The following is a 55855-nucleotide window of genomic DNA, read 5'->3' on the forward strand; positions in this document are numbered from 1 at the left end:
TGAAGCGGGCACACCGACGGAGGCCCAAAAAGACTCAGGTGCAAAGTTCGCGATAACAATGCCAAGTGGAACCATAAACATGTTCGCGACACAGTGTTCAAAGCCACTGCTGACAAACATGGCCACAGGCATGATTGTCATTGCTGCTTTTGTCATTGCATTTGCAGAGCTAAACGTTAACCAAATCGCGAGGCAGACCAATAGGTTACAAAGGATACCGAGCGCAAACGCCTGAATGAGAGTGTGATGAAGCTTGTGCTGCGCGATGTTAAGCGCATTTAACCCCCATTGACCGCTATCCATTTGATAAAGATCAGCTGCAGTAACTAGCGCAAGTAGGAACATCGCACCAATGAAGTTGCCAACGTAAACCTTGCCCCAAATAGAAAGCATTTTTCCGAACGAGATTTGCTTATTGGCCCATGAGATACTGGAAAGAACTGAGCTGGTAAATAGTTCACCACCGCAGATCACGATAAGGATCAAGCCCATACTAAATGCTAATCCGCCAGCAAGACGGCTTAAGCCCCAACCAGCGCCAGCGCTGCCAGTAGTCACCGTGATGTAAAACAAGAACGCCAATCCAATGAACGCGCCCGCCATGATGGCAAGACTCAGTGTCATACTGCTGGTTTTGTTTGCTTTACTTAACGCAAATTTTTCCGCTTCAGCCATCATTTCTTTTGGAGAAAAGTACTGGTGATTTTGAGAGCTGGTCACCGCCATATTGACTCCTTAATTTGTAATCGCATAAAAATTCCTTGGTTATTAACTCAAAAATGAAATTGTTGTTTTTATTTAGAAGCCTCAATGACTTCAGTCTCAAAGTCATTGAGGCTTGCGGTGTTCCCGAACCGCACAGTCAGAATAAGGAGAAGGGTTTGGTAGGTAAAATTGATAATATTTAGAAACCTCATCAAATTAATTGATAACTTTATGCGGCTAGGTAAAATGAACTCTATTGCTTATTGGGGCATGTTTTTAACGATTGTGAGGGTATGAAAAATACTCACCAATAATGGAGGACACTTTGCGCTACTCACTTAAGCAATTAGCGGTTTTTGACGCAGTTGCAGATACCGGCAGTGTAAGCCAGGCCGCAGAGAAACTGGCTTTGACACAATCAGCGACAAGTATGTCGCTTGCGCAATTAGAAAAAATGCTTGGCAGGCCTTTATTTGAGAGGCAAGGCAAGCAAATGGCGTTAACCCATTGGGGTATGTGGTTACGACCAAAAGCAAAACGCTTATTACAAGACGCACTGCAGATTGAAATGGGCTTTTATGAGCAACATTTGTTAAGCGGTGAGATTCGCATGGGCGCGAGTCAAACTCCGGCAGAGCATCTGGTTCCAGACCTTATCAGTATCATTGATAATGACTTTCCAGAAATGCGTATTTCCCTTGGTGTGCAGAGTACAAAAGGGGTTATTGATGGCGTATTAGATTATAAATATGATTTAGGGATCATCGAGGGGCGTTGTGACGATAACCGTTTGCACCAAGAAGTCTGGTGTCGAGACCATCTTACTGTTGTCGCTGCTTCTCATCATCCCTTTGCTCGCAATCAATCTGTAAGCCTCGCGCAGTTAGAACAAGCGAAGTGGGTGTTGAGAGAGCATGGCTCTGGCACACGAAAAACATTTGATAGCTCTATTCATCATCTAATTGAAGATTTGGATGTATGGCGAGAGTACGAGCACGTTCCGGTGTTACGCAGCTTAGTTGCTAACGGCCAGTACCTTACTTGTTTACCGTATTTAGATGTAGAGCGATATATAGAAGCGGGTCATCTTGTTGCGTTAAATGTGCCCGAGCTAAAAATGGAAAGGACACTTTCATTTATATGGCGAGCTGATATGGCAGAAAACCCACTAGTCGACTGCATTAAACGAGAAGGTCTGCGAATGATGAAAGGTAAGCCTTCGGTATTGTAAGTTACTACTCAATACACGCAATAAACTCTAGAAGCACAGTAATGCCACTTGCTTAATTGGGAGTGGCATATTTCTATGTACAGTATACTGAACTTCGAAGAACAAGTGTGATTCAGGAGCTTTTATGCACTCACTTGGTGAACCATGATTCTGCACGCCGATATTAGCTTCCAGTCTCGTTAAAGCTTGCTGGAGTGACCTATTGGAACTGTCCTACACACATCCTTTTTTACCGAGTATTAGAAATACTCATTCCCTAAATCTGTTGATTTATCGGTTGCGTCAAACTTTTAGTGCAAGTCATGAAATTGTTATAACCTTATTGTGATCATTATCACCGATAAACAAGGCTGATGTATCTAACATGTGTCCTTGATTTCAATGTATGAAGGCAGTTATTGAGCCATATGGGTACGATAATAGCCAAGCAGGTACGACTACCATGACGACACTTTTAGCTATCTCTATCACTACTGGAATTTTATCTGGCGTATGGGGTTGGATCGCCATTTCTTTAGGTTTGCTTTCTTGGGCTGGTTTTTTAGGTTGCACGAGCTACTTTGCTGCGCCAACTAGCGGATTGAAAGGACTTGGTATCAGCTTAATCACTAATATGACGGGTGTATTCTGGGCAATGGTAATTATCCACGGTTCAACTTACGTTGGTTTGGAAATTATCGGTTATGTGATTACCGCTATTGTGGCATTTTTCATGTGTATTCAAGCGAAACAGGCTTGGCTCGCGTACATTCCAGGCACTTTTATTGGTTCCTGCGCAACATTTGCCGCTGATGGAAACTGGCAACTTGTCATTCCATCTTTGCTGCTAGGTGGTGTGTTTGGTTATCTAATGAAAGCGACTGGACTTTGGTTGCATACGAAATCAAGCACTACTTCTTCTACGCTTGCTGAGCAAGCACAGTAGTGAACCCCCGATCTTATTTGTATCCACTGTGTATTGAGTTTTATCCCTCTCAATACCTTTAATCAAAATTAATGATGTTTGATACAAGCACACCAATTTGGTGTGCTTTTTTTGTATTACAAGGCAAGGTGTGAGTGTGAAATACTCTAACTCATGTATTGCCGTTTGCCATGGTGACAACGCGCTTAAGTGTCCAACGCAGAAGTACAGGAATGCACTCCATACCTCTCTCTTCACAGTGAGATACAATGGCCAAAGCTAAGTCCGGTTTTGCATGCTTTTTCAAAACACGGTTTACGACTTTTTTAGCTGGGATAGGGTGATCATGAGGAACTTTGATGATGTCCTTAAAGAAAAGTTCAAACCCATGATTGTATAGAAAATGTTCGATGTCTCGATCAGGTAACTCTGTAAGTCTATGCCTTTCCTGATCATGATCGAGTTGCGCTCTCACGGCATGCGCGTACTTTTTACCTGCCGGGTCACCATCGGTAACAACATGCCAGTCGATACCGAACTCTTTTGCTACTTTGATCAGTGACTTCAGTCCTGACTGTGCAAATTCAACGATTTGAACTCCTTCCGCAGCTAAGTCATATCCGCATTGACGAGCCAGTTCATGAAATAACCAAACTTCAGTTTCGCCCTCTACGAGTAACCAACACCGTGCAAACAACGCCCCTGAGCGATGAAAACGAATGTGGAAACCAATTCGGCGTAACTCATCTCTACCAAACTTGGCAGAGTTTAAGCTCTTGGCAATGGTTCGGTCTGACAAGCGAATCAAACGCCGGATTGAATAAAGTGGAACCGAGCCAAGTAACGTACCGCTGTTGGTAGTTAAAATCTTTTGCATTGGCAACAACTGCAATAATGACCACGCTCTAGCGAGATGAGTTGGGTGTAGTCGGCCTTCTGGGTCCTCGATGATCAGTATCGGTCTTGCGCAGCGTCTTAAATCGGTAGGGCCTTTTGCTTGAAGGTAAGCATTGAGAAGCCCCATTAAAAGCAAACGGCTTTGTTTATCATTTGTTTCCTTAAGGAATTGACTTAATCCTTTATCAGAGGAAGGGCTTGTATAAAAAAGACCATCACGAGGTTTTCGTGGGTTACCTTTGCTGACACTGCGGAACGCAAAATAGTGTTCGACAAGTGTTTGCATTGAATCGAGACTACTGCGAATCTCACCCTTGTTTACGTGCCCAGGCATCGCCAATAGCCGTCGACAGGTGTTATTGATTCGTTTTTCAATCCGAGCATTTTTGCTGTCGCCGTTGACGTGGTTTAGATCTGGGAAGCGTCGGGAGTCTCGTAGGCGGATAACAGGGTGAAGAGTCATCAACTCTACCGCGAGTTTCTCAGAGTGGTGCAGTTTCTTCGGCTTACCGTTATGATCCAAAAATGCGTATTCAGTTTTAATATCATACTCGTCGCGAGACGCACTAATTCGATAGTAAATGACCTGCTCACCATCTTCGTTTGTGCACCATGCAGGTTTTATCCGTCGATAACGCCCAGCTTTTACTTCGTTCTTGTCTTGTGCTTTAAAGCAAACAATGATCTGCAAGTGTTGGGTTTGTGGATGAGAAATTGAGTAATCAACGTGAAAATCTTTTAGTTCGAATTGATATAATGAGCCATTAGCAGGTAGCGCGATAGAAAGGGCATCGAGCAATGATGATTTGCCCCACGTGTTCTCACCGATGAGCGTAGTGAGTTCGTCAAAAGAGAGTGAAAGGCGTTTGATGCCTCTAAATCCGGAGATTTCGATGCGTTCTAGTCTCATCTCAATCCTCCTTGCAATTATTTGAATTATAGAGAGTTATTTTGCTACTCCTAAGCATATATTAATTCGAAATATTGGAGTTAAGCTCAGTTCACAAAATTACGAGAGCCCCTTACTGAATAGAGACCGCAACAAGCGACGCTTGCTTTCAAAAGTAGTGTAGATAGCATCGTGATCACTTAAACATGAAATCAAAAAATCACAGTTTCATAAAATTCATGATTCTGTCATGATTCACTTCTTATTATTATAAGGAATGAAAAGAGAGAAGATGAAGATGAATAACAATCATAAGCCAGTGAGAATCAAACTGGCACACATCAATGACACACATTCCTACTTTGAGCCAACGTCATTACAGTTAAAGCTTAAGATCAACAAAGAACTCACGTTAGAGCCATACGTGAGTGCTGGCGGGTTCTCTCGCATCGCAACCCAAGTAGAGCAGCTACGAGACGACGCTCAGCGTCAAGGGCATGGGATGTTATTTCTCCATGCTGGAGACTGTTTCCAAGGCACACTTTATTTCTCATTATTTAAAGGTAAAGCCAACGCCGATTTGTTGAATGCGTTAAAGATTGATGCGATGGCGTTAGGCAACCATGAATTGGATATGGGTAATGAACCTGTTGCCTTATTCTGTCAACGCACTCAGTTTCCATTGCTTGCTGGTAACTGGGATCTATCAAATGAATCGCTTCAAAAGCCTCACCGAGTCAGCGATAGCAGCAATGTGTATAGCTATCAAACGGAGACACAAAGCGCACAATACATCGTCAAAGAGTTTCATGGTGAGCAGGTTGCGATTTTCGGATTATCCATTGATAAAATGAGCGATATCGCGAACCCAGATGCAGATACGCCATTTAAGTCTGCAATTGAAACCGCTAAGGCGACCGTAAAACAAATTCACTACTCTGGTATTAAAAATATCATTCTTCTGAGCCACTTAGGTTATGAAGGCGATTTAGAGTTGGCTGAACAAGTTGAGGGGATTGGTATTATTGTTGGTGGACATAGCCACCGACTGCAAGGCGATTTCTCATCAATAGGTTTAGGGCAAGATGACCCTTATGGTGTCAAAGTAAAAGATACCTACGTTGTGCAAGCGGGCTTTCATGCTTTGACTATGGGGCACTGCGTCATTGAATTTGATGAAAACGGCAAAGCAACCATGCTGAGTGGTCAAAATGAACTGTTACTTGGCCGACGTATTTTTTGGGACTCGACACTAAATCAACAGCTTGACCAAGGCGTATTCGAAACCGCGTGTGACTTTATCCATGGTCAACCTAATGTGGTGGTCTGTAAGAAACACCCAGAGACTCAAGCGATCCTAAGTGATAAATACATCCCTCGGGTAAGACAGTTACAGTCACAAGTCATTGCTAGTATTGACACCAAAAAGCGTCATGTGCGAATCCCAGATGAGTTTGGTGAGAGCGAGCTGGCTTCTTCTGTTGCTCGTTCATTTTTGTACAGCCTAAATAAACGCGGGCATGAGGTTCAATTTGCGATTCATAATGCGGGTGGCGTGCGAACATCATTGAATCCTGGCAACATCACAGTGGCAGATATTGCCGGACGATTGTTGCCTTTTGCCGTTCCGATCGGCTTTTACGACGTAAAAGGCAGTGCTATTCGCCGAGCACTTGAAGGCGCCATAAACAATGCACTCAACAATGATGTGGAAGGTACTGGCTCTGGCAGTTATCCATACACTTACAATTTAAACTTTGAGTACCGAGCGGATGCCCCTAAAGGTGAAAGAATTCAGTCATTAGCAATTTTTGATGGTCAACAATGGGTCGACGTTCAAGACGACACCTGGTATCGAGGCACTTCCTCCGCTTATACCATGAAAGGGAAAGAAGGTTACGATGCGCTACTGGAGATGAAAGGCGAGGGGCGTGTAACCAACTTATCCATGGCAGACTGTTTTATTGAACTTCTGACCGATGAGCCAAACTGCTTGAATCAAAGTCACAAACTTTATACACAGCAACACAGATAGTAGATATTGGTATCGATTTTGCTGTCCTTCAATTGCTACATGCGATGATGAGGGTGGCAGTATGTGGAATAAAGATTGGACAGATACGGCAGTGGTGGTTGCTTGGGTCGCAATTTGGTCAACGTTAGTTTACTTTGTACCTTTGAGCGGTTTTTGAATTGCTAATAACACGGAAGTTAGGAAAGGAGCAGTTATGCTCCTTTTTTGTGTCTATGTTCTCAGAGACATCGCTCTGACTCTTAAATGTATCACCTTGAGTCACTTGCTGATCTTTACATCTAATAACAAAAGTTCACGTGGTTGAACCAATTCCTTTGTTTTTATATTTCTTTCTGATTTTTAATAAGAATTTTATTTCGATTAGACAAAGTTTTTTTGTTGGAAAGCGTTACATTCGGCGTTATCATTGCGGCGTTTGGGGAGTAGTTAGCGCAAGTTTACTTATCGTCATCTCGTTAAGCATCAGCTTATCCGGTAAGTAAAGGTGTTGCGTGATTCATCCACGCCGACACTTCAACGAGACCAACGCATTCATTGACTGGCAGCACATGATTACTATGTGACTGCTTGTTGTTATTGTCTGCGGAAGGTCACCAAACTCATGTCCTTCCGCCATGGGAGGAAGCATGTCTCTTATCGAAAGTACCACCCAATTGAGCCAATCGGCACCACTTCAAGAGTCATTAGCGATGTATGGCGCTTTTGGCCTTTTTACGCTTGTTCTTGTTGCGCTTGATATCTATCAAACGCGTGGTGACGTTATAACGATGAAAAAAGCCATCCTCTGGAGTGTTTTTTGGTTCTTACTTGCCTTTGCTTTTGCAGGTTCTATCTATTTATTCTGGGACTTTTACGCACCGCACAGCACTTATACGAACGATAAAGCAACGGTTTCATTCTTAACAGGCTACTTACTAGAGAAGTCGCTAAGCGTGGATAACTTGTTTGTGTTTGCCATCATCTTTGCACAATACAGTGTGCCGGAGCATTTGCGTCCGCGAGCGCTGCTTTGGGGCGTGATTGGTGCGTTAGTTCTACGGGCTATCATGATTGCGGTTGGTGCTCAGTTACTTGCGCAGTACCACTGGGTGTTGTACCTCTTTGCCGCATTCCTTATTTGGACAGGTATTAAGCTTGCTCGCGACAAAGGTGAAGCAGAAGAAGTTAACCCATACCCTGAGCAGTTTATTCGCAAAATATTGCCAGTTACGGATGATTACCAAGGAAATCACTTAATCTTAAAGCAAGCTGGTAAGTGGGTGGCAACACCAATGCTGATCGTAGTCGGTGTAATTGCAGTTATGGACGTAATGTTTGCACTGGATTCTATACCAGCCATATTCGCGGTAACACGAGAGCCATTTTTAGTCTTAGCCGCGAACGTGTTTGCACTGTTGGGGTTGCGATCTTTGTACTTTGTTCTGCAAGCGATGTTAGACAAGTTTGTGTACTTAAAACCAGCATTATCGGTGATCATGATGTTTATCGGTGTAAAGATGTTATTGGTGGGAACAGAGTATGAGATTCCGACAACGTGGTCACTCACATTCTTAATCGTTGTGATGACATCAGCGGTTTTGGCATCGCTCCTCAAAAATAAGTCGAACAGTCGCTCTAGCGTTAAAATTACTAATCAAAAAATATAAGTAAAGCGCTAAAAATAAAAGAAACAACGAAACTTAATGTTAAAAATATGTTGTAACTTGAGGTGGGCTTATGCAGGTAACGTTAAGTTATTCAACATAATTAAACAGTTTCTGACTATTTATGCTGTTATTATTCATTTGTATTTTTGATGTTTGTAATGGGCTTGTTTTATTAGATAATCTAATTCGAATAGGTAAAATTTGTCATTTCTTAAACAATAAGAAACTGACTAATATACAACCAACAAAACAGACTACTGCTTTAAAGAGAGGCAATCATGGCACAAGCAATGCAAATGACAAATGTAGCTTTACCAACCTCTATGGATAAGAAAACCTACGCGGTTAACTTCAAAGGACTGATTGCTCACTTACTAGACATTCTATTCGTAGATAATACTGCACCACGCAGTTACTATGCGGAAGATTTGTCAGCTCACATTCAAAAAGATATCGGTATGTACCGTTAATCTTGAAATAATGAATGAAAATACCGGCCTATAAGCCGGTATTTTTTTAGCTGCTCAAACGTGAATAACGGAGCTAGAACTCTATACAGAGTCAATACCGGAGTAGAGGATCTTATTCCAAATTGGTGTTCATTAGAAATGAAAACGGGGCACTAATAGTGCCCCGTTTTGACTTGTAGAGTAATACGATATTACTTCTTACGGCAGTATTCTGCGATCACGTACATTGACTGACCGCCATTTGCCTTGCCCGAAACCAGTTTCGGATCATCTCCAAGGCTAATACCACGGATCACTGTGCCTTGTTTGATTACTTGGTTAGTGCCTTTAACTGGTAGGTCTTTGATTACCGTTACATCGTCACCTTTCTTAAGTTCAGTGCCGTTGCAATCCAACGTTTTGTCATCATCAGACATACCCTTCATCGCCCAGTTCATTTGCTCTTCTTCCATGTACATCATGTCAAGAGCATCTTGAGCCCAGCTTTCAGAGTTTAGGCGAGTGAGTTGGCGCCATGCTGTCACTTGTACTGCAGGAACCTGGCTCCACATGCTTTCGTTTAGACAACGCCAGTGGTTAATGTCTTTTGGCTCATCGATCTCACCCAGACACTTATCACAAACCATGATAGCAGTATCAACGGTTACGTTACCGTGAGGTGGGACAGCGTATGCTGTTAGTTGAGATTCAGAAGAACACAGTTCACATTTTGACTCGCAGCGCGCAAGCAGAGTAGCTTCAATAGACATAAGGACTCACCTTAGTAATGTTATTTTGTGGCGGTATTATCCACTTTATCCTGAGAAATAAAAGGGTGTTAGCGAATTAAAGCCGAGATTTTACAATATTCCAACCTGATTAGGGTGAAGATGTAAAATATTCGCTAAACAAATAATACCTGTATATAAGAAAACGCATTGATTGTTTTGGGTGATGAATTGGTTGCTTCATTTCTTGAGGAAGTTAGAGGTTAGTTGGGAGTATTGACTGCGCTCAGAAGTATGGGGAGAGCCCTCTAAATACATAGAGGGCATATTGCTAGCGTTCAATAATCTGCACAATTTGATCTTTTGAAATGCTCATTTCTTTCCCATCCATGTCTTCATACTCGTACATACCCGTTTCTTCGTTAAGGTCTGGCTTACCGTAAGAAGTAATGATTTTCCCTTCATTTGTCGACATAAGATATTGGCTACTTCCGCATGCTGCAAGAAGTAAAGCTGTGGCCATTATAGTGAATATGCGCATAGAGTTTTCCTTTCAAACAAGTAAGTTAGGTACGGCATCGATTTAACTATAGCAAAGGATATACGGGACGGTTTTTATGATAGAGAACGAAAGAGCCCAGTCAAAACTGGGCTTTGGTAAGAGAGGTGATACGATTACTTCAGAACGGAAGTATTAGTAACACCCGTTAAAGTGTCATCCATTAAGAAGTCTGTGTTTTCCATTTGCATCTCAACGTGATGGTCAATATCAGACAGAGTGCCATTTGGCGAAGCAAAAGTACTGTGCGATGCAGCAGCATTAAACTGTACAAAGCTCGCAGTTGCATTCACAGTAGTGTCCGTACTGTTCACAGTCTTCAACCCTAGCTTATTAGCAAGCGGTTCAGTACCCGCGAATGGTGCATTTGGAACGCTGTTTGGCACTGTGCTATCACCCTCAACCTCGGTCATCAAGAATGGTGTAGTTAGTGAACCAGAAGCGACCAAATCTGAGGCGTTTGTGAACGGATCGACTGTATCTAGCGTTGTTTGTGCTGCATAGATAAATTGTGAGAAACCAGCTTCTAAAGCTGCGACTTGAGCTTCCGTTGCCGCAGCCTCAAATGCTTCGTAACATGTTTTATCTTCTAGATCCGCACATGATGCATCAGCGTAATTCGCATAGTCTTTAGATGCTGCATAAGCGAGGTTATGTTTGATCTGAGGGCCGTAATTGTCTGAACCTAGTAACAAATTACCAATTTGTCCACCAGAGTTCTGTACTGATGCAGAGCTAAAGGTGTACAGCGCATCCGCAGTAGGGCTGCCCAATGTATTGTTTGCTGCTGCGACGGCAGATGTAGCCACAATACCGCCAAGTGAATGACCTAGCATTTTGACTTTTGAACCCGTCATTGGGTTGAAGCCTTGCAGAGGACCTCCAGCTAAAAGACCGCCTTGCGCCGATACTACCAAGCTAGCGCGCAAACCTAACACATCCAGAACACTTTGACGTAGATTGTCACGCGCAACGGCTAAGTTGGAAAGATTTAGATAAGCCAGTACATTCGCATTTGCGGAACGTTGTTCATCTAAGCTGCGCGTGCCGTGAATAGGTAAGTCAATAGCAATAACAGCCACACCTGCTTTTACCATATTGAACGCGAACGCGTACGCATTCTCTTTCGCTGAAGTGATGCCGTGTTGATAAATCACAACGTCGGTCGCGACACCAGATTTAGGTGTGAAGACAAGTACTTCGACATCCTCTACCGATTTAACGACTGGAACTGGGGAGTAGCGAGTCACAGTACGTTCACTGTCGAGTTGGGTACCATCGCTTAATGTGAGTTTAGCACCCACCAGTTTTAGCTGCTCTGTAGGATCGGTTGCAAGCTTTGTCACGTCAACAGGGTTATTTGCGAAAACGCCGGTTGATAGCTGCTGGACCATGTTCGCTTGCTCGTTCGGATCCGCCAGTGCTGCACTTAGCTTCGCTAGGCTTGGCATCGCAGATACCATTGGCTGCATGTTCCAGTTTGCCCCTTTTTCTAGATAATGAGGCAGTCTGACCACACCTTGAGTCACATTTACATCGGAACCTGACTTCGCATAAAGGCCTTTAATTGCCGTTTTTGCCGCGTCTAGGTCACTAACGTACTTACTAAAGTTATCGTCAGCGTCTAGCGCAGTGCTAAAGTCTTGGGTTGCACCAAGTGTCATTGTGTAGGCTGTTGATAAATCTACTGAACCTTCGTTCGCATCGTTTTTGTAAACGGCGTTTAGTGTATTTGCACCCGTTGAGAAACCGGTTGCCGTTACACCTTTAACCGCCGCCAAAGTGTCACCTACAGACTGAGTGCTGAACCATGAGGAGTAAACGATGTCGTCAGGGTTTACTTTGGCGATACCAAAAATGCCTTCTACCGCTTGTGTCACCGCTTGAATAGAAGCAAGAGCACCAGTTTCATAAACGATTTCTTTCGATTTACCTGTCGCGTAACTGGCTGATGTACCGATTGGCTCACCATTCACGTCAGTAACATCTTGTGTTACTGCAAAAATGTACTCGCTTGACTCATCAAGCGCATCCATGAACTGGATATATAGAGAGTTGCCTTTTGCTTGAACAACGTAGTCTTGGTTCTGAACGAGAACGTCTTCGATTGGATTAGACTTACCATCCCACTCGGTTAAACGTTGATTAATCTTGATGACTTTAATACCAGACGGCAGCATACCCGTTGCAAAACCATCGCCTTTAAAGTTCAGAACGATTGGCATAGACGTTGACCATCCATCCATCGTATTCATCGAGGCTCTAGGGTTGGTTAAGGCATCATCACCGTCAGTTGGCAGACCAAGCGTGCCATCTGTTGTGTCCATTAATAAGTAAGAGGGCGCAGGTACATCCGCATTCGCCCCTTGAAGCGTAAAGCTGATAGATGTTCCACGGTCGAGCAGTGCTTGGACTTCATCTTCAAATTGAACTTTGTCGGAAGTACCAGAGCTTGATGTATTGTCACCACAACCAGCAAGAAGGATTGCAGAACAAAGCATTGATAATTTAAACGTGTGTTTCATTGGTTTACTCCGTAATCCCATTATTTGAAGGTGTAGTTCATCTGTACCGCGCTGATGTAAGCAGTACCTTCAGAGTCGAACTTGATCTCTTCATCCTGAGCATTTGTCTCGGTGAAAGAGCCTGATTTACTCTTAACAAGTGCAAAGCCTGCATCGAAAGTTAAATTCTCATTCATTGCGTAAGTTAGGCCCGCGCTGTACCAAAAACGGTCACTGTCAGGGATGCTCAATGTGGCTTCACCTGCTTGTTCGTCGTATGCAAAGCCTGCACGGAATGTCCAATCCGCATTGAGGGTGTAAGTTGCACCAATAGAATAACGGTTGTTGTCTTCGTATTTCTCTGGTTTGTAGAAACATTGACCAGCAGTTCCATCATTACATTGAGGACTCGTCGCTTTCAGTTCTTTAAATGTGCTCCAATCGGTCTGTTGCCAGCCGTAATGTACTGCCCATTGTTCATTCAGTTGATGGAAAGCCGATAATTCGATAATTGAAGGGAGAGAGATTTTTAAACGGCCATCCACTTTTGGTGATGGAGCTCGGCCTGAGTCGTAACTACTAAACTCACCGTCGTCAAAATCTAGATCAACTTTAGAACGGTAACCAAAGCCAAAACGGTTGTTTTCATTTAGCTCGTACAAAGCGCCAATATTCCAACCCCAAGCAAAAGTTTCGCCTTCCATGCCGACAAGGTTATCGGACTTATTACCACCTAAAATACGGGCGAGTGCGCCTTTGTGACGAGTCAGCTCCGCTTCCGCGTACACTAGGTTGATACCGCCACCGACACTGAAAGACTCGTTAATACGGTAAGCGACATTAGGATTAATGTTTACTGAAAGTAGGGAAGTGTCACCCGCCATGTCACCCGCAGAAATATCATCTGGATAATCAGTAGCAACACCGTATGTTGTGAACATACCGATACCCCAAGCCCAGTTATCGTTGATAGGGCTGATGTAATAACCCGCTGGCACGACTTGTAAAGGGGCAACATCTTTTGCATGTTCTTTGTTAACCGTGTCATACACATCGACTTCAGGATCGATGATAGATAACGCGCCCGAGAATTGAGCTTCTTTGAAAAGCGTCATCGCTGCTGGGTTTCGTGCAAGAACGCTGGCATTGTCTGCGACCGCTCCTTCACCTGAAAATGCTCGACCAAGACCAGATGCTGAATGCTCAGCTACCTGGAAGCCCGCTGAATGGGCATTACACGCAAACAATATCGAAATTGTAAGCAGAGAGCAGTGCTTCTTGTTCATCCTTGACCCTCCTAGGGTGTCATAGTGTTGGACCGAAGTCCTTGTAATTGTTGTGTGATACTTACACCAGTTGTTAATACGTGAAATACAACTGTGATGTAAATACAATGTTAATCGTATGTTTAATAACTTGTCAAAGTTTGAGCGTATTTTGCGTTTTAAATATGATGCATAGGTCAAACGTTGATTCGTAAGGGCATGTATTATCGTCATATTTTTTAAGAGAATGGTACGACCAGAATTGTTTTACGGGCTTTATGGTTAAATGGCATTCAAACCAAGAGATAGCGGGCTTTGCCGTTTCTGTACTTAGCAGGCATAATTCGCGCCTCGCTTTGTTGTTATTCAATAGACGCAATAGGAATCGTGTTGGAATTACTGAATGTTGAATTTTTAGGTCGTTCGTTAAGGCTCGAAGGATCGATGGCTGGTTGGCAGCAGTTATATTGGGATAACACCTTGGTGTCCCAAATAGATGCCAGTGATAATGTTGCAGACACTTGTCTTCATCAGTTTAGACTCTCTGCAGGGGAGGAAGTCCTGGTATGCCATTTGGAGTGTTCATTAACATGGCAACCGTTTGAATTGAGTTACAAGGTCACAATTAACGATGAGCTTATTAGCGAAGGTTGCCGAAATGAAAAAGACATCGAACGCCAAGTACCAGAAGTTGAGCCGCCAACGGAAAAGCGTTTAAGTGTGATAGGGCTAGTATCGCTTGGAATGAAAGCACTCAAGAGTGCGAAAGTAATCAAAGTGGCGCTAGCATCTGCAAGTCTTGCTGCATATTCTTGGCTATTTTCTATCGAGTTCGCGTTAGCTTTGATCGCCTGTTTAGTTTTCCATGAGTATGGCCATATTAGAGCGATGAAGTACTTTGGAATGAAGACCAAGGGCATCTATTTGATTCCATTTCTTGGCGGTTTAGCGCTGAGTGATGAAAAGATCAACACACGCTGGCAAGATGTGGTTATCTCGATTATGGGACCATTTTTTGGTTTAGTTCTTAGCATCGCGTTTACTTTGCTTTATTGGATGACTGGAGAGGTGCTCTTCGCTGGCCTAGCAGTGTTTAACGCGTTACTAAACCTGTTTAATCTGTTGCCTATTCTGCCACTAGATGGTGGTCATGTACTCAAAAGCATTACCTTCTCAATGAACACTTGGGTTGGATTAGTCGGCAGTATAGCTGCTGCCTTGTTGGGTATTTTTATCAGCTATTCTTTCGGGCTGGCGTTGCTAGGGTTTTTATTGTTAATGGGGATGCTAGAAGTGGTCATGGAATGGAGAGGTCGACATCATAGTCATTTATTGCCGTTAACCCGTTACGGACAACTCTTCTCATTTGCTTGGTACTTGGTTTCTGTCGGTGGTTTTGTCGCTATCATTTGGTATTTTGCTACCCTTGGAGATGGCCTGTTGAGCTTGCCACTACAGATACTGGGTACTTAAACTATTCCTTATACCCATTAAAAAAAGCTCCCTAGGGAGCTTTTTTGCGAATAATAGCCGCTTTTAGCAGAAGTTTAGCCACATTTTGGCGCTTTCGCATTATACGCAGGCAACTTATTTATGGTTGCTTGTAAATCTTTAATACGCGTACTGTGCGATGGGTGAGTTGAGAAGAATTCAGGTGGTTGAGAACCACCGGATGCAGCACTCATATTTTTCCATAAATCGACACTTTGACGTGGGTCGAAGCCTGCTTTTGCCATAAACTCAAGCCCGACGATATCAGCCTCGGATTCCTGTGTACGACCGTATGGTAAAATAACACCGTATTGGACACCGACACCAAGTGCCGCCATCGTCATTTGCTGATACTGTTTGTACTCGGAAGCTCCTATAGCAACGTTTGCCAGAGACAATCCCGCATTTGCTAACTGGCTTTGTGAAAGGCGTTCATTACTGTGGTCAGCAAGGACGTGAGCCACTTCGTGACCAATGACTGTTGCCAACTGATCTTGGTTTTTCGCGACACCTAAAAGCCCGGTGTAAACGCCGATCTTCCCACCAGGTAGAGCAAACGCATTGACTTGTTCACTATCAAAAACAACCACCTCCCAATCTTTAAATCCAGCTTGTGCAGGGATGGTGTCAGTGATGTGTTTGGCAACGCATTGTACGTAGGCATTCGTTTTGCGATCTTTGCTGATTGGGATATCTTTCTTCATTTGTTCGAAAGATTTGGCGCCAAGCGATGACATTTCTTGATCTGAAAACATCAGGATCTGGTTACGGCCAGTCGGTGATGCGCTACATGCCGTTAAGCCCGCGATAGTTAAAAGAGCAGAGGCTTTCATCCATACCTTCATAATAGGCTCCATCTAAATTATTTTTGTTTTGAAGCAATAGTATATACCCAAATAGCAACATGATGCATGGATCAAATTATTCATCAACTGGCAAAGAGGCCAAGATGTTACACCTTGAAGTTAGACCTAAGTAAAGTCTATGCTAGCTCTCTAATAAATCGTTACAATCCGACAAACAAATTTGTGAAATTAAGAGTAAAACAATGAGTATATGGAAAAAGCCCGTTAGCATAGAGATTCTGAATGCTACATCAAAAAATACCCTGATCGAGCACCTACAAATTGAATACACAGATTTCACGGATGACTCCCTTACAGCAACCATGCCTGTATGTAGTTTTACTCATCAACCTTTAGGAATGCTTCATGGTGGCGCTTCTGTTGTGCTCGCAGAAACATTAGGCTCTTTAGCTGCGAATTTCTCTGTCGATGAGGGGAGTTACTGTGTCGGTTTGGATATCAACGCGAACCATGTACGTGCAATGCGAAGTGGTCATGTGATTGGTACGGCAAAACCCGTACACCTTGGCGTTTCAACACAAGTATGGCAAATCGACATAACTGATGAACGAGGCCGATTAGTGTGTACCAGTCGCTTAACTATCGCAGTGAAGCAACATAAAACGAAGTCGGTATAAAGCAAGATGGTGATTGAGTTTTCATTAGGAAAAATCATTGCTACCCAGCGTGAAATCGTGATTAAGCTCTCCGGCAGTGCAATGGTGACCTTACAAGCGCAAACCGATTCTATCCAGTTACTGGGTAGAGGAGCGAACGTTGTTTTATCTCATGGTGCAGAGTGTAAATGGTCTATCAAGCTGGATAATGAGGAACAACTGGCCGATCTTGCACGAGAAATTGGCATCGATATTCAATAATTTACTGCGTGACGTTTGCACTTTTTGATAAAAATGAGGAAACTTAGCTTATCAACAATAAGATAAGAATTTCCTCTTTATGAGTAGCCCTCGTTTACGTGTTCAGTTCGAAACACTGTTTGAAAAATTCGCCGGTCACGATACGGACGTTCAGCTAGAAGACATTACCGAAGCGCTGTTTTGTACACGTCGCAATGCTCGTATTGTTCTCAATAAATTAGAAGAGGAGGGCTGGATTGAATGGCATCCAGCGGCGGGTCGAGGAAAACTCTCAAAACTCGTTTTCAAACGTAATCGTAGCGACGTCAGTGAAAACCTCGCCAGACGTTATCTTGACGAAGGGAAAATTGGCCAGGCTCTAGATGCGCTTGATAACGACGCGGCTCGATTAACGCAGGTTATTCAGGGTTATTTAGGGCTTCAGCATCGACAGGGCGAGCAGGTGGTACGTTTGCCTTATTATCGACCATTGGCGATGTTAAACCCACAGAAACCGATGCGGCGTTCTGAACAGCACATCGCCAGACAAATTTTTAGCGGGCTAACTCGCCTTGATGAAAATGAACAACTTCAGCCAGATTTAGCCCACACATGGGAAGCCATTTCTGATACACACTGGCGTTTTTATCTTCGTCGTGGGGTGCGTTTTCATAATGGTGAACCGTTAACAACCAGTTGTGTTCTTGAGAGTGTGCTTGCGTTAAATAGCTTGAACTTGTTTTCTCACATAAAGCGGGTGTCTTCACCACAAGAGTGGACCGTTGATATTGAGCTCGTCCGTCCTGATCGCTACCTGCCTTTGGCGCTGAGTGAGTCGCAAGCAAAAATTTTGCTACCAAGCGCTTTGCGTTCAGAAAACTTCGATAGACAACCAATAGGGACTGGGCCGTTCCAAGTTAAAATGAATGATGATAAGCGTCTCATTTTGACTGCTTTTGATGGCTACTTTGGCTTTCGTCCCTTGCTGGACCAAGTTGAGGTGTGGGTAATTGATGAAGCGTACTCTTCAATGGTCTATCCAAGCTTGTCTAAGCCAAAGATGGATAAACAAGGTTCATCCGATGAAGTCGAGCTGGACCCTGGCTGTACATTTCTATTACTAAACAAAAACACCGGGATTGCAAAAGACCCACGCTGGGCAGAATTTCTATCACAAACTCTCAACAGTCACCAGATTTACGCGCATGTTCCTCAAGATAAAGTGATGGAATTGGGTGTATTGCAAGCCTTTGGCCTTAAGCCAGGTTGGATTGATCTTAGGCCAGCAGAGGCGGGCAGCGTGCCGCAGGCTGATAAGGTGATTTCCGTAGCGTATCAGAAAAAGCATCCGATGTTTCCAGTAGTTGCCAAGGCCATCAAGACACTCTTAAAACCGCACGGTATAGAGGTCGAGTTTATTCGTTATGATTCTCAACCGCCCGCACCGGAGGAAGTGGATATTTGGGTGAAAGCCATGGGTATTGCAACGAATCGAAATGACGCGTTGGCTGGCTGGCTTCTGGATTACAGTGATATTGAGAAATTCAGTTCTGGTTACGATTTTAGCGAATGGGCTAAGCTCGTTGATCAGTGGCGTGCTGGTGTTTATCCAGACTTCCCTGCACGTGAGTTAGGACGTCAGTTGGTAAAAAGTTGTCAGGTGATTCCGATGTTTCACTGCTGGTTGGGTGTCAATAAAGACCACAGCGGTGCCTTACAAAATGCAAAGTGTAATGCCTTAGGTTGGTTTGACTTTAATAACGTATGGGTAAAACCTGATATAGAAAATAATCATGGCGAAACCGAATAAGAAACAGCCGACGAAAACCGTCGATATCTATTGCTCAAAGTGTAAAACTCAACTATTCAAGTACCGTAAAGGCGGAAAAGGCGCACTGGTCAAATGCTTCAAAGAGCGCATTGTTGACGATTTCACACAAACCCCATGCATCTGTCCCAGTTGCGGGCAAGAGTTTGCAAGAGATACCCTAGTGAGAGGAACGCCCGCTTACAAAATGATTGGCGGCAAAGTGACAATGAAATAATGAAGGGCTAGAAAATGAGTATAAAACATGACTACTGCATGGTGTTAAGCACAACCAGCAACGAAAAAAATCGAGATCAGATCATTAAAGGTTTGCTAGATGCCCAATTAGCCGCGTGTATTCAAACGATGCCTATTGAAAGTCACTATGTGTGGAAAGGGGAGATTTGTACTGACAACGAATGGTTGCTGGTGATCAAAACTCGCCGAGAGCTCTATGAATTGGTGGAAGAGAAAATAGAAAACCTGCACGAATATGAAGTAGCACAGATCGTACAGGTTCCAATTGTTGATGGGTTTAACCCTTATTTAGAGTGGCTGAGAGAATCGACGCTGAGCCGACATTAAAAACAGCGACAACGCTGCACCAACGGTGTCGCACAACATATCTTTCTGGGCGTCCCATATGTCACCTTGCGAGCCCAGAAAGGCGATTCCTTCATCGCCGCCAGCCAATTCTGCATACCACCATTCGATAATCTCATAGCCTGCTGCAAGCGACATGATCGCAAACAAAGCAAACCAGCAAGAGAACGTTTTGTTGAACTTGTTCTTGTGTATCAAGTATTCAGCTATCGGATACGCATAAAGACCAATCGAAAAGTGCGCAACGCGATCAAAGTTGTTTCTATCTGAACCAATCATGTCGTTAAACCAGTCAAATGGTACTTCGGAAAACGTATATTTCGCTCCGATAGTGTGCAAACAGAGCCAGATGAACATTAAAAAGTAAGCCGTATTACTGAATTGATAGCGAATCGAGATTGCCCAAATAGCAACAAGAATACCAATTGCTGGGATAATCTCCGCAAACCAAACGGCACGTGAGTTAGGTTCTAACGCAGAAAATAAAAACACGATGGCATAAAAAATCGTCAATCCTAAGAGTGTCGAGGTGCTTTTCATAGAGTTACTTGATCCTTCAATTTATCTTACAGTGGGACTCCATAGACTTGGTTAATGATTACACTTAATTGAACGGTGTGCAATTGTTATTTTGATGGTGTTTTTGATCACTGAAAATGTTGATTTATTGCCAAACTGCTCAACATTAAAACGTTTGCGCGTGCACTTTTCATTAAAGTTTGATTTACAACATGCCCATCCATAGAATCCGTGATTCAGTCTAATAAAAAAGAAGTAAAGCCATGAAACTGGAAACTGTCGATTATCTTGCTGACGATGCTGCTCAACAGTTCGTTACCTCTCTGCGCGAAACAGGGTTCGGTGTGTTGAAAAACCACCCGATTCCACAAGAGCTTGTAGAGTCAATTTACAAAAACTGGCATGAGTTTTTCTGTTCAGATCAAAAGAATGATTTTCACTTTAACGTAGACACCCAAGATGGCTACTTCCCACCTTCTGTGTCTGAAGTAGCGAAAGGGCACAAAGTGAAAGACATCAAAGAGTACTTTCATGTTTACCCTTGGGGCCAGATCCCAGAGCAACTTAAAGCTGAAATCTTAGAGTACTATGAGCGGGCGAATGCATTTGCTCAGGAGCTATTAGGCTGGGTTGAAGCGTACGCACCTAAGGACGTTCAAGAGAAGTTTTCTATCGCGTTGTCAGAAATGATCAATAACAGCGACAAAACATTACTACGCGTTCTTCACTACCCGCCAATGACAGGGGAAGAAGAGCCAGGCGCTATCCGTGCTGCCGCGCATGAAGACATTAACCTACTAACGGTTCTGCCAGCCGCTAATGAGCCTGGACTGCAAGTAAAGAGCAAAGAAGGTGATTGGATAGATGTACCATGTGACTTCGGAAACTTAATCATCAACATTGGTGATATGCTTCAAGAAGCGTCGGGCGGTTACTTTCCTTCAACGACTCACCGTGTAATCAACCCAACGGGTGGCCGTCAAGAAAAGTCGCGTATTTCATTGCCGTTGTTCTTGCATCCAAAGTCAGAAGTGGTTTTGTCAGAGCGCTACACCGCACATAGCTACCTTATGGAACGTTTACGTGAACTAGGGGTTATTTAACCTTTACGTGATCTCCTTACAAAGGCCGATGGTTGATGACTATCGGCCTTTTGTTGTTTATGGTACAAAATGATACCCACGCTTAATTCGGTGCCACAGAAATTGGGCCTGAAACACGCGTCAGCAAGCATTTTTACCAGTACAGATGAGCAGCTTTCTCTGAGATTAGTGTGATGCTTCAATATTAAAAACAGAGAGGATGAATGGAAGGACAACGCACGGTCAGTAGTATTGAGACTCACGCAATAGAAAACCCGTTGCTTTGGCCAATGCTAGAAATTCTTAGAAAGCAGCCTTCCGATTGGAAAGTTCACACCTTAGCAAGCAAGTTGAGTGAACAGGGCTACATTTCGAAATTGGATGATTCTCCTGATAAGGATTTATTCAAACGAAATTTCTTAATCATGAACGCGCTATACCAACTGCAAGAAACGCTTTACCCAGATGCCTGGCTGCAAGTTGAAGCGATGAATATCCAGCTGATGTCTTCGTTAGAAGCTTCGAGGCATATCGTTGATATTAACGACCCTTTGCGTGAATATTATCTGGATTGGCGCAACTACGAAGCGGACGAAGATGAAGTGCGTCGATTGTTGAATGAATTTTGGACCACTTATCAAAAATTCATTGGTGGTTCGTCTACAGTCAGCGTGGATAAAACAAAAGCACTCTCACTGTTTGAGCTTAACCCTGATGCAACACCCGCAGAAATTAGAAAGCAGTGGCGAAAACTCGCGCTTCGTTGGCACCCAGATAGAGAGAATGGTGATGCAGAAAGGTTTAGAATTCTTTGTGAAGCGTGGAATGTACTGAGAAACGAATGATTCGGTATGAATAAAGATAAAGGAAGGCAGCTAACTATTAGCTGCCTTTTTTCATTGGATTGTCTCAATCAGCGTATCAAAACTAGCATGATGGCTTAAACTGAGATTTTCTCATGCGGTTAAGCGCAGCCATTACGTCTAGTGTGCGTGGTTTGGCTAAGTCCCCTTGCTTAGGGAGCGATGCATGCCACTCACCAGACAGCATTTCTTCAATTTCCTTCGCTGGATGATTACACCAGCCTGGAAGCTGAGCGATTTGGAACCATAACCAGCCAATCGTGTTGACTTCATCAGCGGACTCAATCTGTTCCAAAGCGCTAAGGTCAGTAAACTCTTTGCCAAATCGAAGTGACTCTTTGCCTTTCGCATTCACACGGAATTTACCGTCAGTGAGAATATTCATCAAAGCAACGCGATTCAGGGCGCGAGGCGGGAAGGTTTGTAAGCGTTCTTCCGATTCGTTATGACGTTGAGTAGGGTGCTGAGCGATCACTTCTTTCGCTTTTTCTGTCACATCAACCGCTTGGTAGTCGTGCATCTGAATAACTGTGTCGGCAACGTCTAAGTAGTCGCCTGAACCACCCATAACGATAATGGTAGAGATATCGAGATCATCTCGCAATTGACCAATGCGATCGACAAGAGGGGTAATTGGTTCATCACCTTTTGCCACCAATGCCTGCATACGTTCATCTCGAATCATGAAATTCGTCGCAGAGGTGTCTTCATCAATCAATAACGTGCTCGCACCCGCTTCAATAGACTCTTGAAGCCAAGCAGCTTGTGATGTTGAGCCTGATGCATCTTGAGTCGAAAAGTCCGCTGTATCTTTACCCATTGGCAAATGGTTGATGTAATTCGACAGGTTCAAATGATGCACGCATCGACCATCTTCGGCGCGGATCTTCATTGCTTTGTCATCAGCTACGATGTATTCACGACCATCTCCTGGAATATGGTCGTAAATCGAACGCTCAATCGCATTCAGTAAGGTAGATTTACCGTGGAAACCGCCACCTACGATAAGAGTAATGCCCTTTGGAATCCCTAATCCCGTGACATGGCCTTTGTTTGGTGCATGTAAAGTCACTTGCAGCGATTCAGGGGCCTTGAACTCAACCGCCTCTTTCATTGGGAGATCACAGTTGCCAGCAATTCGAGGAAGAATGCTGCCATTTGCGACAAACGCAACTAGGTTATTGGCTTCCAACTGTGCACGCAGGGCATCTTGGTCTTCAACAACTTGGCAATGCTCCATCAATGCTGCTTTGTCGAGTTCACGTTCTAAGGTCGCTCGACGGATAAACTTAGGCAAATGGAAAGTCAGTATGTTGTTGGCTTTTTTCCCCAACACTGAACGACCTTCAGCAGGCAAGTTAACTCGAAAACGCAGTTCAATACCTTCCTCGGTAAACAATACTGCGGTGCTATCCAACACAGTTTGGCCATTCAATGAAATGGATACGGAGTTTTCTTGTTTAGCAAACTGCTCAAAACTGCGCGCAATAAAATCACGTGCTGCTCGTTGAAAAGCAGGGGACTCGTCTTTTAACCATTCCAGACCAGTCAAGGACCAGGCGCGAGTTGCACGAAAACGTGACGCGGAAGCATACGGATCTCCTTGTACGTGATCGATGAACAAAGTGAAATCAGTGAAGTCGTATTGACCTTTGATTTGCTGATAAGCGCGGTAGTTCTGCTTTTCAATTTTCTTAAGCGTGGCAGTCAACTGATCCATGAAGATATTGGCCTTTTAATAGAAGCGGGCGGCGATTATAGAAACCACCGCCACCTTAGTAAAGAGAATGCTTAGGAAGAGTAGGCGTATTGTCCGCCTGAAAGACGCTGATTAAACAAACTTTGCTCAAATTCATTACAAGGCATCGGTTTACCATAGAGAAAGCCTTGCCCAATATCACAACCCTCACCAATAAGAAACTGCTCTTGTTGGGGTGATTCAATGCCCTCAATAACCACTTGGAGGTCCAGTTTTTTAGCTATGTGTATGATAGAGCAAATGATCGCACGATCATCGTCCGACTTTTCCATTTGCTGGACAAAGCTCTTATCAATCTTTATGGCATCAAATGGGTATTTCTTCAAATAGCTGAAAGAGGCGTACCCTGTACCAAAGTCATCAAGTGATAATGTCACACCTAGTTCATGCAATTTGTTTAGCGTTGTGCGTGCTACTATTTCATCGGCAATTAAAGCGCTCTCGGTCACCTCGAGTTCGAGAAAATGTGCTGGTAAATGGAAGGATTCGAGTAGGTGTTGCACTTGCTCCGCAAAGTTCACGTTTTGTAATTGAATTGGAGAGACGTTAACGGCAATTTTGAAATTATCAATTAACTCCGACCACTGTTTAGCTTTGTCTATCGCGGTACGAAGAACAAAAGAGCCAACTTCAAAAATAAGTCCGTTTTGTTCAGCCATATGTATTAATGCTTCGTTAGAGACGTCTCCCAGTATTGGGTGTCTCCAGCGCAGCAATGCTTCTGCGCCAATCCATTTGTGGGTATGGGGATGAACTTTGGGCTGAAAGTACAGCATCAGGTCGTCATTTCTTACCGCTTGCAATAAGTAGCTTTCTAATTGATTGTGGTTGTTTAGCTCATTCGAATGACTTTCACAAAAATAACTATACGCTTCGCCAGACTCTTTACACAGCAGCATGGCATAGCATGCATTTTGAAGAAGTTGTTTGGCATTGCTGGTTTGGTGGGCTTGTACAACACCAATATAAGAGTTGAGGTGAACCTCTGTGTCTTTTATATAAAAGCTTCCCAAGCCAATATTGGTGATATCATCCAGTAGCTTACGCAATTTCATATCAATATCGTTGCCCCAAATGAGTAATACAAGGTCATTCGAGCTCGGCCTCCCGGTAACAAAATAACTCGATTCTCGTTTACCAAGGCGATACCGAAATTCCTTTAATATCTCGTCAAAGGCCTCAAAGCCATACCGGGTTTGGATACTGCGAGCATTACTAAAGCCAATGTTTATCACGAGCAGTGATTGCTGGCTATGATCCAACGTTCCGAGCGTTTCTCCGACAACACTTTCCAGTGCTGCGCGGTTTAAGAACCCGGTTCCCTGATCGTGTGTTTTTTGATAGCTCACTTGTTTTTCTGCGGCCTTACGACGATCAATCTCTTTTGTTAGGGAGTAACTCAACTGCGCTAGGTCCGTAGTACGGTTCTCAACTCGATTTTTGAGTTCATTATTGAGACGCTGGAGTTTGTGTTGCTGATACACGACGGAGAGCTGCGCTTCGATTGAGTCTTTGAAAGTTCCGAGCAATTGGCGGTAAGTGTCGCTGTATTCATTCTTCTTGGAATCAAGCATGCAGATGGTTCCAAACGTCTCTCCGTTTGGCCAGAATAACGGTAAACCACAATAAGATATCATGCCTAGTTTGATGTCAGGGTTATTGCACCATTCTTCATCCTCGAGCGCATTAGGAACCATGAGTTCGCTCTTATGCTCAATGACATGCTCACAATACAAACCGTTCCCGAGTAGTTCAGCATCGCCGGTACGATAGGGGTTACCTTGAGTTTCACTGGATGTGTTGACTTCAATACGATCTGGATGGATACGCATGATTAATGTGGTGGGTACGTGCGTTATTTGAGCCAGTAAGTTGACGATTTCCTGCCAGCTTTTTTGCATAGACTCAGGGATTTCATAATCTAATGTTTGCAATCTCCCCATATAGGTCATCCTTTACGTGGTTTCACTTCCTGTGAATTTAAAATGTAGACTGCTCTATCTTGTTCTCGGTTTTTAATTAAGTATAGGGTGGCTGGGGCTTGAAACAAAAAAAAGTCCTGAAAAGTGTTCAGGACTAGGAATAGTTATCACATATCTCATACTTGAAACAGATAACAATCATTAAGGTTTAAGCGATTTTAGCGACTCAATAGAAATGTCTTGCGAATAGTCGACGTCTTCAAAGTTAAAGCCATTTAGCTTCATAAACTCATCTTTAAAGCCTTGGTAATCACCAACCTCTTTAAAGTTATTCGCGTTCATTTGCTCTAAAAGAGCATGGACTTCTTGTTGTACTTGCGGGTCAAGCTCTAATTCGTCTATTCGGATTAAGCGTTCGCCGTCAACAGGCACTTTATCTTGATCGTACAATTTAGTCGTAAACAGTCGCTGCATTTGTTCAATACAACGTTCGTGAGTACCTTTTTCCTTCATCACTCGATACAGTGCTAAAAGGTAGGGACTTAGCGCAGGAATGAACACACTGGCTTTCGTCACCAACGCCTTACACACTGTTGCGTAAGCACCGCCGTCAAAGTTGGCAAGTTTTAGATTCAACGAGTGACTTGTTTGGTGTAAGTCGATTTTCGCTCGACCTAACGTACCATCGAGATAGATAGGGTGCGTAACGTCTGGTCCCATGTAAGAAAACGCGATGGTTTTGCAGCCTTGTGCAATCGAGTCATTATTAATCAGTGTATCAATCCAGCTTTCCCAGTCTTCACCGCCCATCACTTTGATAGTGGCTTCGGCCTCTTCCTCTGTTGCTGGAGTTAAAGTGGTTTCTACCCACTGATCGTTCTCCAGCATAATTGAAGCGCCAGTGACAGGCTCACCAATAGGCTTAATGACGCTGCGCCAAAACTCATCAGACTCTGGTTTAGGTCGAACACCCGTCGCTAAGCTATAGATGACTAAATCAACTTCACCTTCAAAGTACGTTTCAATGGCTTCAATCACTTGATTGCGGACAGAGTCAGAGAATGCGTCACCAACAATATTGATGGCGGTACGCCCCGCATGATTTGCTTCTTGTTTAAAAAAGATGTTGTTATACCAACCCGCACTTCCAACGCCTTTATCTGAAGGCCCGCGCTCGAAGGAGACACCAATGGTATCAGCTTTAGCACCTCCGAAGGTGAGGGCAATACGAGCCGCTAACCCGAAACCAGAGGAAGCACCAATAATCAAAACCCGTTTTGGACCGCTTTTGATCTGCGGGGCGTGTTTTACGTATTCAATTTGCTCTTTAATGGATGCATGACACCCGTATGGGTGAGCAGAGCGAGCAACAACACCTTGAATTAAAGGGTCTATTCGCATGTTGTTATCTATCCTCGATGAGTGGAATTGAAAATAGATTAACGTAAAGTTAAGTAAAACTTATTGAGCTAGACCATTAAAATTAGAGATGTTTAATTAATTCTTGAGCAACAAAGTCAGCAATCCAAGGCTGTGCATCAGGCTTGGGGTGAAGGCCATCATCCATCATCCACTCGGGTTTGATGACCACATGCTCCAAGAAGAATGGCATCAAGGTAACTTGTTGATGTTGTGCAAGCTTAGGGTAGATATCGTAAAACATATCGCTATAGCGCTTACCATAATTAGGTGGCACTCGAATTTGCATCATGACAACGTCCGCACCTGAATCTTTTATCATGGTAATCATTTTTGAGAGATTCGACGTAATAAGTTTAGGAGGGAAACCTCTTAGGCCATCGTTGGCACCTAACTCAATGAGCACCATATCAGGGCTGTGTTGGGTTAGCAGCTGTGGTAATCGAGCTAAGCCGTTGCCTGTGGTATCGCCAGAAATGCTGGCATTAATAACTGTTACATCTTGACCATGTTCTGACAACGCATCAGGGAGTAAGCTAGGCCAACTCTTTTCGATCGGCATCTGATAGCCCGCGCTCAGGCTATCACCTAAGACAAGTAGCTTTTCGCTCGCATGTGCAGTAGCGGAAAAACAAAAAAATAGAACTAAGGAAAGTATACGAATCATGCAAACACCTGTACTTAATGCACCTATTGTTCAAGCCAATTTGGTTTCTAAACAAGTCTCTACTAATCAAGAGCAATTAACAATCCTCAAAGATGTAAATGTTGACATCAGGAAAGGAGAAAAAATCGCCATCGTCGGTACTTCCGGTGCGGGTAAGTCAACGTTGATGACGTTGTTAGCTGGCCTTGATACACCAACATCAGGTGAAATTACCTTGTTGGGACATGAGTTATCAAAACTTGACGATGAAGCTCGCGCAAAAATTCGCGCTGACTCTCTAGGTTTTGTTTTCCAAAGTTTCTTATTAATCCCGAGCTTGAGTGCATTACGCAATGTCACGCTTCCTTGTCTTTTACGTGGTGAAGCCGAAGATGAAGCAAGAGCCGCCGAATTATTAACCGCTGTTGGATTGGAAAAACGTGTCGATCATCTTCCAAGTCAATTATCTGGTGGTGAACAACAACGTGTCGCGCTAGCACGTGCCTTTATGACACAGCCTGAACTGTTGTTCGCAGACGAGCCTACCGGCAATCTTGACCATCAAACCGCAGACAAAGTGATTGAGCTTTTATTCGATCTTAATGAGCAGCATGGAACAACGCTGATATTAGTTACACACGATGGTCATCTAGCAAGTCGATGTGACCGTATTTATCGTATGGAGGCGGGTGAGCTTAAGGAGGAGGTGTAATGTCTGCAGTATCATCAAGCGAAGCAACATCGACAGAAAGAAGCAGTGCAATAAAACACTCGTCAAACAAAAGCCTAATACGTTGGAGTTTCGGCGAAATAAGACAGGGGAACCTTTGGCCTATTAGCGTTGCTCTTATTCTTGTGATTGCGAGCATCTTTGCCCTTTCTGCATTGGCGGAGCGAATGGAGCAGGTGATCGTCAAACAGGGGAAGGATGCATTGACAGCGGATGCGGTGTTTGTGTCTGCTAATCCTATACCTGACACGTTGTTATCCTCGACTGAAAACCTAGAACGTTCGACGATGACACGATTTGCCACGATGGCATTTAGCGACAATGGTATGCAGTTGATTTCCGTAAGGGCAGTAGACGACAATTACCCTTTAATGGGAGAACTGGTACTAAACAACAACCCATCCGGTCGCGTTAAAGAGAACCAACTCTGGCTTGATGAGCGGATTATGGCTCAACTAGACGTCAATCCGGGTGACAGCGTCACTATAGGCGATGCCGATTTTACGGTTTCAGGTGCAGTGCTGATGGAACCTGGATTAAGCTTTAACCCATTTCAGCAAATGCCTTCTGCATACATTCATCAAAAAGACGTTGAGAAAACGGGAGCGATTCAAGTCGGGAGTCGAGTTCAATACCGTCTGTTTTTACAAGCCGATGATAAAACGCTAAAAGGCCTACAAGAAGATACTGTTCTTTCTCCTAGTGATCGCTGGCGCACGCAAGATACTGCCAGTCGTAGCAATGAGGTTTTTGAACGAACGACGCAGTATTTGTCTCTAACTGTTGCGATTGTCATCATTATGGCAGCGACAACATTGGTTCTTACTTGCCAAAACTATGTGAATAGTCGAACACAAACCATTGCGATGCTAAAAAGCCTTGGCGCAAGTCGACGATGGATTGAAAAATGGCTGTTTATTCAAGTCACAATCCTGCTCATTAGCGCCAGTGTCGTTGGGTTATTGTTGGGAAGTGGGCTGGAGTACTTGTTGCGCATTCCACTCAAAGACTTATTACCCGAGCCTCTACCTAGTTACGGCGTCACTCCATATCTAGTGTCGTTTATCTCAGCGGTCCTGATCACCGTTCCTGCCCTTGGCATACCATTGTTGGGTTTGATTAAAACTCCAGCCTTAGAAGTGCTACAGCAGGGTAAAGCACAACGTTCTTGGAAGCGAATGTTGCTCGTTCTAGTCCCCGTTGTTCCATTACTTTTGCTTTATGCTGATAATACCTTAGTTTGGATTGTTCTTATGGGTATTGCAGTACTGTTTGTTGTGCTTGCTGCAGTGAGCGTCGCACTCACAAAATTGTTTGCGCGTATTTCAACACAACCTGCCATGAAGCTTGCGTTGAGTCGTATCAACCGCACGCCAGTAACCAGTGGCCTGCAGTTTGGTGCTTTGGCATTGTCTTTGATGCTGCTATCTATTATCTGGCTTGTGCGCAGCGATATTCTCGCGGATTGGGAGAGAACCTTACCTGCAGACGCGCCAAATGTCTTCGCATTAAATATTGGTGATTACGAACTCGATAGCTACCTAGAAACCTTAGATAAAAATGGGGTTACACGGTCACAAGCTTATCCAATTATTCGAGGTCGATTGACAGAGATTAATGGTCAAAACGTCAAAGAGATTGAATACGAAGGAGAAGGCTCTGACGCAATACGTCGTGAATTGAACCTTACGTGGGGAGACAGCCTGCCAGAGTATAATGATGTGCTTGCGGGTGAATGGACAAATAAGGGGAGTGTCTCCGTAGAAGCCGATGTAGCAAATGACTTGGACATCGAACTTGGTGACAAACTGCGCTTTGTTATTAATAGCCAGAACTACGATGCGGTAGTAGATACCATTCGTTATGTTGAATGGCGTGATATGAAGCCTAACTTTTACTTTATTTTCTCATCCGACGTTATGGCTAATCTACCGGGTTCTTACCTCATCAGTTATAGAATTGATGAAGGGAACGAAGCACTATTAACGTCTATGTCTCGATCTCACCCAACGGTATCTGTTTTAGATATTCGTACCATGGGCGAAAAAATCCAGGACTTGATTCAACAAATCGTATCGGCAATCACTATTCTTGCTCTTTTAGGCGTGGTTGCGGGGTTGCTACTTATCTTTACGCTATTGAGATTAAGCTTATCCCAACGTCAGCAGGAGATCCGTTTGTATCGCACATTAGGTTCAAGTAAAAAACGGATCAATACAACTCTGTGGGCCGAATACGGCATTATGGCGTTGATAGCTAGCGGTGTCGCGGTATTCGCTGCGGAAGTTTGTGTGGCCGCGGTAATGACATATGGCTTCGATCTGAACGCACAAATTCACCCCGAATTGTGGATAGCTTTACCACTGGCAACATTTGTTACGTTGGCACTTGTCGTAATGAGTTTGTTGAAAAGATTGTTAACGCCAGTAAACACTTAATCACTGCAAATGTTATTAAATGCGGAACACTCCATGACACTTTTATTTTAGTTATCCACAAAAACAGTGGATAACTTTTGGGATAACTAAATGGGGTAAAAAGTGGGGTGTTTCTGCAGGCTTTGCGCCATGGGTCTTACAGTGAAATTGTTATTCACATAGGCACAAAAAAGTGTCTTCCTAACCATGTCGTCAAGTACTTTTTTTGCAATTTTTTTCTACTTTAACGCACCATAAAGGCGCAGTTGGATATTTCGCAAACCCATGAACTTTTTGTGATTTTAATCAAGCCCAAACACGAGTAGAATCCACCGTTAGTAAAGAATTTTCCTTATAAAATTTTTAGTGAAGCAATGAAGTCTGAGTTTCCAAATTACAAAGATAAGCACATCGCTGTTGTTGGTGGCGGTGTCGCAGGTGCAACAGCAGCAATTCATTTTGCGGAGCTGGGTTTTAAAGTTTCCGTAATAGAGAAGGGCGTATCACTGGTAAATGGTCCGCCCATTTGCCATTTACATGCAGGTGGCAACTTATATCGAGAGATTTCTGAGCAACAATGTTTAGATTTGTTAGCACAATCCATTGATACCGTTCGCCTATATCCGCTTTCACTGAATATTCGCCCGACGATCATTGCAGTCCCTTATTCTGATGGTGGAGATCCATCCGCACTAATTCCTCGACTAGAGGTGGTGAAAAATGCTTATCAAACGCTCGTTGATAAAGATCAAAGCAACAAAGTGCTTGGTGAGCCAAGCGAATACTACAAATTGTATTCAAAAGAGGATCTAGAAGCACTCGCACAACGTACTCAACCAAGTCACCCTGCAACCTTTGATGAGTGGTGTATTCCTTTTGCTCAACATGCTGATCTAGAAGCGCTAAAGTACCCAGTCGTGGCGGTTCAGGAATATGGCTGGAGTGTTTTTCGCCTTGCCGCAATTGCCAACTTAACGTTGAACGCTCTGCCAAACGCCTCAGTATGCACACAAGCAACGCTCAAACAAGCGGACTGGATGGGTAATCACTGGCAACTTGGTTACGAACGAGATGGCATTGATTATCTTATGACATGTGACTACTTGGTCAATGCATGTGGTTTTGAAACAGGATCCATTGACAATACCATCGGTGCCAAGCGTGATAGGTTAGTTGAGTTTAAAGCCGCTTACGTAACCAAGTGGGCAGACTGCCAACAACTGTGGCCAGAAGTTATTTTCCATGGGCCGCGTGGAACTGATAAAGGAATGGCTCAACTGACCCCCTATGGTGATGGTTATTTTCAGCTTCACGGCATGACGAAAGGCATTACGCTATTTGAAGATGGCTTAGTTGAGAGTACGCCGTCTTCTGCTCAACCCGAACTGCCAGTACCTTTACTCTCAAAGATACGTAACGGTTGGCGAGAAGAAGTCTTAGAAGAACGAACCAATAATGCTATTAAACACATGGCGCAGTTCATTCCCGACTATCATTCTGCTATCAAAGGGGGAAAAGCCCTGTTTGGTGCCCAGCAAATTCCTGGAACGGATCCGGTACTCAGGGCAGCCGATGTGACCTTTGAAGGCAACCATTACGCGCGGATAGAAGTGGTAAAAGCGTCATCAACACTACTTGCAGCGCAAAAAATGCTTCAGTTCTGGTTTGATATTGAACCTAACCAAAATGTGGAATCCCAACATCCTGTCGCTGTGCATTGGTCTGAACAAGAAATTGAACAGTACGCGATTAAACTCACGCAAGAGCGAGATTATCCGCAAGCGTTAGCAGAGCGTTATGGGATGCCGGCATAACCGTTACGTATGGGCTCAGAGGTTGTATTAATATCCAAAAAACTGAGCCCATTGGCACCATACTTCTTGCAAGCCTTGTCTATCTCCTTTCACAAAATTGACTTTTTGCCCGGGTTTCGCCTGTGCCAACCTTGGCAGGTCAATACGTGCTACACAGCCAAACTTAGGATAGCCACCGATGGTTTGGTGATCGTTGAGCAACACAATGGGATTACCATCGTTAGGAACTTGAATCGTTCCTAGCGCAATTCCTTCCGACAGTACGCCTTCGTAAGGCGGTTTGATTTTGTTTCCTTCAAGACGATAGCCCATACGATTTGAATCAGGGGATATGGTGAATGCGTTGCTATAAAAGGCTTGGCGAGCGCCTTCATCAAAGTCCTCATTTTGATAGCCTTCAATCACTCTCAGCTTGATAGGTAAGTTGTAATCCGGCTTAAAGCGAAATGTCATCAGCCTTGGTTTGTGTTTCGGTAAGTTATGAGGAAAAAAGGGAAGAATATCGCCTGCTTTTAAAGCGCCACCATTTGAGTCATAACCACCAAGAAATTCTCTCGTGACTGTAGAGGCACTTCCTAAGTGCTGAGCAATATCGAACCCACCTTTAACCGCAAGATAGGATCGAAGTCCATTTTTTGCGACTCCGAACTGCAGCTTCTGCCCCTTCTTCAACGTAAAGTCAGACCAATTTGAGATAGGCTCACCATCTATTTTTGCATTCAAATCACCACCACATATTGCAAGATGGCAGTTATGTAGTGCGACAAAGCAAGCGTTACCCAAAGTAATTTCAATCGCTGCACAATTGACTACGTTACTAAGTAAATGGTTTGCCCAACTGTAGGCGTAATCATCTACGGGGCCACCTTGAGTCACGCCAATATGCGCTAAGCCAAAACGACCAAAGTCTTGAATCAAAGAAAGTGGCCCTGACTTTTCCACCAGCAATCCAGCGTAACTCATAGAACACCTCCTAACTCGATAAACTTTTGTTTGGAAATGGCATCAAACGTGACCTTGTCACCTACTTCAAACGGTATAAATGGTGGCGTATCAGAGAAAAGGGGAAGCGGGCTTCTACCGATAATGTTCCATCCGCCAGGACTATCTGATGGATAGACGGCCGTTTTAGAGTCTGCGATTCCCACACTTCCGGCTGGTACTCGCGTTCTTGGTGTAGCTAACCTTGGCATATATAATTGAGTATCGACATCGGATAGGAATGCAAAACCCGGAGCAAAACCAATCGCTGAAACCGCATACTCGGCTTGAGTATGTAAGGAAATGAGCGCGTCTAATGATAGTCCACGATCTTGAAAGCGGGGCAAATCTAGCGCGGTTTCTTCGGAGTAGTATACGGGAATAGTGATGTGGTTAGGTTGAACAAGGCTGAGCGATTGAGTATCAAACTGACTGATCATTTGATGCAGTTTATGCACTAAATCTTTTTCATTGATTCGAAAAGGCAAGTAATCAATGAGGATGGTTTGATAGGAGGGGACCACGTTCATAATGATTGACGCTAGAGTATCTTTGATGTTTCGAGCAAGTTCTCCGACCGCATTTTCAGAGATATTCTCGTCAAACTTAATGAAAATACTGCACTCAGAGATCAAAGAGATACTAAATTTCTCTTTATGCATTAATTTCCTCCTGCGTATAGGCTTTGACGGATCTTTTGGATCAGAGCGATCGACTCTTCATTGTCACCATGAACACAAATCGTATCGGCTTCCAGTAAAATGTAGCCGCCAGAAGCGGTTTTGACACGCCCAGAATCTGCTAACGTACGGACTTGCTCAAGTATCGCATGCTCATTCTTCAACACGGCATTAGGCTGTGTCCTAGGTGTAAGTAATCCGTCATCTTGATACAAACGGTCTGCAAATGCTTCAAACAGCAAGGGAACGTCGTAATCATCTGCGATTTCTAAGTATTTTTCGTTTTCCTGTGACGCTAGAATCATTAACGGCACTTTGAATAAAGCTGCCGCCTTTACGACTGATCTAAATATCGCATCACTTTTCATCATGTCGTTGTATAACGCGCCATGAGGCTTTATATAGCTGATATCTGTGTATTGAGCCCGACAAAGTGCCTGTAAAGCGCCTGCTTGGTATATAACCATGTTAGTAATTTCATCACCCGTCATGTTTATACTGCGCCTGCCGAAGCCTTGGAGGTCGGCGTAGCCCGGGTGTGCTCCAATATCAACATCGTTGTCGTTGGCGAGACTGATAGTGTCGTGCATGACATTAGGATCGGAAGCATGAAAACCACACGCGATGTTTGCCATATCAACATGAGGCATAACATCTTCGTCTGCCCCCATAATCCAAGAGCCAAAGCTCTCACCCATGTCGCAGTTCAATGTAAGTTGCTGTTTATTCAATGTCATACGTTTTATTTCTACACAAGCAATGGGTTCACGATGCAGGAAAATGCATCTAGGTTCAGTGACTCACTTCATTCTTCTATCATGAAAGCGAGGTTTATGATCTGATGGCTGACGAAAAAGATCACTTTAGTCCATAAAGATGTTGCCGTTATTTGAGTTGATCCGAATTTTAAGGTATTTCGTTCCTTTTCCATCCAATTTTTGAGAATTTAAGGTTATTTTGCATTGGCATCGTGTTAATCTTGTCGCCCTTAATGGGTAATAGATTGCATAACAACGCTTCTGTCATTTTTAGTGGTTGTCTGCGACAGGAATACATATGTCATTACGAGCAAAGCTTATTTGGCCAATTTTGGTCTTTATAACGGCTATCTTTGTTATCTCAAAAGGTTATACCTCGTATACTGCATACCAATCGTCTAAGCATGAGTTGGTCGAACAAACGAGAAAGTTGATTAACAATGTTTCTTTCTCAATTAAAGATGCGCTAACGACAAAGAACAAGCAAAAAGCTCAAACAACCCTCATCAACTTTTTAAACCAGCCGAATGTTACGCGGGTCAAACTTTACGACCAAGATGATCAACCTTTCGTTGTTCTTGAAGGAAGTGGGGTATCAGCTCCCGTCCCTAATCAAACTGAAAGAAGCAAGTTACACGCGCTAGGTTATGCCTTATCAGCCAAATTTCTTTATGTTCTAGAACCGATTATTCACGATGGTCGTGTCATTGGCAGTATGAGGGTTACGCTTTCCCATCGTCCAATCATAGAAGCCCAACAATCTTTACTTCAAGATGGTGCTGTACTTCTTCTGTTGCTGTTCGCTGGTGGCACTATCTTTTACATAAGTATCGATAGGCTTGTTCTCAAACCTGTCATAGAACTGAGTCATACGATAGAGAGTGTGACACACGGACAAAATACGGATACTCAAGTTCGCTATTACTCCAAGGATGAAATTGGAGAACTCGCACATTCCTTCAATCAAATGATGAACAAGTTAACAACACGCGAGAAACAGCGGCAACACTCATTAGAAATGTTAGAACAAAAGCGGGCGTTTTCAGAAGAAGTCATTGAATCTGTTCAACACGCATTAGTTATTACCGACAACTTCGGGCGTGTTATTTACTGTAATACTGCGACTCGGCAGATATTTCAAAAAAAGTCAGAGGAACTTGAACATGCCAATATCCGTGATCTAATTAAAACGAAAACACCGAATGAGCTGAGCCAAATCCTAAGTAGGGGGTTAGAATGCGATGATATTCACCTCAAAAATGCAGATAACGAACAGCAGTTGAGTTTAACCAGTCGTCGCTTGTCCACACATGGACACTTATTGTTTTCGATTCAAGATATCACCGAAATTGAAGAGGCTATGAGCAGGCAGCGTGTTGCGGGGCGTGTTTTTGAGAGCAGCCAAGATGGCCTCATCGTTCTTAATCATCGAGGTGTTATCACAATGGCTAACCCTGCGGTCACTAAGTTAGTTGGACTAGAGATGGATCAGCTTATTGGGAAGTCATTTATCCAAACACTTAAGTGGCGCAAGTTGCAGGAAATGATGCCTAGCATCATTGAATCGATAGAAAACTACGGGGTATGGCAAGGGGAAGTTATTGAGCAGAACCATCTTGGCCATTTTGTGCCGATGTTTGCAAGGGTTAATCGCATCGTTAAGTGTGAAGACCATGGGTTCTACGACCTGGTCATTGTTCTTACCGATCTTTCTGGCGCAAAAGAGATGGAACGACTTGAGTACTTAGCTCATCACGATGCATTAACGGGGTTAGCGAATCGCTCCAAGTTCCATTTAGAGTTGGAAGAATTAGTACAACGGTCGGGATACTTACGTGACGAATTTGCGGTGCTTTACCTCGATCTCGATGGTTTTAAAGAGGTTAATGATACCTATGGCCATGACGCAGGTGATGAAGTTCTGAAAAAAGTAGCCGAGCGTCTAACATCTGCGACTCGACATAGTGATTTAATCGCAAGACTTTCGGGTGATGAATTTGTCATGTTGGTTAATCCTGCCAACCAAAAAGTCGTCACCCGAATTGCAGAACAACTGCTCGAAAGCGTATGCACACCAATCGAGTACAAAGGTAACTCGCTCAAGGTTGGCGTTAGCATCGGCGTAAAATTGGTCGGTGTTAATGAGCGAGATGCCACTCGAGTGTTAAAAAGTGCAGATACTGCAATGTACCAAGCTAAAAAAGCCGGAAAAGGCCAAGCAATATTAATGGGATGCGAATTGCAGGAGACAGTTTAAATCGTAACGTCAAAGCTTTAAACTAAACCCATTCGCGTCAGAAGGAATGATAAAATGAAAGTACTTGTTACGGGTGGTATGGGCTATATTGGTAGCCATACATGTATTCAAATGATCGAAGCTGGTATGACGCCAGTGATTCTAGATAACCTGTACAACAGTAAGTCTACGGTCTTAGATCGCATTGAAAAGGTATGTGGCGTAAAGCCAACCTTCATTCAAGCCGATATCAGAGATAAATCGACAATGGTAGAGGTTCTAAAATCGCACGATATAGAAGCGGTTATCCATTTTGCAGGTTTAAAGGCCGTCGGTGAGTCCGTAGCAAAACCTCTAGAGTATTATGACAACAATGTGAATGGCACTTTGGTATTGGTTGATGCAATGCGCGAAGCTGGAGTTAAATCGTTGGTATTTAGCTCCTCAGCAACTGTCTATGGCGATCCTGCTTCTGTTCCAATCACAGAAGACTTTCCAACTAGCGCAACTAACCCTTACGGACGCAGTAAATTAATGGTGGAAGAGTGTTTAACAGACTTCCAAAAGGCGAATCCAGATTGGAGCATCACACTTCTTCGTTACTTTAACCCTGTAGGTTCACATCCAACAGGTGAGTTAGGTGAAGATCCTCAAGGTATTCCAAATAACCTAATGCCGTTTGTTTCTCAAGTTGCAGTGGGCCGACGAGAGTTCCTCTCTGTATTCGGTAGCGACTACCCAACGAAAGATGGCACCGGCGTGCGTGACTACATTCATGTGATGGACTTATCCGATGGTCACGTCGCTGCTTTGGAAAAAGTAGGTAACAAAGCTGGGCTTCATGTCTACAACCTTGGCACTGGCAATGGCTACAGTGTGCTTGAAATGGTGAAAGCATTTGAAACTGCAAGTGGTAAAGATGTACCATACCAACTTGTTGAACGTCGTCCAGGCGATATTGCGGAGTGTTGGGCTGATCCATCAAAAGCAATGAATGAGTTAGGTTGGAAAGCGTCTCGCACTCTAGAAGAAATGACTGGTGATACATGGCGTTGGCAATCTAACAACCCTCAAGGTTACCCAGACGCCTAATTTTGATTTACACAATAATAACAAAAAGACGCATGATTGCGTCTTTTTTGATCCAAATCGGAAAAAATCGTAAATTACTGGTTAAAAGGTAGCAAGTCTATATAGAGCTGTTAAACTATGTCCGACTCTTAATTTGGGTTATAAATTTTCTCATAGCTATTGGGGTAGTTCATGGAACTCGGTCTGATCATCACTTTTATCATTGCAGCAGCAGTAATGGTGAAAAAAGAGATGGCAAAACAGTAAACTTTCATTTTTCATACTTTTCTTTACATTTTTGAAATGAAAGCCATAAAAAAAGCCAGCATTAAGCTGGCTTTTGTGTTTTTAAGGTTTAGAACTCGTATTTAACACTAATGTTGTAATTACGCTCTGCTTGTGTTTTGTCGCGGCTCAATTCAGTCTTACCGCGAACATCGTTCCAAAGATGATATTCTTCGTTCGTTAGATTCATAACACCAGCACGAATGGTTATATCTTTCATTGGTTTGTAGTACGCCGTTAAGTCAACTACTGTCGCAGACGGCAAAGCAACTTGGTCTTTGATTCCGCCTTTATCACCATCAGAGTTGATATCACTGTTCGATTTCTTAGCCGTGTAGTTTACTTTTAGGCTTGTCCCCCAAAGTGCATTTGGTGAATCGTAATTTACCGCTGCCACTGCATTCCATGGGTTGACGCTGTTCAATGGGTTACCATCACCATCTTCACCTTCTGTGTATGCTGCAACAAAACGAGTTGTCACGCCTGATGGAAGACCGGCAATAGCATGCCAATCAAGACGGTTAGAGAGCTCAACCCCTTTAATATTTGCTTCATTAATATTGATATTTGTGAATTCAGTTAAACCACCATTATTTGATGAAGTTTGTTCAATAAAGTCACTGTAATCGCTGTAGTAGAACGCCACTTCAGTTACCGACGCTACAGTGTTATGACGGTAACCAAGCTCATAAGATACACTCTTTTCAGAGCCTAAATTTGGGTTAGGGCGGTTAATATAGCCATGAGACGGATTATCGTAGGTGTAATAAAGCTCGTCGAACGATGGCGCTCGAAACCCTTGGCTCACTTGCGCGAAGATCGTGCCAGGTTGCGATATAGAGTAAGTTGCTCCTAAACGACCAGTTAATGCAGAGTCGCTAAACTTCTCGAATGACTCTTCAGAGGTGTTGGAAGGATTAGTAGAGAAGTAATCGTAACGCACACCTGGAGTCAGAATTAGCTTGTCATTAAGAAGTGAAATTTCATCTTGCAAGAATAAACCAAAGCTTTCTTCTTTTGCATCCGGAGTGTAAACGTAAACGGTATCTGGCGTGCCGGGATCGGAATTCAACTCGCGATTGGTATTACTGATGTCACTATGTTTATACGATATTCCGTAAACAATATAGTGATTTTGAATCTCTTTATCTAACTGAGTTTCGAATTCAAATTTGTCTTCAGTATATTCGTAATCTTTTTTCTGTTGGTTGTCACCACTAGGAGGTACGTAAGGTGGATAACCTGGGCTGGCTTCGATAAAGCGATTAGACACGCCGTTTTCTTCTTTACCAATCCATGTAAGCTTGGACGTGATCGTATCCGAGATAGCTGCATCTGCAAACCAAATGTGCTTGAGCCCAATGCGATTTTGCTTGGTTGTGTCTTCAGCGTTGAAGTTTTTGTAACTTTTATGTGCGATCTCTGAGTCAGTCTCGTTGTAAATAACTTCTCCCAAGAACTCCAAGCGATGAGCGTCATTCAATTGAGATTGAAGTTTTACCAATAGATCGTTTTTGTAATAATCTTGGCTGTCCACAGAATAGTTATCGTAAGGCGCCTTAGAGAAATTTTGTAGCTCTGCACCATCACGTCGTGTAAACGCAACAAGTGCTTCTGTATTACCGAAACGCTTTGCTAAAGCTACATGCTCACTAAAAGAGTTATCTTCCGATGAATAAGAGAGTTTTGCTTGACCGCCAAAGTCTTTACCACCTTTGAGGAAATCCTTCGGATCTTTTGTTTCGAATGCGACAACCCCCCCAATTGCATCACTACCATGTAGACTAGAAGCTGCACCTTTAACAATTTCGACACTCTTTAGCATATCAGGGTCAACAGTAACGGCACTAGAATTGATAAACGAATATGGTCCACCGCTGAATACACCTGGTTGAGATGCACCGTCTACTAAGATTTTAACTCGTTTACCTTCCGTCCCGCGAATGTTAATACTTTGAACGCCTTGGCGTTGAGTGCCATTAACAGTAACTCCTGGCGTATACTCGAATAGATCATTCAAGTCCTTTACCATGTTTTCTTCGATTTCTTTCTCAGAAATAACGGCAACAGACGCAGCAACCGTATCCATGGTTTGGTTGGTACGGGTTGCCGACACAACGACTTCTTCAAACTTAGAAACTTCTTCCGCATAAGCAGTCTGGGAAAGGGCAACTAAAATCGAGGCTGACAAAATTGATTTTTTATACATTGGCTTCAATACCTTAGATCCATAATAGGTAACAACAAACGGGATATTAATGGATCTAAATAATAATTACTATCATTACCATTGTCATTTGTGGTTTTATCTTGAGTAGAACTCTTAGGTTATGAGCATTTCTAGTCTTTAGTTATCAGTGTGTTATATTGTTTAACGTTAGTTCTTGATAAGATCATCCAAATACAATCAATGTGACAAAAATCACATTAAGAGAGGCCATGTGCAGAGTCCAATTACGTTAGAAGCGCTCCATATTCTGGATGCCATTGACCGAAGAGGGAGTTTTGCAGCTGCTGCGAATGAGTTAGACAGAGCCCCGTCATCACTGAGCTATCAGATCCAGAAACTCGAGCAAGACTTAGACATTATTATCTTCGATCGCTCTGGTCACAAAGCCCATTTTACTGAAGCAGGAAAGCTCATCCTTGAAAGAGGACGAGCCATTTTACAAGCCAGTGAAAAGTTAGTGAATGATGCAACGTTATTGGCGAATGGCTGGGAACTGGACATTACCATTGCCTTTGATGGCATTATTCCTATATCCAATTTCTTCCCTATGGTTGATGCATTGGCTGAAGTAAGCTCAACACGAGTCAGACTGCAAGAAGAGATCTTGGCTGGTAGCTGGGAATCGCTGAATACAGGTAGAGCGGATTTACTGATTTGCCCATCACTGGATACACTTCCTCAAGAAGTCAAATCAGAAAAAATTGGTAAGATGAGCATGTTTTGGGTAGCGGCAGCTGATCACTATGTTCACAAGCGTAGTGGTAAGTTTGATGAGGCGGCGCGAGAAAAGTACCGAATCATTGCCATTGCAGACACTGCACGCGAACAACCTGCGCTCTCAATTAATATCATTCAAAAACAGCCCCGCTTGACCGTCACCAACTTTACGGCAAAAGTAGATGCGCTCACTGCAGGTTTAGGCATTGGTACGTTACCAAGCCAAATTGCACAACCTCTGATTGATAGTGGTGTATTGAAGCGAATCGAAGGTACAGAAGAACAGCCGATGGATATTATCTTAGCATGGCGCCGAAATACCATGGGTGAGGCGAAATCCTGGTGTATTCAATACTTGAAAAAGAATTGGAAACTAAAGTAACAACGTAACTTTTACTTCTTAGGTTCCCATTGCTTATCGAATCTAAGAAGTAAAGTTATCGCTAATGCTTTATTTTTCAATTTAAAGGGAGCACCATATCTGCCGTACCATCGGCAAACTGAACATCGACTTCAAATCCCAGGTTTTGAGCTAACATCAACATCCCTCTGTTTGTAGGCATGGTCATTCCAGACATTTGCTTTGTACCTTTAATCTTGCAATAGCTGATAATTTTCTGCATCAGCACTTTACCTAAGCCTTTTCCTTTCAAATCTGAACGAACCAAAATAGCAAACTCAGCATCACTATTATCTGGTGTAATCAATGCGCGGGCTACGCCTATGATAGACGGTCCGTCGGTATTAAACGCTACCGCAACAAACGCCATTTCGCGGTCATAGTCGATTTGAGTGAAGTTTGCCAAAGCCTCATGGTTGAACTCACCAACCTCAGAAAAGAAACGCTTATACAGATCTTCTTTCGATACGCTATTAATGAATTGAGCATGCAGCGGCTCATCTTCAGGCAGGATAGGGCGAAGCAGGATAGGTTGGCCATCTCGAAGCGTTACAGTTTCGACAAATTCTGCCGGGAAAGGACGAATCGCCAGACGTTTTTGCGCATCTCCCTCGTATTTACACAGTGTGATGTCCGCATCGAGGATAGTTAAATCGCTTCCCGACACCAATACTGGATGGATATCCAGTCTTTGTATTTCTGGCAACTCAACCGCCATTTGGGAGATACGAACTAAGAATTTCGACAACTCACTAATATCGAGCGCATCTTTGTGTTTCTGCAGGCGAATCTTTCCAGACTTTAAAGCAACAACGACAAGGTAGCGTGCAAGCGTCATGTTCAAAGGAGGAAGTGCAGCGACGGCATCTTGGGCGATATTCCACTCCGAGCCGCCTTGACCCAGCAAGATGACAGGTCCAAAGACCTTATCTACTGCAATGCTAATCCTTAGTTCTTCAGCGCTGCCGAGCTTTGCCATACCTTGCACCAACAGGCCGTGTACATTGGCAGAAGGGTAACTTAGCTTTACGGTATCTAGAATGGATAGCGCTGCGTTGGAAACTTCTCGACTGTTTCTCAAATTCAGGGCGACACCGTGTACATCCGATTTATGAGGAATGTCTGGAGATCGCAACTTAACCGCAACAGGGTATCCGATATTTTCTGCCATATGCACGGCTTCAATTTCGTCAGATGCAATCCATGTTGGCAGAACATTAAACCCGAACAGCTTAAATAATGGGCTGGTTTGATGCGTATCCAAGGTGACTGTGTTTTTATCCAGTAGTCGTTCATTTACCCATTCTTTTGCAGAACTCACACTTCCAGAGTGCAATGGCTCAGCCGTCGTTGGCGTTTCCATTAATTGCTTCTGGTTTCGGCGATACTCAACCAAGTGCATGTATGCAACAACCGCACTTTCCGGCGTTCGATAGGTTGGAATGCCAGCTTGAGTAAATGCCAGTCGTGCCTCTCTCGACGTTTGTTCTCCTGACCAGTTGGTCAAGATATTAAAATGCTTATGCCGAGGGTGAGCCTTGATCGCCTCAATAACAGCTTGAGCAGTTTCAAGAGGGTCGGAAACCGCAGAAGGACTATGCATAATCAAGATTGCATCTGCACAGTCGTTATTCATCAGTGCGTTAATGGTATCAATGTAGCGTTTTTTTGTTGCGTCACCAGACAGATCAATCGGATTTCGAGCGCGCCAGTTGGACGGGAGTACAGTTTGTAATTGCTCAATGGAAGCGTCATCAAGCGTTGCGAGCTGGCCACCACGTTCAATCAAAGTATCAACGGACATAACTGCAGGGCCGCCGCCATTGGTGACGATCGCTAAACGCTCCCCACGAAGTGGAACAGAATGCGTGAGTGTTTCTACCGCAGCGAAGAGCTCATGCGTATTGCTGACTCGTAACATACCAGTTCGACGGATGGCAGAATCGTAAATTACATCAAGCGTATCACCATCTTGCTGTTCGAAAGTATTCATCTCTTTAGAGCGGCCAGCTTTTAATACCAATATACGGCGGTTACGTGAAGCAGCTCGCGCAGCAGACATAAATCGTCGAGCATCCTGGATATTATCCACATAAAGCAGAATAGCTTCCGTATTCCCATCCATACTTAAGTAATCAAGCAAATCTGCAAAATCGATATCCTGTCCGCGTCCAATCGAAATGAACGAAGAAAAGCCAATATTCTTATCATTTGCCCAGTCTAACACTGTGGTACAAACCGCCGCAGATTGTGAGATGAACGCAATTTTTCCGGGCTTAGCCGCAACAGGAGAAAACGTGCAGTTAAAATTGTGCCAAGGCAAGATAATACCTAAGCTGTTCGGTCCTAAAACTCGAATATTCAATGATGAAATATTTAAAGGCTGAGCGTCATCAGAGATAACAATCGCAAACGGTGTGCCTCTCTCATCTAACTCTTTAAGCAGTTGCTCGTTGCGTGAAACGTTCGTACATAAAATCGCAATATCTGGCGTATAGGGTAGGGAAGCCACATCAGGGTAGGCTATAACTCCGGATACCGCTTTGTATCGCGGCGTTACTGGCATAATCGCGCCACCAAACCCACTTTGTAGAAGGTTGCGCATAACGACATGTCCTGCTCGCAATGCTTTTTGAGATGCCCCAATAACGGCCACAGAGTTGGGTTTAAAGAGTTTATGTAGTTTATTCATGCTGACTCCTAGCCGTTTGCAAGTAACGTTTGCCTATCGGTTTCATATCAATCATAAACGAATAATTTATTGATAAAACGTCTTCAGACCAGACATTGCATAAAATGTGGGCGATGCTTATGGAGTTTGTGTTATTCATCACATCAAAATCACAGATTATTGTATTTGATGCTTGATAAACGGCCCTGCTATCGGCATGATTTATCGTAATATTTATCCAGAGCATTTGTTACTTCATGAAAAAAATCGCAATCATCGGCTTGTCAGTCCTGCTTTCTGCTTGTGCATCTGAAACTTACATCACAGACGTAACTTCTGAAAGTTATCGAGAGGACTACAAATCAGATCGTATCTCTAAGCCAATTATGGCGTCTGAAAACGCTGTAGTAGAAAAAGACGTACAACCAACTGTTGTGAAAATGACGGCAAAGCCTGAAGAGAAAAAAGTAGTCAAGCTAACGCCAAAAGAGCAGGCGAAGCCAGTTAAGATCGTACCACCGAGTAAAAAGCAAGCAGGTATTCAACGATTCGGCTATACCATTCAAGTCGCGGCTGTGGGTAGCCAAGCGAAAGTCGATCAGTTTGCAAATAAGCTGCCACAGAACGGACAGCCAATTTGGGAAAACTACAAAGTCGTCAACGGTACTAAGTGGTTCTCAGTTTTATACGGAGACTACGCAACAAGCGCGGAAGCCAAGCAAGCGATTTCGACTTTGCCTGCTCAATTTCAGCAGTTAAGACCATTTGTTAAAAGCATTGACGCCATTAAAAACTCAGCTTACCCAACGCTTAACAAATTAAACTAACACATCAAATAAGGGAGCGAATAGCTCCCTTATTTATTTGTTCAAATCCTACTCGAACAAAATTCCTCACACTAAAATTACTGTACGTCACACTTCAAAGGTTTATCATAATAAATAGTATCTTTTGTAGGTCACGGAAAGATTGATTCATGATTAAAAATATTCTTCTACTATGCGGCGGCGGCTCTTCTGAGCACGAGATTTCATTATTGTCTGCAAACTTTGTCGAACAACAATTAAATCTTATTGAAGACGTTCACGTTACACGCGTAGAAATTAAAAACGAAGGTTGGATGACCAACCAAGGTGAGTTGGTTTACTTGGATCTCAATACCAAGCAGTTGTGCTCAAGTGAATCTAATCAAACCATCGATTTCATTGTGCCTTGTATACATGGTTTTCCAGGCGAGACAGGCGACATTCAATCTCTGTTTGAAATCGCAGGTATTCCTTATCTTGGCTGCGGGCCAGAAGCGAGTAGCAATAGTTTCAATAAAATCACATCTAAGCTTTGGTACGACGCTATCGGTATTCCCAATACGCCATACTTATTCTTAACGCGCAACGATGAAGAAGCTCATACTCAAGCTCATAGAGCATTTGAGAAATGGGGAAAAGTCTTTGTCAAAGCCGCTCGTCAAGGATCATCTGTTGGATGTTACAGCGTCACAGAAAAAGATAAACTTTCCAATGCAGTAAATGATGCGTTTGGGTTTTCTGACCAAGTGTTGGTTGAAAAATCAGTAAAACCACGAGAGCTTGAAGTTGCTGCATATGAGATGAATGGCCAGCTGCACATAACGAAGCCAGGCGAGGTTATTGCACCTGACGGTGCTTTTTACTCGTACGATGAAAAGTACAGCAGTTCAAGTCACTCGCTCACCGAAGTTGAAGCGAAGAATCTAACCCAAGCACAATTAGATGCAATTCAGCACGCATCTGAAAGGGTATTTAAGCAAATGAATCTTCGCCATTTGTCTCGTATCGACTTTTTCTTAACGGAAGATGATGAGATTTACTTAAACGAAGTAAACACATTCCCAGGTATGACTCCTATCTCGATGTTCCCTAAAATGCTTCAAAATAACGGGCACAAATTCCATGAGTTCTTGGAAGATTGTATAAACAGTGCAAAGTGATTAACGTTATCGAGGCGCGTTTTATGATAGAAATTGTTTTCTAGAGCAAGGTTTATTCAAGCCGTATTTGAATATTGCTCAGTAGCAATTATGATTATATCAACGCATTAAACAGATGACTCAGTGGTATGGCGATTTCAAACTATAGAGGTTTTAACCTGCAGTCAGGCGGACCAGATGGCAGTATTTGGAAGGTTAAAATCAAGAACCACGTCTTACAAGGTAGTTTGACGGCGGTAAAGAAAAGCATTGATTGGTGGTGCGATACCGCATCAATTATTGATCCCAAAGAGTTTGCTGCGCTTGGACAAAGAGCGCAGCAAGTTGGTGGTGCAAAATCAGAAGTCTTTAACGGTTATACGATTCAAAATGATACAGGTCAGCCCAACTCTTGGTACTGTATGTTTAATGGTAAACTGATTAAGGGTAGTAAAACTGCTATTCAACGTCATATCGAAGCTTATTTAGTTGCAAAGCAAAAAGCGATGCAAGCTCAACAACAAAAGAAACAATAGAATGACTCTGGTATATTCAACAGAAACCGGTCGAATTAAGCCGGAAGAAGAGAAAACATCTCGCCCCAAAGGCGACGGTATTGTACGAATTCAGCGCCAAACGAAAGGCCGTAAGGGTAAAGGTGTATGCATCGTGACAGGTTTAGACTTGGATGATGCACCTTTAAAATTATTAGCTGCAGAGCTCAAAAAAGTCTGCGGCTGTGGTGGCTCGGTAAAAGATGGCAATATCGAAATTCAAGGTGATGCTAGAGACAAGATCAAAGCGCATCTTGAAAAGAAAGGCATGACAGTCAAATTAGCCGGTGGCTAATTTACATTAAGGAAAACTCAGAATGGCGTCTAAAAATAGACGCCATTTTTTATTTTGGTAAGTAATACGCTAATTGAAGAACAAGCAATCGCAGATTGATAGATCGATATTAGCTATTTTATGGTAAATAGCCATTATGTTTAATGGTTATGATAGATACCTTAAATTTCAAATTCACAGGGGAATAGGAGCGCTCATTGGCAACATTTGGCGTACGAGCACATTTAATTTAACATAATATACATAATGCGCACTTAGCTATAGCTACTTTAAGGTCGCCAAGCCACAACGCAAACATGCCACAAATCATTGAAATACTTGATAATCCTAGCCCGTTAAACTTTTTTGCAATGTTTTCCCACATTCCTTTTATGTGTGGATTTTCGTTGCGATCAGCGTGACATCCCAACAAAGCTATCTCTGGGTCAATTCCTGAATTCTCCGCTAGAAAAACTGCTTCTGAATCAGATATATAGCGTCTTCCTTTTCTCATTTCGCTGATTCTGGACGCGTTTACATTCAAATCGTGTGCGATTTGCTTGTCTTGTACGTAGTTTTTCGCCTTTTTGTAGGCATCTAACAGCTCACTTTGATACATGGGACTACCTCCGTTTTCTTGATTTTAGCTTAGTAGTTACGGAAATTCGCATCTAGCAATTACGAAAATCCGTAATTACACTTACGACAAATCGTAATTATGACCGCCTTGGCTTGGGGCGTTTGCCCTTGACGCTTACGTCTTGGCTCTGGCGGTCGCTCACTCAACTAGTCAAGGTGGTTGGCCATGAAAAAGCTCAAAACGAAAAACGCGATTATTCTCGATACTGAAACTACGGGTCTTGATTCCAATGCAGAGATTGTCGAGTTCACTGCTATCTGTGCAGAGACTGGTAAAGTTATTGTCAATGAGTTGGTAAAACCAACGTGCTCTATCCCTGTGGATGCAACGGCTATCCATGGCATCACAAACGAAGATGTCAAAAACGCATCTGATTTTCATATGGTGTTTTCAACTCGTTTTCTCCCACTTCTCAATGGTCGTCCAATCATCATCTACAACTCAGATTTTGATACGCGCCTTATCATCCAGTCACTACAAAAGCACTGTAACGACGCTTACGTCGCATCAGTTCAAGAAATGTTACTCAAATTCTGCGTTCCTCAGTGCGCAATGCTTTGGTACGCGGAGTTTTACGGTGACTGGAATGACTACCATGAAAACTACAAGTGGCAGTCTCTAACTAACGCATGCTTTCAACAAAATGTGGATGTGTCAGATTTAGCGGCTCATCGGGCTTTAGCTGATTGCGAAATGACTCGACGTCTTATTCATGCTGTTAACGCGAAATTAGAGGCGTAATCATGGATTCCATTTATTTCGATGATGAACCCCAAATCGGAATCAATGTGTATTTTCCTTGGGGTCACCATTTCTTTAAAAACCAAGCTGAATTCAACCAGTTTTTACACATCCATTACGGTAACGATGCTTATCAACTGGTTGAAATTACAGACGAAAATTACAACGAATTGCTATTAAAGGGGGTCTTTCATGCAATTTAAAGATGAAACACGCCCAGTCAAAATTGACCACTTGGCTTTTACGTTTAACTACGGTGATTTGCGCCATCTTGATAAGTCAAATGACCAAGATTTCATTAACTTGCAGATGCCTGAGTTTCGTCAACCTACTTCTAGCACTCCAGATGCCATTGAAAGCGCTATGGAGCGTCATAAAGACAAGGTTCGTAAAGTGCTCTCGCATCGCTTTGATGAATTCATGTCAAAGATTTTCGGCTTTCGTTTATCGCCTATGCGTGGCCGTGGCTTGCATGGCTATCAAGATTCGATGGTGATTCTTGATAAGACGGGAACCGTTGAATGTGGTTTGGTTGGTATTGGTGGCAACAATGACACGGTATTCGTCCAAATCAACGGTACTGGCTGTACCAAGCTTTTTGATTACACCACGCATAAGAAAATACATTTCTGGTTAGCTACGGTGCTTGGTGTTACTCGCCTCGCCCGTCTTGACTTGGCTGTCGATGATTACACAGGAGTTTTTGACTGTGGCTATGCAGAAATATGTTTTTACAACGGTGCGTTTCGTACGGCTAAGCGTGGTCGTGGTCCCTCAATGGTTCCACATAAGCGCATTACTGAATCTGGTGAGCTAATGGAAGAAGCAACGATAGTAGGTTCACGTTCTTCAACCGTTTATTGGCGCATTTACAACAAGAAGTTGGAACAAAAAATTACTGACCCTGAGGTCATTTGGTATCGAAATGAAGTTGAACTGAAAAAGTGCGATGTCGATATGCTCGCCTCTCCTGCTTCGGCTTTTGCTGGTCTCTGTGATTTTGCCGCCAGTATTGAACCGTCTGAACCCGTCAAGTTTTCCAAGAACAAAAAGGCTCAAGGTTTGGAGTTTTTCTCTCGTATCGCTTGGGCTCGTCGCCAGTGCGGTAAAGCGTTATCTGAGGTCATTGCGATGACTGAGGGTGACTTAGGGGAAGCGTTTGGAATGCTTATTCCCGAAAAATACAGACGAACAAATTTTAACGAGCTAGGCGTACCGGACGCTTACGCTCATCTCAAATCCTTAACTTTGGAGAGTCAAGGCTATGCCAACAATTACAGCAGTAGTTATTAAGAAGTTCCCGAAATCGGGTATGGAGTTCGCGGAGCTTTCAGTTCTTCGTGCGGTTGAAGAAGTTGATGTTGAGAAGTTTCAACAGCGTGGTATCGGTTTAAACACTGATATTCCTTTTAACAAACAACCAATTCGCATCAATCTGGACTATGCAAACCAGTTAATCAACACCAAAGCTTTTGTTCCTAATCGCGAATACGAACTTCGCTTTGATGTGAATATTGATGACCCTCTTGATATTCAAGTTAAGGAGCTCATTCCGCTTGATGACGATATTAAAAAACACTTTCAAGCGAGCCTTAAATAATTATGACTCTCTCAGTCTGTGCGGAAATCCTCACTGATGGAACGATTAAAGCTTTCCCCTACGAGCCGTTAGCCAATTGCACGTTCGTAGTGGTGAGCAATGACGACTATCAGTTGATGGCGACTCGCGCAAACTTGGAGTTTGATATTGATGCAGCATTTTACGCTGAGATAACAGGTTATTTGCTGCTCTCTTTTGTGTCCGGTCACGTGCTCGGACGAATCGTTAAAGGGCTTGGTAAAGCCTAATCCTGTAAAACCTTTTGGAGATATTCCTATGAAAAAATTATCTGTTCTTTTGGCTACTGCGGTAGCGTCTGGCTCTACTTTTGCTGCTGACCATTCAACTGCTATCAACGCGGCTGTAACTGAAGGTCAATCAAACTACACGCTAGTTGTGGTTGGTCTGATTGGTCTAGCGGCTATCGGTTTTGGTCTTCGTATGATGATTGGCGCGATGCGTTCGTAATCACTATGCAAGAGACGTTAACCGCCATACTCACCTTACTTTTCGCTCTCTCGATGTTCGGTGGATTCGTTGGGGGTTTTAAGTCTGGTATTAACGCCTCCTAGTGGGGCGTTATTTTTTATAAGGAATACAAATGAGTATTAAACAAAGCATTGCGTCACTGGTTATTTTGCTGAGTGTTTCGTTTAGTGCTTCGGCTCAAACTTCGTACTACACTGTCTATTCTTCTAGTGTTGTCAAACCTTCTAATTATTTTCAGGCTTTTTATGGCTTAAGCGCACCAACTCCTGATTTGTTGATTGAGGATATTATAGCTAAGGGTTGCGTCGGCACTCCTTCTGGCCACACGATTCGTGTTGTTTCAGCAACGTGGACGGGGTCTGGTGTTTATTTGTCAAATTATCGTGAGTGTAATGCTGGCTGGACGTCTTTTGGCGATACGCTTTACGTTAGGACTGGTAGCTGTCCTTCCGGTACTACTTATAATCCTGCTACTGGTCAATGTGATGAACCACCTGAGCCAGCTTTTTGCTCTAAAGATTCAACGATACAACAGATGAACCAATATGAGTCTAACTGTCTTGCTGATGGTGGCTCTCCAACAATTATTTGTAATGACCAGGTTGACCCGCCTGATTTTCGAATGTCTTGTGATATTGCCCCACCTCCACCTGAGGGCTGTGAGCCGGGTTCCCCTTCATTTCCTGCATGTTTGGATGATGAAAACAAATGTGATGAAAATCATCCTGATTGGAATCCAGAATACGGAATGTGCTGTACGCCAGAAAACAATTGGTGTGACGTCCCTCCACCTGAGTCTTGTACCATCTTTTCCCCAAACTGGCCTGAATGTTCGGGTGATACCGATATCGACCCTCCAACGGGTGGCGATTTAGGCGACCCTGATAAACCATCTGGCGGTGGCGGTGGTGGTTCTACTGACCCTGATAAACCTGAACCGGATGTTGATAATACTAGTGACACTCTAGCGGCTATTAAGGCGATGAATAAGGATGTTAATTCTCAGCTAACTGGTATTAATAACGACATGAATAAAAACCAAGCTGAAACAAAATCCGCTCTGGATGCTCTCAAGGCGTCGGTTGATTTAAATACCGATACGGTTGTCGATAATGCAAACCATGTTGCTAACGCTATCAAAGGGCAGTCAGATATGTTGTCTGATATTGGTAATAAAACGAATGGGCTGCTTACTTCTGCAAACAATCTTTTAAACAACGGCTTTGGTCAGCTATCCAATGATCTTGGTGACTTGGAATCAACCAACCAAAAAGGCTTTGGTGATGTTGTCGATGCTATTGAGGGGTTAGGTAAACCTATGGTTGATGGTGGCGGTGGCAGTGCTGTTGTTCCCCTTTATTCAGCTACCCAATTACACAACTTAAACGCTGAAATTACTGTCCTTAAAAATGAGTATAAGGATTTGCTAAACCAGTACCGCGCTTACTTCAATTTTACGTCGGATGTAAACGGTGGTGATTACAACGCTCATAACATCGAACTAACGGTTCGCGGTAATGTAGTTCGTCAACAAAATGCAGTTATGGCAGCGTTACAGGATAACGCAGGAATCATCGGGGCGGTGGTTTTGTTTGTATTTGGCTTGCTAGGGATAAGAGCAATCGGAGGGGCTTTCTAATGTATGAGTTTTTTCAATACATCACCAACATGGGTGAGACCATTCTTAATTATTTCAGTAATGCAGGTAGCTATTTTGATGCGGCTTTTGTGTGGCTCCAAGCATGGTGGATAAAAATGAAATTCATGGTGATGATTGAGTTTTTGCGTATCTCTTATTTGGTGGCGACAACATTATTAGATGAGATTGGTTTTAGCTCCCTATTCTCTGATTTGTTCAACTTGCTCCCCTCTGAGCTTCGTTATTGGGGGATATTATTTAAAGTGCCTGATGGGATGGCTATTTATGCCAATTGCGCCACTACTGCACTTGTAATGAGAATGTCGAGGTAACAACAATGGCAATTAGTATTAGAACGGGTGGCAATGGCTCTTATAAATCCGCTTACACGGCATGGTTTGTTATTCTCCCTGCTCTCAAGGCTGGTCGTGTGGTTGTGACCAACTTTGAGGGTATGCAGCCCTTAGAAGAAATTGAAAAGCGCTTGAATATTAAATTCCCTTCATCTGCTAAGTTGATTCGTATTTTCTCGCGCTCTGAAATTGGTATTGAACTCTGGCAGCATTTCTTCTGTTGGTGCCCTCTTAACGCTCTCATTGTTATTGATGAGTGTCAGGATATCTTTTCTAAAAACATTGGCTTTGATGGTCGAAAAATTAAATATCGCCCTTTAGAGGAATTTCTCCCCAATCTACCTAAAGGCTATAAGGAGTTTTTCGATTCTCGCCACGTTCCTGTTGATTTGAGTACGTTGCAATCGTGCGAGATAGACGATTTAGGCGTGGCTGAATACGACGAAAATGGTCGCATAATCTACCCGTTAACTTATAACGAGGGCTTTATGCGTCATCGAAAATACAACTGGGATATTGAGTTGCTCTCTCCCGACTGGCAGCAGATAGATAGCTCAATCAAGGCGTGTGCTGAGCAAGCTTTCTTTCACAAGAATAGGGATGGTTTTTTCTTTGCTAAGCGCAAACCGTGGATATACAAACACCCTACTAATATGACTAAACCAGTCATTCCGCAAAAGAAAGACGCAAACCTATTCCCTCAAAAAATCCCTTTGGAAGCGCATCTACTCTATAAGTCTACGGGTACGGGTGCGGCTACAAAATCAGGTGGCTTGAATACGCTGTTTCGCTCTCCGAAATTCTTTCTAGCCTTGTTCTTAATGATTGCTTGTCCGGTGTATTTTATTTATGGCGCTATGGATTTACTTACTGAAGATGAAAGTCAGGTTTCAACAGATGAACTTGAGACGAAAACTAACAGCCAAAATTTGGAATCTGTTCCGGCTGGACGGGCTTCGACGTCTACTCAAGGGGATTCTGTTTTACCTAGCGGTGGGACTGCTAATTCGAGTAGTCAGCAAAGCGGCTCTCCTTTTGTTCCTGTAACGGATGTTCTCTATTTTGAGGGGCTTCAATCTGCTTATCTGTCTGGTTTTCATAAGAAGACGATCATTAAACAGAAAAACGGAATCAATCTGAGAACGGCTAACTTTGATGTGGTGATTAACGCCTATACCGACGACGGGCTTTATTCAATCAACAAACGTTATCTCGAAGCGGTGGATGTCCAATTTGAGCTATTGGACGAATGCTTAATGGTTCTCAAGCAAGGTGAGCTTAAAAGCCTGATAACGTGCGAACCATCCACTAATGACCGTGGTGGTCGTGATGATTCCATTGAGACGGATGTCGCCAGTATTGGCTCTCTACGTGGTCAAGCGATGACTGAAAACTCTTTTTTGATGTGAGGTAAGGCTGTATGAATTTTATAGACAAGTTGCAAGGGATAAGCGCTGGATTCTTCGTGGTGGCTATGACTTCGCTGATTTGTATTACTGGGTTTGTCAGTTGGGCTACAGTGAGTTTAAAGGGGGCTGAGTTGCTCTTTTGGGTTTCCGCTTCCTTGGAGTTCTTAGATTTGCTTTGGATATTCTCTTTGGGGATTTTTCTCGGTTGGTATTTGTCTCCACAAAAACAGCCCCGCAGGGATAAGGAGTTGCGGAGCGACGACGTGGCACCAAGCCGCCCACTTAACTAAAGATAGCCTCTCCACTTAATCGGCGCGGTTAGCAACCCAAACTCACTTGGGTTCTGCCGCCCTCCTTTCCTGCTAGACCATTCAAAACGCCCAGGGAACTCCCAAGTGTCGGCTCTATCTCATCTTTTCCCATAGTTCTCTAAATCAATCGAGTGTCGAGATTGATTCTTCTATTTGGCGGTTGCCCGACAATAAGTGACGACGACGAAGACTGAGGAGGAGGAGCGCAGCGGAGGGCAAACCCCCGTTCTGTATCACGGGGGTAAATTCCCCCATAACTTAAGGCTTTGCACTGACATAGACTATCTGCAAGCGTAGCGCGCCAGTGTTTGAGCGTTAGCGAGTAATGGTGTATAAACCCTAAGTTAATATGACTTGAGGTGCTTAATGACAGCATTTGGTATTGTTGCGATTCTACTCAGTGTGTTAGGAGTAATAACTCCTGTTATGGGCTTTTTGCTATCTGCCTTGTCTGGCTTTTTGGCAATATTGGTTTCTAAGAGGTTGGATCCTTTGGCCAATGCTGCATTGGTCATTAATTGGCTTAACTTAACTATTTTGTCTCCATTGACGGTTAGCGCGATGTTTAACCCGATGTTTGGGACTGATTGGTCAAATATAATTGTTTACACTATCTGTGTATTGATTCAACTAACTGGGCTTGTACTTTGGCGCATTAACTATCGAAAATATTCGTTGTTAAAAACAAAATAAGGGGCTGAAAGCCCCTAAACTATTATTGTGTTTTTCGAATCCTATTTAGTGCTCGAACGTACTTCATTATCTTCGTGGTTATCATCATGTCCGGCTCTGCTCCTATCTCTAGAAGCGCTATTCCGGTTAAAATTTCTTGTGGGCTTACGAGCTGCCCCGTCGGTAGTTCTAGCGTGTTCTTGTGCATTTTGAAATTTTCCCAAGCTTCTGAGGTGGCTAGTTCCCTCCCCTTGGTCATTCTCATCAGCCGTTTGCATTCGGGTGGTATAGGTTTTCCTGAATCCCATAACTTGACCACCCTCACACTTTTAAAACATAGTTTTGCTGCTTCTTCTACACTTAATCCACACTCAAATTCACGAAAAACGTAATTCTTGCTCATTTTTCGAAAGTTCGTCATATATACCCTGATAATCAAAAGGGTGTATATGTAATTGATATGAAACATTATTCAACATAACGTCGCATAATGCGCACTAAGGGTCTAATAAATCATCATCAGGGTCAGTAACATCATACCAACTACATTGGCCACAATAGTCATAACGACAATTATCTGAATCAACAAAAACCAAAAACTCAGATAGCTGCT

53 protein-coding genes (1 of these 53 running past the window's edge) are annotated in these 55855 nt (G+C 43.3%); 34 read left to right on the forward strand and 19 right to left on the reverse strand.

Annotated features, from left to right (window positions below):
* A protein-coding gene (gene focA, locus FKN08_RS19070) for a formate transporter FocA (RefSeq protein ID WP_170892707.1) crosses the window boundary here: on the reverse strand, nucleotides 1-726 show its beginning. It extends 726 nt beyond the left edge of the window; 726 of the gene's 1452 nt are visible here — the first part of the coding sequence; the start codon lies at nucleotides 724-726; its stop codon lies beyond the left edge, outside the window.
* Nucleotides 727-1030: 304 nt separating this feature from the next.
* On the opposite strand from focA, the gene FKN08_RS19075 reads away from it, so the two are divergent.
* The gene (locus tag FKN08_RS19075; RefSeq protein WP_005395522.1) at nucleotides 1031-1936 is read left to right on the forward strand and encodes a LysR substrate-binding domain-containing protein; all 906 of its coding nucleotides are present in this window, start codon (nucleotides 1031-1033) and stop codon (nucleotides 1934-1936) included.
* A 442-nt stretch (nucleotides 1937-2378) separates the two neighbouring features.
* Entirely contained in the window at nucleotides 2379-2861 is a 483-nt protein-coding gene (locus FKN08_RS19080) for a DUF1097 domain-containing protein (RefSeq protein ID WP_005395520.1), read from the forward strand.
* A gap of 151 nt (nucleotides 2862-3012) precedes the next feature.
* Here FKN08_RS19080 and FKN08_RS19085 read toward each other — a convergent pair whose 3' ends face one another.
* On the reverse strand, nucleotides 3013-4647 hold the full coding sequence (locus FKN08_RS19085; protein WP_012842315.1) for an ATP-dependent endonuclease: 1635 nt from the start codon (nucleotides 4645-4647) through the stop codon (nucleotides 3013-3015).
* Nucleotides 4648-4918: 271 nt separating this feature from the next.
* Between FKN08_RS19085 and FKN08_RS19090 the strand changes: the two genes are divergently transcribed.
* The 3 genes from FKN08_RS19090 to FKN08_RS19100 all read left to right on the forward strand — a co-directional run bounded on the left by FKN08_RS19090 (nucleotide 4919) and on the right by FKN08_RS19100 (nucleotide 8777).
* Entirely contained in the window at nucleotides 4919-6661 is a 1743-nt protein-coding gene (locus tag FKN08_RS19090) for a bifunctional UDP-sugar hydrolase/5'-nucleotidase (protein WP_170892708.1), read from the forward strand.
* 626 nt (nucleotides 6662-7287) lie between these two features.
* Complete coding sequence (locus FKN08_RS19095) at nucleotides 7288-8307, forward strand: TerC family protein (protein WP_170892709.1); 1020 nt, start codon at nucleotides 7288-7290, stop codon at nucleotides 8305-8307.
* Between the two features lie 278 nt (nucleotides 8308-8585).
* Nucleotides 8586-8777 carry a hypothetical protein gene (locus FKN08_RS19100; protein ID WP_005376351.1) on the forward strand — a complete coding sequence of 64 codons (192 nt, stop codon included), beginning with the start codon at nucleotides 8586-8588 and terminating at the stop codon, nucleotides 8775-8777.
* A 191-nt stretch (nucleotides 8778-8968) separates the two neighbouring features.
* Here FKN08_RS19100 and FKN08_RS19105 read toward each other — a convergent pair whose 3' ends face one another.
* The 4 genes from FKN08_RS19105 to FKN08_RS19120 all read right to left on the reverse strand — a co-directional run bounded on the left by FKN08_RS19105 (nucleotide 8969) and on the right by FKN08_RS19120 (nucleotide 13833).
* Nucleotides 8969-9526 (reverse strand): alkylphosphonate utilization protein, encoded by a 558-nt coding sequence (locus FKN08_RS19105; RefSeq protein WP_005395511.1) that lies wholly within the window; start codon nucleotides 9524-9526, stop codon nucleotides 8969-8971.
* Between the two features lie 289 nt (nucleotides 9527-9815).
* Nucleotides 9816-10025: a YgdI/YgdR family lipoprotein gene (locus tag FKN08_RS19110; RefSeq protein ID WP_041853072.1), complete on the reverse strand. Its 210-nt coding sequence runs from the start codon at nucleotides 10023-10025 to the stop codon at nucleotides 9816-9818.
* Between the two features lie 134 nt (nucleotides 10026-10159).
* Nucleotides 10160-12568: a VolA/Pla-1 family phospholipase gene (locus FKN08_RS19115; RefSeq protein ID WP_170892710.1), complete on the reverse strand. Its 2409-nt coding sequence runs from the start codon at nucleotides 12566-12568 to the stop codon at nucleotides 10160-10162.
* 20 nt (nucleotides 12569-12588) lie between these two features.
* A complete protein-coding gene (locus tag FKN08_RS19120; RefSeq protein ID WP_012842310.1) occupies nucleotides 12589-13833 on the reverse strand; it encodes an outer membrane protein transport protein in 1245 nt (414 codons plus the stop codon).
* 423 nt (nucleotides 13834-14256) lie between these two features.
* On the opposite strand from FKN08_RS19120, the gene FKN08_RS19125 reads away from it, so the two are divergent.
* Nucleotides 14257-15285 carry a site-2 protease family protein gene (locus FKN08_RS19125; protein WP_249373448.1) on the forward strand — a complete coding sequence of 343 codons (1029 nt, stop codon included), beginning with the start codon at nucleotides 14257-14259 and terminating at the stop codon, nucleotides 15283-15285.
* 74 nt (nucleotides 15286-15359) lie between these two features.
* On the opposite strand, the gene FKN08_RS19130 is transcribed toward FKN08_RS19125, so the two are convergent.
* Nucleotides 15360-16148, reverse strand: coding sequence for a M48 family metallopeptidase (locus tag FKN08_RS19130; RefSeq protein ID WP_012842308.1), 789 nt, complete (start codon nucleotides 16146-16148; stop codon nucleotides 15360-15362).
* Nucleotides 16149-16351: 203 nt separating this feature from the next.
* Between FKN08_RS19130 and FKN08_RS19135 the strand changes: the two genes are divergently transcribed.
* From FKN08_RS19135 to cutA, 5 genes are all read left to right on the forward strand, one after another.
* Nucleotides 16352-16786 (forward strand): hotdog fold thioesterase, encoded by a 435-nt coding sequence (locus tag FKN08_RS19135; protein ID WP_012842307.1) that lies wholly within the window; start codon nucleotides 16352-16354, stop codon nucleotides 16784-16786.
* 6 nt (nucleotides 16787-16792) lie between these two features.
* A complete protein-coding gene (locus tag FKN08_RS19140) occupies nucleotides 16793-17026 on the forward strand; it encodes a DUF3389 domain-containing protein (RefSeq protein WP_005395503.1) in 234 nt (77 codons plus the stop codon).
* 79 nt (nucleotides 17027-17105) lie between these two features.
* On the forward strand, nucleotides 17106-18815 hold the full coding sequence (locus FKN08_RS19145; protein ID WP_139061091.1) for an SgrR family transcriptional regulator: 1710 nt from the start codon (nucleotides 17106-17108) through the stop codon (nucleotides 18813-18815).
* Entirely contained in the window at nucleotides 18799-19050 is a 252-nt protein-coding gene (locus FKN08_RS19150) for a hypothetical protein (RefSeq protein WP_053349877.1), read from the forward strand. Before FKN08_RS19145 ends, FKN08_RS19150 begins: the two co-directional genes overlap by 17 nt.
* A gap of 14 nt (nucleotides 19051-19064) precedes the next feature.
* Nucleotides 19065-19397, forward strand: a complete 333-nt coding sequence (cutA, locus tag FKN08_RS19155) for a divalent-cation tolerance protein CutA (RefSeq protein ID WP_031780471.1) — start codon at nucleotides 19065-19067, stop codon at nucleotides 19395-19397.
* Here the strand turns inward: cutA and FKN08_RS19160 are convergent.
* On the reverse strand, nucleotides 19359-19955 hold the full coding sequence (locus FKN08_RS19160) for a DUF2238 domain-containing protein (protein WP_005395495.1): 597 nt from the start codon (nucleotides 19953-19955) through the stop codon (nucleotides 19359-19361). The genes cutA and FKN08_RS19160 overlap by 39 nt on opposite strands.
* 242 nt (nucleotides 19956-20197) lie before the next feature.
* Here FKN08_RS19160 and FKN08_RS19165 point away from each other — a divergent pair, with 242 nt between their 5' ends.
* Both FKN08_RS19165 and FKN08_RS19170 read left to right on the forward strand, forming a co-directional pair.
* A complete protein-coding gene (locus FKN08_RS19165; protein ID WP_170892711.1) occupies nucleotides 20198-21037 on the forward strand; it encodes an isopenicillin N synthase family oxygenase in 840 nt (279 codons plus the stop codon).
* Nucleotides 21038-21240: 203 nt separating this feature from the next.
* Nucleotides 21241-21861, forward strand: coding sequence for a DNA-J related domain-containing protein (locus FKN08_RS19170; RefSeq protein ID WP_012842300.1), 621 nt, complete (start codon nucleotides 21241-21243; stop codon nucleotides 21859-21861).
* Between the two features lie 82 nt (nucleotides 21862-21943).
* On the opposite strand, the gene FKN08_RS19175 is transcribed toward FKN08_RS19170, so the two are convergent.
* The 4 genes from FKN08_RS19175 to tesA form a co-directional block, all read right to left on the reverse strand.
* Complete coding sequence (locus FKN08_RS19175) at nucleotides 21944-23599, reverse strand: ABC-ATPase domain-containing protein (RefSeq protein WP_170892712.1); 1656 nt, start codon at nucleotides 23597-23599, stop codon at nucleotides 21944-21946.
* A 71-nt stretch (nucleotides 23600-23670) separates the two neighbouring features.
* Nucleotides 23671-25581, reverse strand: a complete 1911-nt coding sequence (locus tag FKN08_RS19180; RefSeq protein WP_053808423.1) for an EAL domain-containing protein — start codon at nucleotides 25579-25581, stop codon at nucleotides 23671-23673.
* Nucleotides 25582-25761: 180 nt separating this feature from the next.
* The gene (gene fabV, locus FKN08_RS19185; RefSeq protein WP_170892713.1) at nucleotides 25762-26961 is read right to left on the reverse strand and encodes an enoyl-ACP reductase FabV; all 1200 of its coding nucleotides are present in this window, start codon (nucleotides 26959-26961) and stop codon (nucleotides 25762-25764) included.
* An 82-nt stretch (nucleotides 26962-27043) separates the two neighbouring features.
* Nucleotides 27044-27646, reverse strand: coding sequence for a multifunctional acyl-CoA thioesterase I/protease I/lysophospholipase L1 (tesA, locus tag FKN08_RS19190; RefSeq protein WP_005395483.1), 603 nt, complete (start codon nucleotides 27644-27646; stop codon nucleotides 27044-27046).
* Here tesA and FKN08_RS19195 point away from each other — a divergent pair.
* The 3 genes from FKN08_RS19195 (at nucleotide 27645) to FKN08_RS19205 (ending at nucleotide 32586) form a co-directional block, all read left to right on the forward strand.
* Complete coding sequence (locus FKN08_RS19195; protein WP_005395482.1) at nucleotides 27645-28337, forward strand: ABC transporter ATP-binding protein; 693 nt, start codon at nucleotides 27645-27647, stop codon at nucleotides 28335-28337. The genes tesA and FKN08_RS19195 overlap by 2 nt on opposite strands.
* Nucleotides 28337-30793 carry an FtsX-like permease family protein gene (locus FKN08_RS19200; protein ID WP_170892714.1) on the forward strand — a complete coding sequence of 819 codons (2457 nt, stop codon included), beginning with the start codon at nucleotides 28337-28339 and terminating at the stop codon, nucleotides 30791-30793. The genes FKN08_RS19195 and FKN08_RS19200 overlap by 1 nt, the downstream gene beginning before the upstream one ends.
* 353 nt (nucleotides 30794-31146) lie before the next feature.
* Complete coding sequence (locus FKN08_RS19205) at nucleotides 31147-32586, forward strand: FAD-dependent oxidoreductase (RefSeq protein WP_170892715.1); 1440 nt, start codon at nucleotides 31147-31149, stop codon at nucleotides 32584-32586.
* A 27-nt stretch (nucleotides 32587-32613) separates the two neighbouring features.
* On the opposite strand, the gene FKN08_RS19210 is transcribed toward FKN08_RS19205, so the two are convergent.
* From FKN08_RS19210 to FKN08_RS19220, 3 genes are read right to left on the reverse strand one after another with little or no spacing between them, the layout of a single operon-like run.
* Nucleotides 32614-33549, reverse strand: a complete 936-nt coding sequence (locus tag FKN08_RS19210; RefSeq protein WP_170892716.1) for a biotin-dependent carboxyltransferase family protein — start codon at nucleotides 33547-33549, stop codon at nucleotides 32614-32616.
* Nucleotides 33546-34229 (reverse strand): allophanate hydrolase subunit 1, encoded by a 684-nt coding sequence (locus tag FKN08_RS19215; RefSeq protein WP_170892717.1) that lies wholly within the window; start codon nucleotides 34227-34229, stop codon nucleotides 33546-33548. Before FKN08_RS19215 ends, FKN08_RS19210 begins: the two co-directional genes overlap by 4 nt.
* Nucleotides 34229-34984, reverse strand: coding sequence for a 5-oxoprolinase subunit PxpA (locus tag FKN08_RS19220; RefSeq protein ID WP_170892718.1), 756 nt, complete (start codon nucleotides 34982-34984; stop codon nucleotides 34229-34231). The genes FKN08_RS19215 and FKN08_RS19220 overlap by 1 nt, the downstream gene beginning before the upstream one ends.
* Nucleotides 34985-35303: 319 nt before the next feature.
* Between FKN08_RS19220 and FKN08_RS19225 the strand changes: the two genes are divergently transcribed.
* Together FKN08_RS19225 and galE are read left to right on the forward strand one after the other, a co-directional pair.
* Nucleotides 35304-37262 (forward strand): diguanylate cyclase, encoded by a 1959-nt coding sequence (locus FKN08_RS19225; RefSeq protein WP_170892719.1) that lies wholly within the window; start codon nucleotides 35304-35306, stop codon nucleotides 37260-37262.
* A gap of 54 nt (nucleotides 37263-37316) precedes the next feature.
* Nucleotides 37317-38333, forward strand: a complete 1017-nt coding sequence (gene galE, locus FKN08_RS19230; protein ID WP_074190671.1) for a UDP-glucose 4-epimerase GalE — start codon at nucleotides 37317-37319, stop codon at nucleotides 38331-38333.
* Between the two features lie 334 nt (nucleotides 38334-38667).
* Here galE and FKN08_RS19235 read toward each other — a convergent pair whose 3' ends face one another.
* Nucleotides 38668-40806: a TonB-dependent hemoglobin/transferrin/lactoferrin family receptor gene (locus tag FKN08_RS19235; RefSeq protein WP_170892720.1), complete on the reverse strand. Its 2139-nt coding sequence runs from the start codon at nucleotides 40804-40806 to the stop codon at nucleotides 38668-38670.
* A 232-nt stretch (nucleotides 40807-41038) separates the two neighbouring features.
* On the opposite strand from FKN08_RS19235, the gene FKN08_RS19240 reads away from it, so the two are divergent.
* A complete protein-coding gene (locus tag FKN08_RS19240) occupies nucleotides 41039-41926 on the forward strand; it encodes a LysR family transcriptional regulator (protein WP_005395465.1) in 888 nt (295 codons plus the stop codon).
* A gap of 76 nt (nucleotides 41927-42002) precedes the next feature.
* On the opposite strand, the gene FKN08_RS19245 is transcribed toward FKN08_RS19240, so the two are convergent.
* A complete protein-coding gene (locus FKN08_RS19245; protein WP_145535075.1) occupies nucleotides 42003-44636 on the reverse strand; it encodes a bifunctional acetate--CoA ligase family protein/GNAT family N-acetyltransferase in 2634 nt (877 codons plus the stop codon).
* 236 nt (nucleotides 44637-44872) lie between these two features.
* Here FKN08_RS19245 and FKN08_RS19250 point away from each other — a divergent pair, with 236 nt between their 5' ends.
* From FKN08_RS19250 to yciH, 4 genes are all read left to right on the forward strand, one after another.
* Entirely contained in the window at nucleotides 44873-45442 is a 570-nt protein-coding gene (locus tag FKN08_RS19250; RefSeq protein ID WP_005390018.1) for an SPOR domain-containing protein, read from the forward strand.
* A 149-nt stretch (nucleotides 45443-45591) separates the two neighbouring features.
* Entirely contained in the window at nucleotides 45592-46581 is a 990-nt protein-coding gene (locus FKN08_RS19255; protein ID WP_170892721.1) for a D-alanine--D-alanine ligase, read from the forward strand.
* A gap of 128 nt (nucleotides 46582-46709) precedes the next feature.
* The gene (locus FKN08_RS19260) at nucleotides 46710-47096 is read left to right on the forward strand and encodes a DUF3319 domain-containing protein (RefSeq protein ID WP_005395460.1); all 387 of its coding nucleotides are present in this window, start codon (nucleotides 46710-46712) and stop codon (nucleotides 47094-47096) included.
* Nucleotide 47097: 1 nt separating this feature from the next.
* The gene (gene yciH / locus FKN08_RS19265) at nucleotides 47098-47409 is read left to right on the forward strand and encodes a stress response translation initiation inhibitor YciH (RefSeq protein WP_012842285.1); all 312 of its coding nucleotides are present in this window, start codon (nucleotides 47098-47100) and stop codon (nucleotides 47407-47409) included.
* Between the two features lie 229 nt (nucleotides 47410-47638).
* On the opposite strand, the gene FKN08_RS19270 is transcribed toward yciH, so the two are convergent.
* Entirely contained in the window at nucleotides 47639-48007 is a 369-nt protein-coding gene (locus FKN08_RS19270; protein WP_029856192.1) for a DUF3693 domain-containing protein, read from the reverse strand.
* A gap of 186 nt (nucleotides 48008-48193) precedes the next feature.
* On the opposite strand from FKN08_RS19270, the gene FKN08_RS19275 reads away from it, so the two are divergent.
* The 11 genes from FKN08_RS19275 to FKN08_RS19325 all read left to right on the forward strand — a co-directional run bounded on the left by FKN08_RS19275 (nucleotide 48194) and on the right by FKN08_RS19325 (nucleotide 55263).
* Complete coding sequence (locus FKN08_RS19275) at nucleotides 48194-48769, forward strand: 3'-5' exonuclease (RefSeq protein WP_170892722.1); 576 nt, start codon at nucleotides 48194-48196, stop codon at nucleotides 48767-48769.
* Nucleotides 48770-48771: 2 nt separating this feature from the next.
* Nucleotides 48772-48972, forward strand: coding sequence for a hypothetical protein (locus FKN08_RS19280; RefSeq protein WP_043048356.1), 201 nt, complete (start codon nucleotides 48772-48774; stop codon nucleotides 48970-48972).
* Nucleotides 48962-50062, forward strand: a complete 1101-nt coding sequence (locus FKN08_RS19285; RefSeq protein ID WP_043048353.1) for a replication initiation factor domain-containing protein — start codon at nucleotides 48962-48964, stop codon at nucleotides 50060-50062. The genes FKN08_RS19280 and FKN08_RS19285 overlap by 11 nt, the downstream gene beginning before the upstream one ends.
* Entirely contained in the window at nucleotides 50034-50369 is a 336-nt protein-coding gene (locus FKN08_RS19290; protein WP_043048351.1) for a DUF1293 domain-containing protein, read from the forward strand. Before FKN08_RS19285 ends, FKN08_RS19290 begins: the two co-directional genes overlap by 29 nt.
* A 2-nt stretch (nucleotides 50370-50371) precedes the next feature.
* Nucleotides 50372-50617, forward strand: a complete 246-nt coding sequence (locus tag FKN08_RS19295; protein ID WP_005376279.1) for a hypothetical protein — start codon at nucleotides 50372-50374, stop codon at nucleotides 50615-50617.
* A 28-nt stretch (nucleotides 50618-50645) separates the two neighbouring features.
* Nucleotides 50646-50837, forward strand: coding sequence for a hypothetical protein (locus FKN08_RS19300; RefSeq protein WP_170892723.1), 192 nt, complete (start codon nucleotides 50646-50648; stop codon nucleotides 50835-50837).
* 133 nt (nucleotides 50838-50970) lie between these two features.
* The gene (locus FKN08_RS19305; RefSeq protein WP_170892724.1) at nucleotides 50971-52497 is read left to right on the forward strand and encodes a chemotaxis protein; all 1527 of its coding nucleotides are present in this window, start codon (nucleotides 50971-50973) and stop codon (nucleotides 52495-52497) included.
* Nucleotides 52497-52829, forward strand: a complete 333-nt coding sequence (locus FKN08_RS19310; RefSeq protein WP_005376274.1) for a DUF2523 family protein — start codon at nucleotides 52497-52499, stop codon at nucleotides 52827-52829. The genes FKN08_RS19305 and FKN08_RS19310 overlap by 1 nt, the downstream gene beginning before the upstream one ends.
* Before the next feature lie 5 nt (nucleotides 52830-52834).
* The gene (locus tag FKN08_RS19315) at nucleotides 52835-54259 is read left to right on the forward strand and encodes a zonular occludens toxin domain-containing protein (protein ID WP_170892725.1); all 1425 of its coding nucleotides are present in this window, start codon (nucleotides 52835-52837) and stop codon (nucleotides 54257-54259) included.
* Nucleotides 54260-54270: 11 nt separating this feature from the next.
* Entirely contained in the window at nucleotides 54271-54549 is a 279-nt protein-coding gene (locus tag FKN08_RS19320) for a hypothetical protein (RefSeq protein ID WP_170892726.1), read from the forward strand.
* Between the two features lie 387 nt (nucleotides 54550-54936).
* Nucleotides 54937-55263, forward strand: a complete 327-nt coding sequence (locus tag FKN08_RS19325) for a hypothetical protein (RefSeq protein ID WP_140278457.1) — start codon at nucleotides 54937-54939, stop codon at nucleotides 55261-55263.
* Between the two features lie 22 nt (nucleotides 55264-55285).
* Here FKN08_RS19325 and FKN08_RS23845 read toward each other — a convergent pair whose 3' ends face one another.
* Entirely contained in the window at nucleotides 55286-55663 is a 378-nt protein-coding gene (locus tag FKN08_RS23845; RefSeq protein WP_140278455.1) for a phage protein, read from the reverse strand.
* Between the last annotated feature and the right edge of the window lie 192 nt (nucleotides 55664-55855).

It is taken from the genome of Vibrio sp. 1-2 (7-a) (assembly GCF_013048515.1).
In the GTDB taxonomy this organism is placed as follows: domain Bacteria; phylum Pseudomonadota; class Gammaproteobacteria; order Enterobacterales; family Vibrionaceae; genus Vibrio; species Vibrio diabolicus.

Excerpts from the sequence above, each read along its gene's own strand:
- FKN08_RS19080 (WP_005395520.1), top strand. The coding sequence starts at position 2,379 with ATGACGACACTTTTAGCTATCTCTATCACTACTGGAATTTTATCTGGC.
- FKN08_RS19085 (WP_012842315.1), bottom strand. The coding sequence starts at position 4,647 with ATGAGACTAGAACGCATCGAAATCTCCGGATTTAGAGGCATCAAACGC.
- FKN08_RS19090 (WP_170892708.1), top strand. The coding sequence starts at position 4,919 with ATGAAGATGAATAACAATCATAAGCCAGTGAGAATCAAACTGGCACAC.
- FKN08_RS19095 (WP_170892709.1), top strand. The coding sequence starts at position 7,288 with ATGTCTCTTATCGAAAGTACCACCCAATTGAGCCAATCGGCACCACTT.
- FKN08_RS19100 (WP_005376351.1), top strand. The coding sequence starts at position 8,586 with ATGGCACAAGCAATGCAAATGACAAATGTAGCTTTACCAACCTCTATG.
- FKN08_RS19105 (WP_005395511.1), bottom strand. The coding sequence starts at position 9,526 with ATGTCTATTGAAGCTACTCTGCTTGCGCGCTGCGAGTCAAAATGTGAA.
- FKN08_RS19110 (WP_041853072.1), bottom strand. The coding sequence starts at position 10,025 with ATGCGCATATTCACTATAATGGCCACAGCTTTACTTCTTGCAGCATGC.
- FKN08_RS19115 (WP_170892710.1), bottom strand. The coding sequence starts at position 12,568 with ATGAAACACACGTTTAAATTATCAATGCTTTGTTCTGCAATCCTTCTT.
- FKN08_RS19120 (WP_012842310.1), bottom strand. The coding sequence starts at position 13,833 with ATGAACAAGAAGCACTGCTCTCTGCTTACAATTTCGATATTGTTTGCG.
- FKN08_RS19125 (WP_249373448.1), top strand. The coding sequence starts at position 14,257 with ATGGCTGGTTGGCAGCAGTTATATTGGGATAACACCTTGGTGTCCCAA.
- FKN08_RS19130 (WP_012842308.1), bottom strand. The coding sequence starts at position 16,148 with ATGAAGGTATGGATGAAAGCCTCTGCTCTTTTAACTATCGCGGGCTTA.
- FKN08_RS19135 (WP_012842307.1), top strand. The coding sequence starts at position 16,352 with ATGAGTATATGGAAAAAGCCCGTTAGCATAGAGATTCTGAATGCTACA.
- FKN08_RS19140 (WP_005395503.1), top strand. The coding sequence starts at position 16,793 with ATGGTGATTGAGTTTTCATTAGGAAAAATCATTGCTACCCAGCGTGAA.
- FKN08_RS19145 (WP_139061091.1), top strand. The coding sequence starts at position 17,106 with ATGAGTAGCCCTCGTTTACGTGTTCAGTTCGAAACACTGTTTGAAAAA.
- FKN08_RS19150 (WP_053349877.1), top strand. The coding sequence starts at position 18,799 with ATGGCGAAACCGAATAAGAAACAGCCGACGAAAACCGTCGATATCTAT.
- cutA (WP_031780471.1), top strand. The coding sequence starts at position 19,065 with ATGAGTATAAAACATGACTACTGCATGGTGTTAAGCACAACCAGCAAC.
- FKN08_RS19160 (WP_005395495.1), bottom strand. The coding sequence starts at position 19,955 with ATGAAAAGCACCTCGACACTCTTAGGATTGACGATTTTTTATGCCATC.
- FKN08_RS19165 (WP_170892711.1), top strand. The coding sequence starts at position 20,198 with ATGAAACTGGAAACTGTCGATTATCTTGCTGACGATGCTGCTCAACAG.
- FKN08_RS19170 (WP_012842300.1), top strand. The coding sequence starts at position 21,241 with ATGGAAGGACAACGCACGGTCAGTAGTATTGAGACTCACGCAATAGAA.
- FKN08_RS19175 (WP_170892712.1), bottom strand. The coding sequence starts at position 23,599 with ATGGATCAGTTGACTGCCACGCTTAAGAAAATTGAAAAGCAGAACTAC.
- FKN08_RS19180 (WP_053808423.1), bottom strand. The coding sequence starts at position 25,581 with ATGGGGAGATTGCAAACATTAGATTATGAAATCCCTGAGTCTATGCAA.
- fabV (WP_170892713.1), bottom strand. The coding sequence starts at position 26,961 with ATGCGAATAGACCCTTTAATTCAAGGTGTTGTTGCTCGCTCTGCTCAC.
- FKN08_RS19195 (WP_005395482.1), top strand. The coding sequence starts at position 27,645 with ATGCAAACACCTGTACTTAATGCACCTATTGTTCAAGCCAATTTGGTT.
- tesA (WP_005395483.1), bottom strand. The coding sequence starts at position 27,646 with ATGATTCGTATACTTTCCTTAGTTCTATTTTTTTGTTTTTCCGCTACT.
- FKN08_RS19200 (WP_170892714.1), top strand. The coding sequence starts at position 28,337 with ATGTCTGCAGTATCATCAAGCGAAGCAACATCGACAGAAAGAAGCAGT.
- FKN08_RS19205 (WP_170892715.1), top strand. The coding sequence starts at position 31,147 with ATGAAGTCTGAGTTTCCAAATTACAAAGATAAGCACATCGCTGTTGTT.
- FKN08_RS19210 (WP_170892716.1), bottom strand. The coding sequence starts at position 33,549 with ATGAGTTACGCTGGATTGCTGGTGGAAAAGTCAGGGCCACTTTCTTTG.
- FKN08_RS19215 (WP_170892717.1), bottom strand. The coding sequence starts at position 34,229 with ATGCATAAAGAGAAATTTAGTATCTCTTTGATCTCTGAGTGCAGTATT.
- FKN08_RS19220 (WP_170892718.1), bottom strand. The coding sequence starts at position 34,984 with ATGACATTGAATAAACAGCAACTTACATTGAACTGCGACATGGGTGAG.
- FKN08_RS19225 (WP_170892719.1), top strand. The coding sequence starts at position 35,304 with ATGTCATTACGAGCAAAGCTTATTTGGCCAATTTTGGTCTTTATAACG.
- galE (WP_074190671.1), top strand. The coding sequence starts at position 37,317 with ATGAAAGTACTTGTTACGGGTGGTATGGGCTATATTGGTAGCCATACA.
- FKN08_RS19235 (WP_170892720.1), bottom strand. The coding sequence starts at position 40,806 with ATGTATAAAAAATCAATTTTGTCAGCCTCGATTTTAGTTGCCCTTTCC.
- FKN08_RS19245 (WP_145535075.1), bottom strand. The coding sequence starts at position 44,636 with ATGAATAAACTACATAAACTCTTTAAACCCAACTCTGTGGCCGTTATT.
- FKN08_RS19250 (WP_005390018.1), top strand. The coding sequence starts at position 44,873 with ATGAAAAAAATCGCAATCATCGGCTTGTCAGTCCTGCTTTCTGCTTGT.
- FKN08_RS19255 (WP_170892721.1), top strand. The coding sequence starts at position 45,592 with ATGATTAAAAATATTCTTCTACTATGCGGCGGCGGCTCTTCTGAGCAC.
- FKN08_RS19260 (WP_005395460.1), top strand. The coding sequence starts at position 46,710 with ATGGCGATTTCAAACTATAGAGGTTTTAACCTGCAGTCAGGCGGACCA.
- yciH (WP_012842285.1), top strand. The coding sequence starts at position 47,098 with ATGACTCTGGTATATTCAACAGAAACCGGTCGAATTAAGCCGGAAGAA.
- FKN08_RS19270 (WP_029856192.1), bottom strand. The coding sequence starts at position 48,007 with ATGTATCAAAGTGAGCTGTTAGATGCCTACAAAAAGGCGAAAAACTAC.
- FKN08_RS19275 (WP_170892722.1), top strand. The coding sequence starts at position 48,194 with ATGAAAAAGCTCAAAACGAAAAACGCGATTATTCTCGATACTGAAACT.
- FKN08_RS19280 (WP_043048356.1), top strand. The coding sequence starts at position 48,772 with ATGGATTCCATTTATTTCGATGATGAACCCCAAATCGGAATCAATGTG.
- FKN08_RS19285 (WP_043048353.1), top strand. The coding sequence starts at position 48,962 with ATGCAATTTAAAGATGAAACACGCCCAGTCAAAATTGACCACTTGGCT.
- FKN08_RS19290 (WP_043048351.1), top strand. The coding sequence starts at position 50,034 with ATGCCAACAATTACAGCAGTAGTTATTAAGAAGTTCCCGAAATCGGGT.
- FKN08_RS19295 (WP_005376279.1), top strand. The coding sequence starts at position 50,372 with ATGACTCTCTCAGTCTGTGCGGAAATCCTCACTGATGGAACGATTAAA.
- FKN08_RS19300 (WP_170892723.1), top strand. The coding sequence starts at position 50,646 with ATGAAAAAATTATCTGTTCTTTTGGCTACTGCGGTAGCGTCTGGCTCT.
- FKN08_RS19305 (WP_170892724.1), top strand. The coding sequence starts at position 50,971 with ATGAGTATTAAACAAAGCATTGCGTCACTGGTTATTTTGCTGAGTGTT.
- FKN08_RS19310 (WP_005376274.1), top strand. The coding sequence starts at position 52,497 with ATGTATGAGTTTTTTCAATACATCACCAACATGGGTGAGACCATTCTT.
- FKN08_RS19315 (WP_170892725.1), top strand. The coding sequence starts at position 52,835 with ATGGCAATTAGTATTAGAACGGGTGGCAATGGCTCTTATAAATCCGCT.
- FKN08_RS19320 (WP_170892726.1), top strand. The coding sequence starts at position 54,271 with ATGAATTTTATAGACAAGTTGCAAGGGATAAGCGCTGGATTCTTCGTG.
- FKN08_RS19325 (WP_140278457.1), top strand. The coding sequence starts at position 54,937 with ATGACAGCATTTGGTATTGTTGCGATTCTACTCAGTGTGTTAGGAGTA.
- FKN08_RS23845 (WP_140278455.1), bottom strand. The coding sequence starts at position 55,663 with ATGACGAACTTTCGAAAAATGAGCAAGAATTACGTTTTTCGTGAATTT.